Origin of the sequence: Halopseudomonas sp. (genome assembly GCF_036960865.1) — a bacterium.
GTDB lineage: Bacteria > Pseudomonadota > Gammaproteobacteria > Pseudomonadales > Pseudomonadaceae > Halopseudomonas.
Window position 1 is genome coordinate 1 of record NZ_JBALWE010000013.1, and the last position, 56,847, is coordinate 56,847.

A 56,847-nucleotide genomic window follows, 5' to 3' on the forward strand; every position below is an offset into this window, starting at 1 on the left:
TCAGCAACAACATGAAGACTGAGTTCGTGCTGGATGCGCTGGAGCAGGCGCTGTATGCAAGGCAGCCAGGACGATCAGATAATCTGATCCACCATAGTGACCGTGGCAGTCAATACGTCTCCATCCGCTACACAGAGCGTCTCGCGGAGGCCGGAGTAGAGCCCTCTGTTGGTAGCAAAGGAGACAGCTACGACAACGCTTTGGCTGAGACCATCAACGGATTGTACAAGGCGGAACTGATACACCGGCAATCATGGCGGAGTCGCGAAGCAGTAGAAATAGCCACCCTGAAATGGGTTCACTGGTTCAATCATCAGCGCCTTCTGGGATCGATTGGACATATACCGCCGGCAGAAGCTGAGGCAAACTTCTACCAGCAACACACAGGTCAGGCCGTGGCGGCCTGACTTAAACGGAATGGCCTCCATAAAACCCGGTACGATTCAGAGTGATTTGTACTTGAGTAATAGTGGCCTGGTTTTTTTGATTGAAGCATAAATATTAATTTATCTTTACCGCGTCTCAATTGTCCGCCTGATCTAAACCGTCCTGACGCTGATCTTGCCTTGCTTGGACGGCTTCTTGCTTTTGATGACCTGAGTGTTCCTCTTCAGATAAGCGAGTTTGTTTTTCACGGGCGTTTTCATGAAATCGCTTCGACCTATCCAAACCTTCTTCGGCACTGGCCATACCTACAAAGAATAATAGGGTGCTGCTGATCGCGATAGATTTTAAGAAGTTCATTTTAATCCCCTGCTCTTGTTAAGCTCGCCTATCGGATGGCGGCTTTTCACTGTTCACAGTTTAAGACTTCAAACCTGACAGCAAGGTGAGCGCAAAATTACAAAACTGTAATTTTTCATTGGGGAATTGTTGCCTGCTTGTGTTTTTAGCAAGCTCTAAAAGTCTAAGCGAAAGCCTATCTGTTGCTCAACTATGCCACTGCTCTAATAGGAAATCCATGTAGTGGTCGTAAGCGTATAGCCAACACACGCCCACATGACTGACGGTGTGTGGTTCAGTCCGTCGACTGCGTCCAGTATTTGTCCAATCGATCTGTAACGGGTATGCCCCCCTCAAGCTTTAAGACAGTACAGGTAAGCGCAGACAGCCATTCTTGATGCCTGGCTAAGCTACGTCCAAGGACGCTCCTCTCATCTACTGAGCTGCCCAAGCCAGAAATTCAGCCTGAATCTGTGCTAGGGCTTTTCAATACTATCTCCGTCGACCATTATCGCAAGCATGTGAAAAACATAGTTAAGCAGCTGCGAGGAATACTGTTTTATATTTTTCCTTTTCCCAACGATTTCATCCTCGTTGACATGCCGCAATCTCAGGTACGTCTGAATCGACTTGCCTTGCGCAGCTTCTTGCAAATGAGTGCTTATTCCGAGCGAACGCCAAACATTCAGTTCTTCGATGCGCGCCTTTGGCGCAAGCAAAATATTTAATTCCCAGCGCCTTTTAGGTATGACCTTCTCAAGTGAGTTGATGAATTTTTCTGCATCATCCAAGCAGGTAAATCGTATGCCCTGCTTCGTTTGGCTGGTGTTTTTTTTCCAGTAATCGATACACCACCTAATGGCTCCCTTATCTTTCCCGAATGCGTCTCGCAAAAGCGAGATCACTCTGTCAGTTTCCTTCGCTGTAGCCCTATCTTGAGGCCTTATGGGCGCTAGTGGGATCCCGATAGCGGTTGAGCTCATGCGCTTTGGAAAATGTCGCCGATTCCCAGCTTTGGTTACTAGATTTTGTATTTGCGTCGCCGCTTCCAGCCACCCTTTTATTTTCGTTTTATCAATGGAATAACGCACACAAAGCGTCGAGATAGGGTCACCTCCCTCAAGATCGCGAAGAACTGTGTAGCAATCAAGAACTGTAGCCCTCGGTTTTGGTGATGCGTACTGAAAAGCCTCAGCTGCCATAGTGCCTATATCGCTCGACTGGAATCTTCGGGACATCGGCGCAAGCCGTTTAAGAATTTCGGGGCGCAAGGCTGACAACCTGACGGCGATGCCACTATCCTTAAAATGAGTATTTATCGTCTGAGATGAAAGCCCACTTAGACTAGAGATATGTTCTTTCTCGAGCACTGGGTCGTATTTTGTAAGCCTCCTCCAGATAAAAAGACTTGTCTCATGGATGTAGTACAGAAAGGTCGTATCGGGTGATAGGTGCCCGGCAAGACCAGCAAGCGCACTGTACTTATCTCGGTCACACATCGGGTTTGAGCAAAACAACTCTGACCGTATTCTTTTAGCCTGCTCTCGACTGTATCCGGTCAGTGCTTCAATCAAGTCAGGGGATTCCTCCATTACAATGAATAGGGTTGTCAAAGTACTGTGCCTGAGGTGATGAAAGGAGAGTTCGTCCAGACCTTGGAAGCTTAAAAGAGCTTTTGTCAGACCTGAAACCATGGTCCCGCTGTGAGGAACCGTCACCGCATGTGATTCTGAAAAAAGCAGTGTGCTTACGTGATTCTTATTTTGTGTGCCGCGTTGGTACACGTAATGACGAAACCTTTCTAGCTCACTAGGTAGTAGCAGCAGATAAACGGGGACTCTTCGACGTGCCGAGTCTGTTTTATTGTTTCCGTATCGATTGTTCACAACGTAGAGCCAGTGCTCATCAGACCTTTCAATGTCAGAAAGCCTCAGCTTGAGCAACTCCCCTCTCCGCATTCCAGTGCGGTATGCCAGGATCAGAAGCACCGAAAGACCTTCCTTCGTGTCTCGATCTACGCCCGTCAGGTTCTGAATACCCTGAAGCATGCCTTGGTAATTGTGTTCCGGGATGAACCCTGCCCTTACCTGTGACTGCTTTTGTGTATCGCCCACGCACTCAAAATAACTTGTTAAATCTGGTAGGCCGTACTGATCCGACTGGCATGCAAATCTGTGCAAGTCTTGCAAACGACCCTGAAGGTAATTCTGCGACGAGACTTCATCCCCAGGCTTGAACGTGAGTATCTGCCGATATATTTGTTCGAGCTCGTTCTCATCCATGTCGTCGATGTCAGCTTCATTTGTATGAAACAGCCACAGACGAGCGAGAGCAGAGAAATAACGCCGCGCTGAAGAGACCTTGATTTTTCGGTATATAAGCCTATCGAGAAGCCAGTCAACCAGAATGGCGGCATTGAAGGAGAGTGCCTGATTACGTAGTTCCTGCAACCGCTTTATAGCTCGGGCCGGTGTGTTCTTTTCTCCAGAAACCTCTGACTGCAAAGCTTCACGAGCTTTCTTAATCACAACATCCACGGGCGTTATGCCGCCAACATGTTCGGGATGCTTGAGTATTACCCGCTCTGGTGCACCCGTTGCTAGGCTACTTTTCGATACGATTTGCACATCACTCAAAGAGAACGTATTCGGGGTATTTTCGTCGAAGCTTTTCAGAAGCCAATTCTGTACAAACTTCGGCGGTAGTGACACCGAACCCACACGACCCGCTGCACACTCTAGCAATGCCTGGGGAAGCTCAACACCAGGTAATGTCTCTGTTATCGTTTGGGCCCCTTGGCAAAAGGTACCTAAGCTAATGATTGACTTTTTTTGAGAGCTGCTAGCCATTCTGCTCTCGATAATCGCCCAGACGCTCGGTTGATCTAGCACCTCGAGTTTTTCTGAAGTTTTATGGATCTTTATGTGCTGGAGCTTTAAAAGCTGAGCGAGTGTTCGGTTGTCTGGATAAAAACGCTGAAGTGTTTGCCAACTCATGCCGCTCTCAGCAGAGACCCTATCATTCAGAGGGTCATTACCTCCACTTAAGACCAAATCTATCCAGACATAGGCAGTATGACCATCGGCAATCTGTAAAGGCTTCGGTTCGCTGACGAGCAGATTTGCAAGACTGGTAACCGCCCGCGGATTCGCCAGACCACCGTAAAAAACTGCAGAAATGAGCACGTCTGCAAGCCTGACTTTAAGGTCGGGCGAGTGTTTTTCATTAGCTAACTTTTGTAGCCAGCTCTCGTAGAACCTCCCTGCATTAACTCCTGCCTTGAAGTTTCTTTGACTACGGCTGCTAGTGGTTCGAGGGATCCTGGCGATCATCGACGGTATGTCCAGCTGCCACCAACCCTTCTCGTTACCCGTTGCTACGTAGCTAGCCAATGCATGGTAAGCAATCCGGAGTCTTGTGCTGTCTTGATACTCCGTCCGGAGGAAGCCCTGAAAGCTCTTTACTTGGGTATTAAACTCCTCACTATTCACAGGCTTTTCTGATAATGCAGGTAAGTGGGCAGCGATCATGCTGGCCATATTGCTCAGCACCTGTGCTTCGGCACTGGATAACTTAGATTTACCTTTTTCAGCCCGCATTGCCGAGCCATACATAGGTCTACCCATCGGAGCGACCTTGACTGGTAAGGGGAATGATTTTCAGTTTTATACAAAGTTGCTCGATTTTGAGAGCAATCGTCTCGAGAGACTTAATGCTCATACCGCTATACCGAGTTAGGCCCTCCTGCCCGGGCTTAGCGTGCCCCATCCAGGTATCAATCGACTCCCCAGAAACCATTTTTTGCTGCGACAAATAGGTACGCAAAAAATGGCGGTGCCAGTTGGGTGGCAGATCTAAAACACCGGACCAGAAATGCACAACACTCTTAGGTGACAGCTGAGCCATACGGATATCGTCAATCGCACTTCCCCTATCTATCAAGAAGAAAAGCGGGCTCTTGCCATTCAGAACGCTACTGACCTGTTGAGCAAATTCAGGAGATAAGCTTTGCATCTGTACATGCAGTTTTTCTAGGTGCTCTATGTAGAGTCCGATCTGAGTCACAGCTATATCTGGCAAAACTAGGGTTCGTGCAGAGCTGGTTGTTAATCTCGACTCTTTATCTGAAATGAAGATTTTTTTACTGATAAGGTCGATGTGCTCTATGTCATCAAAGGGATCTCGAACGGGACGATGACCGGTAGTGAAATTAAGTAAATGGAGCACGTACATCACATAACCGTAATGGACCTTATCCCAGCCTTGGCCTTGTAATGCCTGAACGTTTTTTTGTAGATGATCGAAAATACCAGTAACTGCATTCTCTGTGACTACAAGCTGTGAGCCGCCAAGCGCGACCTTGCTCTCAATGGGATCCTGAGTTTCAGCCCGCAGCTCCTTTTCCCGGTACCTTTGATATGCCTTGTAGATGGAAACGGAGTCATACTGAGTGTAATAAAGCCCTGCTTCCTGGATGTCCGGGTTTCCGGTAATGAGAGCAATAAGAACATCGTCTACTCCCTGATGATGCAGAAAATTAGCCAAGTGATCAGCGATTTTCCCAATCGACAGGTTGGTTGAGTTCGCTTTATTGATCTTTTTGAGAAGCACTTCAGCTTGAAGCTCAAGCTCTTGACTGTCCGTTTCAGGGAGGCGACGCATCACCTCCGCGCTGCACGGCACTGGAAGTACTACAGGGGTTTGTTGCTGATCAAGCAGCGATCGGTGGCTCTTTGGCAGCCGATGGGCTGGCAATGCTTGACGATACAGCCAATAAATTTCCTGTGTCCCGAGAAAGTATCCACTTCCTACCTCCTGAAAGTCCCTGTAAGCAGCTACCGGCCTAGCTTGTAGAAGTTTCGCAGGCTTTCGACCCGTTGCTAAAGCTAAGTACAGCATGTATGAAGCGTCGCACTGCTGCATACGGCTTTTGAGCTCCGAAATCAGTATTTCAGTTTCATATTTGCTTAACCTGTTAGTAAGGCATATCAGCCGTTTTTCACGCCTTTCAATGCTGCCAGCAACGGTTTTCGCATGCACAGCACTCAGGACGTGCGATCTACGTAGGCTGGCTGGGGCGCTTCTTTCAAACTGTGTCGCCAAAAATACACCGGACGTTTGGTTGTCCGCGCGGCGCTCTGATGGATCTTGTGTAGTATCCGAGAGGATCGGCTGAGCAGACAGCTCGATATAGGCGGGAGCGTCCTCTGTCTCGGCCACATCGTCGCCATGCAGCTGGTCCGGCTCCGCCGCTGATGCGACGTCGGGATAGCTACCGAAATCGCCGTAAGATTCAATAGCCTGATTCGTATCTCCCGTTCTTAATGAACCTGTCGGCTTCTCATGCCCAGCGGCTAACTTATACGCATCAATTACCGCTTCCCCACTGCTGGAGCTGGACGTGCGGAGGTTTTCCAAACTCTCTGCAATCAGGTCTCTAAGGATCCGCCGTACCGGCATCAGTCGTTGATGAGCATAGCTCAAGCTGTCGTCGGACAGCTCTTCGAAAATCAGGTCAATTCTCGACACGATTTCCTCAACAGAGTGCCAAGCAACAGCTAGATATTTATCAACTTCTATGGCACGTAATCGCTTTTGGGATTTTGTTCGATCCTCATACAACAGGCGAAATACCATCATGGCTCTCAATGGTCTTTCAGGTTTACCGAAACGCTTGTGGTGCTCCAGGGCAGCGAGTAACACTACAGCCTGAAAACTTTGCAGCTCGAGCGTGTCCGCTGGTGTGCATAAAAAAGCCTCAGCTTGAGCTTCAGAAATTTTCTTATCTCCTCGCAACGACTCAAGGGTCTGTAACAGCTTTTGATCTTCGGCAGGCCTATCGCCTATTGTTTTGTCGGTAATGTGTTTCTGCGCGAGATGTATCAGCGTCGTACCGTTGTCAGCATTCTCGGTGAATTTAATCAGGATTCGGTTGGCTCTCTGTACGAGCGCACCGATGGTAGTGGGATCTTGCCTTATTGTGAAAAGCGCGTTTATCACTAGCTATTGCCCTTAGATTGCTTGGACAGCATTTCCTCGAGCAAGCTTGGTTTTGACGGAGGAGTTATTGGCGCGGCGATGCGTTGTGCAGCAGATCGCGATATGCCGCACAGGCTTTCAAGCGCGGTAGCCGGTGTGCGCGGCCGGTCACCAGAGAAAATTTTCGGCCATAGCAACTCGTGCTTTCTTAACAACTGGAAAGCGCTTGCTTGGTAGCATTCATTAATACCAACAAGGCTAGACATGCCCAATTCAGCCATCACTGCCCGCTCTTCAATATCAGCTAAGGGTGCTTGATGGACGACCGCGTAAATCGTAGTCATGCCGCGTCTGCGCAACTCATGAAACAGATGCCAACCTGCAAAAAAATGGTACTTCTTCAGCTCCAACAGCCCTGACTCTGCCTGCACGACATGCGCTGGCTGCAACTGCTGCAGCGTATTCAGCATATCGTCGCTGAACTGCTTTAAATTCATCTGGTCATCAAGCTCTAGAGACGCCTCCACCGCTGAAACTATCGCAGAGTGGGGGTACAGATGGCTCAACTGTAGCTTTTTATATGACGCCATAATGGATTACCTCCAAGCAGGCTTGAAGCGTGGATTTTTAAATTCTTAGCCTTCGCTCGTAACGCCTGTGCTTGCCAATAATTGGAGGTTTTTACTACCAGCCACAGCAGAGTCAATGACTTCCAAGCGCAAATTGCTTCTAGAAAAAAGTAGATGGAGCCCAGCGCTTCGCCCTTATCGGAAGGCCATTTCCGAGGTGAAAAATATCAAATACTCAGGTCGGTCCATTTTAGGCGATACTCATTATTCTTCAACATATGAATCATAACGACCTGTGAGCTTGAGCCCATGACGCGCTACCTCACCACAGAGAATGTGATTAAACGACTACGTTAGTGCCTAATCAGAAAATGGGGAAATCGCTTGAAAGCCTTGATATGCTTGATTTACACTAATTTATACAGCTTAATGACGCTTAGCGACGCTAGGCGACACTGCCCTCCGAAGGCGGGGGTCACAGGTTCGAATCCTGTCGGGTGCGCCACACAAAGCAAAAGGCCCAGCAACCGCTGGGCCTTTTGCTTTGTGTGGTTTAGCGCAACGCTGAGGCTGATTAAAAGCCTCAGTTCGACAAACCGCAACGCGATCCGCAGCACCTTCCGCTACTATCACACCTGGCTTGCAACGCCCCTTTGCCTGGCATCAGATGCCGCTTCACTGCCCACTGTCGCGCCCAAGACAGTCACCCGCGCGTGTGCCCATTAAGGTGTTCAATCGCACAGTACAGTGGCACATCGAAACCAGGAGAATAAAAATGAGCTTTGATGCAAAGGTAGTCTGGATTACCGGGGCCTCATCCGGCATTGGTGAAGCACTGGCCAAGGCGTTTATCGCGCAGGGCGCGCGAGTGATTCTGTCTGGCCGGCGTGCCGATGCACTGCAGACCGTGGCCGATCTTGCGCCCGAGCGTTGCCTGATCCTGCCGTTTGACACCACCGACTACCAGCTGCTGCCCACGCTGGCTGAGCAGGCCTGGCAGTGGACTGGGCATATTGATCTGCTGATCAACAATGCCGGCATCAGCCAGCGCAGCCTGGCGCTGGATACCTCGCTGGACGTTTACCGTAAGCTGATGGAGGTCGACTACCTCGCCCCGGTGGCGCTGACCCAGGCCTTGCTGCCGCGCATGATCGCGCAGGGCGGCGGCCAGCTTGCGGTTGTCAGCTCGGTGGCTGGCAAGCTGGGGGCACCGCTGCGCACCGGTTACTGCGGCGCCAAACACGCAGTGGTCGGTTACTTCGAGGCCCTGCGGGCCGAGGTGGAAACCGCCTACGGCATCGGTGTGAGTATCATTCTGCCGGGATCGGTGCGCACCGCCATCGCCCAGAATGCCCTTGAGGGCGGCGGCGCCGCGCGCGGCCGCTCCGATACCAATATCGACAACGGCATCGACCCGGACGCAGCCGCGCAAACCATCATCGAAGGCTTGCTGCAGCGCCAACATGACATCGTGGTCGCCGAAGGTATGGAGTTGGCTTCACTGCAGATGCGCGTCAGCAACCCGGCACAACTGTTTGCCTTTACCGCGCAGGAGGGAAAACGCCTGGCGCAGCAACGCGCTGAGCTAGGCGCTGGCGCCTCGGTAGATCCCAGCGCAGTGAATCGATAAGCGTCCGACGCTCGCGGCGCGGCCGGTCGCCGCTGCCGCTGCCGCCGCCAAGTGACGCCATGTCAGATCGGCCGATTGCGTATGGCGGGTGACAACGGCTGCCTGCTGCACAAGGCTGCACATGGTTCGGCCTTGTGCAGCGGGCCTTATGCCCGCCCACTCAGGCGGCGATGAAGTTGACCTCAGGCAGGCATTCGAATCCCGGCTTGGCCAGCAAATACCCCTGCATCAGCTCCACTCCAGCCGCCCGCAGCCACAAGTACTCTTCATGGGTTTCAATGCCTTCGGCCAAGGGCCTGATATTGAGGCTGCGCAGCATCGCCAGGCAGTGGCTGACGATATGTTGCCGGGTCTGATCACGGTCGATGTTGCGGATCAGCCCCATGTCGAGCTTGATGATATCGGTTTGGAAGTCCGCCAGCAGGTTGAGTCCCGAGTAGCCCGAGCCAAAGTCATCCAGCGCGGTCTTGAAACCCAGCGCTTGATAGTACTCGACGATACCCTTGATATTGGTGCTGTCTTCTATCTTCTCGACTTCGGTAAATTCGAACATGATGCGTTCGGTAGGAAAGTCATACGCCTTGGCCGCCTCAAAGGTAGTGCGGATACACAACTCCGGACGGTAAATGGCGTTGGGCAGAAAGTTGATACTGAGCATCGAGTCAATGCCCAGTTGCGCCGCCAAGGCGATGGCCTTGATGCGGCACTGCTGATCAAAGGCGTAGCGGTTGTCTTCGTTTACCTGCGAGATGATCGAGTAGGCCGACTCGTTATTCAGGCCCCGGACCAGCGCTTCATAGCCGAATACGCTATTGTCCGTACAATTGACGATAGGCTGAAAGGCCATGGTGAAATCAAAACCCAGTGCCGCCGTGTCGGCGCAGTGGCTGCAGCCTGCCTTCTCGCAGGGGGGTGACGAGTCTTGCATGTGCGAGCTCCCGGGCGCTGTTAGCGATCGGCCTGTGCAGCGGCAAACCATCCTGCAATCCGCCTACCAAGACCATTGCCCCGAAGTGTAACGCCCCGCCTCACTGCTAGCCACCGCTGCGCTAGCCGCTAGCCGAGAAAGCAGCGTGGTGCACAGCCGACATTGCCGACCGGCAGACGCGGATGGTCAGCCAGCCAGGCGGCACCAGGCCAGCGGGTGGGTGCTGCATGCCCCACTGGCGATCGCCTGTCTGACCTCCGCTACGTCTACCCGGTTGAGGTAGCCAACAGCATCCGCCATGCGCTCGGCCTGACCAAAACCGCCTTCGAGCATTTCCGCCATTGCCTGCTCGCGCGTCCAGCCCTGATAAACAATGCGATACATGGCGGTGATAAGGCCAGTACGGTTCTGGCCGTGCTTGCAATGCACCAGCACACCACCGCGCTGCTCGCCTGCACGGATGGCGCGCAGTACGGCGATTACCTCGGTATCCGTCACTCGGTCGCCGCGCAGCGGAATATGCACGCGGGCGATGCGATCGTCACGCAGCCAGTTGGCATCGTCCTCTTGGTAGAGGTTTATGACGGTACTGATACCCCGCTCACGCAGTTCCGTCATATCTGCCGCCTGCGGCAATGCGCTGCGGTAGAGCGTGGGGCTGAGCGCGTAGAAACGAAAATACTGGTCCAGCGGTTGCGCCCAGGCGGCCGGTCGCGGCGCCTGCTCGGAGAGAAAAAGCGGCGGGAATGCAACTTCATCGCTGCGCAGTACATCAGGTCGCCAAAGGGCAACTATGGCCAGTATACCCAGCGGTATAGCAAGCCATACCGCCGAGCGCCGAAGGCGCTTAAATCGGTTCATGGTGAACGACTCCATGGTTTTTTGTTGTCTGGGGAGCTGTCACGGGTTGCCGATACAGTAACAGACGATAACAGAGAAGACTGATGCACCAGTCAAACAACAAGGTCCACAGGTTGTGCGACATGAAATGAGCACCCTGCATGGTGCGGCCCACCGAGAAGATCCCGCCCAGGCCCAACGCCACGATCAGAGCAACGCGGGCAGCGCGCGGGCGCCGGTCGCGCAGCATGAAAAATAGCGCCAGCAGGGAGAAACCCGCAGACGCGTGGCCACCCGGCCAGCAGCGACCGGGCTTGGCATCGGACGGCCGCTCACTCAGCAGGGACGTGTGCTGCTGATCACCGCCATACTGTTGCAGGCTCCAGGGACAGGGCACATTGGTCAGCGCCTTGAGCGGCGTTACCAGGCTAGTGCATAGCGCCATGGCCAGCACCAGATAACCCAGCGGGCGCCGGTACTGGCGCAACCGGGTGAGCAACAAGCTGAACAGAAAACCGCCAATTGCCAGTACGCCAATAACGATCACCGCCTGCTTGGCGCGGTCATGCAGAATGTCCTCCAGAAAAAAGCTCTGGCGCCCGACAAACCCCACACCTGGCTCATAGAAGAGATTGGAGATGGCCACGTCCAGCGGGCCCGGATCGACCAGCAACATCAGCGCCATAACGCTCAGCGGCAACGCGAACCAGAACCGGAAGTTGAAGAGCCTGGCCTTCAGCTCAGGCGCGCTCATCGTTGGCTAACCCGGGTCTTTGGCTGTGCCTCGGCATGCCAGCCCAGCAGCGCATGGCCAAAGTCGTAACTGGCGCCTTCGTAGTAGGCAATGCTGCGGGCAACCAGGGGGTCGTTCTGCGCCGCCGTCATTTCCCGGCTGTGGCCCAGGGCATCGTCGTGCCGGCGCATCAACTGCCGCGGGCTGAGGATCGCCAGGTTGTCGCCATCAAACAACCCCAGATGCTGGTAATTACCGATCAATGCACGGCCGGGGGCACTGTCTTCACGCAGCACGTTGCGGCCGAAGAAGGTCGAGGTGTAATCCATGTTCAGCAGGCCGAGCAGCGTCGGGGCAATGTCGATCTGGCTGGCCAGGGTGCTTACCTCGGCCGGCTGGACCACACCAGGGGCGTAGATGAACAAGGGGATGTGGTAGTTGCTGACCGGCAGGTCTTCCTTGCCCGCGCTGCCCGCCGTGTGGTCGGCCACAAACACGAACAGGGTGTTGGCAAACCAGGGCTTTTGCCGCGCCGCACGCAAAAACTGGCCAATGGCGTAATCGGTGTACTTCACCGCGCCCTCGCGGCCACTGCCGGAGGGAATGTCGATGCGCCCCTCCGGGTAGCTGTAGGGCCGATGGTTAGAGGTGGTCATCAGCTGCAGAAAGAACGGGCTGCCCTTGGCGAAATCGGCATCGGCCACTTTTAGCGTCTGCTGATACAGGTCTTCGTCGCTCATGCCCCAGGCATTGGTGAAGGTGACCTCGTCATCCGGCACGCTGGCCTGATCGACAATGCGGTAACCATTGCCGGCGAAGAAGGCATTCATGTTGTCGAAATAGCCGCGCCCGCCATACATGAAGACGCTGTCGTAACCTTGCGCACTAAACTGCTGGCCCAGGCTGGCGAAGCCACTCTCGCGGCCTACCCGTTTGACGATAGAGCGGCCCGGCGTGGGCGGGATAGACAGGGTAATGGCCTCCAGGCCCCGCGTGGTGCGGGTGCCGGTGGCATACAGGTTCCTGAAATACAGGCTCTGCTTACGCAATGCATCAAGCTCGGGGCTAAGGCCACGGGTATCGCCTTCGCTGCCAAGATACTTGGCACTCAGGCTTTCGACGGTCACCAGTATCACGTTCAGCCGTCTGGGCTGACCGGGGTTGTCGATCTGCCGGCGAATACTCAGCGGATCCGACTCTACAAAGTGCGCATTCGGCTCGCGCACCTCGTCACGCAATTGCGAAGCAACCTGCTGCAACGGCAGCACCGGATAGAACTGCTCGTAATCCAGCTCGTTGTTGCGGAACGCCGCAAAAAACTGGTAAGGCCCGTTAGCCGCCAGCTCATGCTGGTAAGCGTTGCCCCCGCTGCTGCGCGGAAAGCCCTGCCCCACCACCGCGAGACTCAACCCGAACAGCAGAGCCCAGCCCATCACCAGCGTACCGCGCTGACGCCAGGCCAAAACGGGCGCCGCGGCCATGCTGCGCATCGCGCCACGCAAGGCCAGCGTCATAGCGATGGCGGTCAGCGCCAGCACGCCAAGCAACGGGTAAACCGGATAGGATTCGAGAATATTGTTGAGCACCTCATCGGAATAGACCAGATAGTCCACCGCGATGAAGTTGAAGCGCACGCTGAACTCATCCCAGAACAGCCATTCCGCCACCGCCGTGAACAGCATGATGAAAATGCTCAGGGTGAGTACCAGATTCAACACCCGCTGATGCCAGCGGCTGCGCCAGAATCGCGCGGGGCAGAGCAGCAGATATAAGGCCATGGGGGCCACTGCGTAGAGCAGAAACACCAGGTCGTAGACCAGGCCTCCGGCGTACAGCGTCAGGGTGCTGCCCAGCCCCAGCTGTGCCTCATGCAGGTGGGAAAACAGGAGCAGACTGCGGGTCAGCAGGAAGACCCCAAGCCAGAGCAGGAAGATCAGGGCGAGAAAACGCGTTTGCGCAAATTTTAGCGGGTGCATTGTATGATCCGGGTTGATGACACTGGCGCAAGTGTGGCCATACTGCTGTCAGCAGAGCGTCAACTCTCCGTGAAAAAATCGTTAAATATCCGCCCTGCTGCCGAGGTCGCTGCATGCGTATTCTGGTAATCGAAGACAACCGCGACATCCTGGCCAACGTGCTGGACTACCTGCAGCTCAAGGGCTACACCGTGGACTGCGCGCAGGATGGCCTCTCCGGCCTGCATCTGGCGGTGACGGATCACTATGACCTGATCGTGCTGGATGTGATGCTGCCCGGCATGGACGGATATCAGTTGTGCCAACGCCTGCGCGACGATGCCCAGCGCGACACCCCGATCATCATGCTGACCGCCCGCGATCAACTGGATGACCGCCTCAAGGGGCTCAACAGCGGCGCCGACGACTACCTGGTAAAACCCTTTGCCCTTTCCGAGCTGGTCGCGCGGATCGAGGCCATCCTGCGCCGCAGCCAGGGCGGCGCACGGCACCAGCTGCAAGTGGCCGAACTGACCTACAACCTTGACACCCTGCAGGTCAGCCGCCAGGGCAAGCCGCTGAAACTCAACCCGGTCGGCCTCAAACTGCTGGAAGTGCTGATGCGCAAAAGCCCGGCGGTGGTTCGCCGTGCGGTACTGGAGGAAGCCCTGTGGGGCGAGGAGCTACCCGATAGCGACAGCTTGCGCAGCCACGTACACCAATTGCGCCAGGTGATCGACAAACCCTTCGAGCAGCCCCTGCTGCACACCGTGCACGGCCTTGGCTACTGTCTGGCAGAGCGCAGCGATGAACGCTAAACAGCCCCTGGTACGCCGAATCGTTATTGCCTTCACGCTGATGACGCTGATCGTCAGCGGCACCTTCTCGCTCGGCATTGTCGCTATCGTGCATTTCATCGAGGCGCATCTGGTATCGCAGGAGATGAACGAGGAGCTCGACAGCATCCTGCAGAAGGACCTTGCCCTCGGCCTGCCCCCGCGCCTGGACCTGAAAACCCGCCTGTTTGCCTCACACATGCCCGGCTACGACATACCGGCCAGCTTCATCGGCCTGGATGAAGGCTTCAACGAAGTAGTCAACGAAGAAGGCGCCTACTACGTCTTCATCCGCGAGACGCCGCAACAGCGTTACCTGCTGGTGCAGGAGCAAGCCGAGTTCGAAGCCAGGGAGAACGCTCTGTTCGCGGTGGTGTTTGCCGGCTTCCTGCTTAGCGGCCTCGCCGCCTGGCTGCTTGGCTGGCTGATGGCCCGCACCATCATCGCGCCCCTGTCGCGGCTGGCCCGCCAGGTAAGGCACCGTGATCAACTGCTGACCCTGGCCCCCCATCTGGCACCCGACTATCCCGACGACGAGGTCGGGCATCTCGCGGCCGCCTTCGACGAAACCCTTGGACAGTTGCGCAACTCCCTGGAGCGCGAGCGGCTGTTTACCAGCGACGTGAGTCACGAATTGCGCACACCGCTAATGGTGATAGCGTCGTCGGCAGAACTGCTTGAGGCCAGTTCACTGGACGAGCGAAAAGCTCGGCAGGTCAACCGCATCAAGCGCGCAACCGATGAAATCAACGAGCTAGTGGAAACCTTCCTGTTGCTGGCACGCGCAAACAGCGCCGCCCAACCCCTGACCGGCGGCGCCACCCTGGCGCAGGTCGCGCAGGAACAGGGCCAGCGCTGGGGGCCGCGCTTCGGCGAAAAAGGACTGGACTTTCAACTGCTGACAGAAGGTCAGGACAGCGCTCTCTATCATGCCGGGCTGCTGGCGACGGTCATATCGAATCTGCTACGCAACGCTCTGCACTACACCGAGCACGGCGCTGTGCGCCTGGTGCTGGAGGCCGGCGGCTTTCGCGTCGAGGACACCGGCCAAGGCATACCCAGCGGCCAGCAGGACAGTATATTTCAGCCCTTCGTACGCGGCTCACAGGCCCGTGGCGAAGGGTTGGGGCTGGGACTGTCACTGGTCAAGCGCATCTGCGCGCACCAGCGCTGGCAGGTACGGATGTACTCCCTGCCCGCCGGCGGCAGCTGCTTCGCAGTCAAACTCGGCTGACCTGCCTCCGGCGTGCCAGTCGATTGCTGATTTTGGCTTTTCACGTTTTTTTCACAACCCTTTGACAGTCGTTTGACCTGACCCTGCTTAGTCTGGCCCACATGAACTCTTCGAGGGCCTCGTGATGGCAAAATCAAAATCGATCGAACTGGCATTCTCCGACAAGTACGACCGCAACCACGCCTACCAGTATCTGCAGAAACACCAGACCGGCCTCTCGCGCCGTCTGTCCAGCTGGCGCGACATGCAATTGGCGCGTCGCGCCCTGCACGATGCTGGTGATCCGAACCTGGTACTCGACCTGCCCTGCGGCGCCGGGCGCTTCTGGCCTCTGCTGGCCGAAGCTCCCAACCGCGTCATCCTTGCTGCCGACAACTCCGCCGACATGTTGCAGACCGCCCGGCAAGGTCAACCGGCCGACGTAGTCGCGCGGGTCAAGACCTTCCAGACCTCGGCCTTCGATATCAATCTGGGCGACAACGCCGTCGACAGCATTTTCTGCATGCGCCTGATCCATCATGTGGCCGAACAGGAACACCGCCTGGCCATGCTGCGCGAGCTGTGCCGGGTCACCCGCGATACGGTGATCATTTCGCTCTGGGTCGATGGCAACTACAAGGCCTGGAAACGCAAGCGGCTGGAAGCTCGCCGAGCAGCCCGCGGCAAGCGCACCGACAACCAGAACCGCTTTCTGGTACGCCGTGACACCATCGAAAGTGAATTTCGTCAGGCCGGGTTCAACATAGTCAACCACCATGACTTTCTGCCCGGCTATGCAATGTGGCGTGTGTACGTTCTGCGCAAGGTGCGCGCATGAAAGCCCTGTCCTGGCCGCAAGACGGCGCGCTCGCCAAGGCTGCTCCCTCGGCTTTTGAGCGCTGGTGGAATATGCAGGGTGAATGGGTTGAAGAACGGAACCAGCGCCGCGGCGGCGAAAGTGGCGTGCAATTATTACCTGCGCAGCAGCCGGGCAAACCGCCGCTTTACAGCAAGCGCCAGATCGGCCACGTGTTTCGCTCGCTACGCCACCCTCTGGGTTTGCCAACGGTGGTGCGCGAAGAGCAAGCGCTGATTGCCTGCGAAGCACTGGGCGTGAGGGTACCCAAGCGGGTATTCTGTGAGGCGCGCCAAGAGGCTGGCCAGTGGCAGGCGCTGCTGATCACCGAGGAGCTGAGCGGCTTTGTCAGTCTGGATAATTGGTACGCCGAGCACGCGCAGCAGCTCTCCGCCAGCGCTCGCCGGGCTGTGCTGCACCGCCTGGCGCTGGTACTGCGCAGGCTGCATCGCGGACGCAGACAACACGGCTCTCTGTATAGCAAGCACATCTACATCAGCGTGGATGCCACTCAACCAGCCGTTGCACTGCTGGATTTGGAAAAAAGCCGTCGCCGTTTGTTTCGCCACAAGGCCATGCAACATGATCTGGCCCAGCTCTGCCGCAGGCGCGGTGCCATGCCCGAGACAGACTGGGCCTACCTGCTGCAGTGCTACCACAACCCAAAAAAGCAGCACTAACCGACATCAGAGGCACCAGCAATGCGACCCGAACCCAACACCGGTGAAGAAGCCCTGGCATTGAAAAGCCGCGGCGGCCTTGGCCGTGTGTTCAAGGCAACCGGCTATTCCTTTGCCGGGTTGCGTGCCGCCATCATTGGTGAGGCGGCGTTCCGTCAATTGCTGGTGTTGAGCGCGGTATTGATCCCACTGGCCTTTGTATTACCGGTCAGCAATCTGGAACGCGCGGTGCTGTTGCTGGTGGTGTTCGTAGCACTGATAGTGGAGCTGCTCAATTCGGCGATTGAAGCGGTAGTCGATCGGGTGTCGCTGGAGCTGCACCCGCTGTCGAAACAGGCCAAGGACATGGGCAGCGCGGCGCAGCTGGTCTCCTTGCTGATGATCGTCACCGTGTGGCTAGTCGTACTGCTTTAGCCTCTTACGCGGCGGCGATCCGATCACCGGCCAAAGCGCCAAACCTAAAATCGCAGGTTAAGTCATTTCCACTTCAGCTTCCGCTTCCTCGGGTATCACCAACGACAGGAAAATCGCACTCAACCCTGCCAGGGTAATGGGCGTTGCAAACACCTGCTTCAACAGCGACGGCAAATGCTGAGTCGCCTCGGGGACCAGCGTGACACCCAATGCCAGGCCAAAAGAAACCGCCATGATATAGACCCGCCGCAGGGTCATTTCCTGCGAAGCCAGAATACGCACGCCGGCCACGGCAATGGTTGAAAACAGCACCAGGGTTGCGCCGCCCAAAACCGGTTTTGGAATGATCAAAAAGAACGAACCCACGACCGGAAACAAACCCAACAGCAGCAGGAATCCACCAGCCCACAAACCCACATGCCGGCTGGCCACGCCAGTCATTTGAATCACACCGTTGTTTTGCGAAAAGGTGGTATTGGGGAAGGTATTAAAAATGGCCGCGATCGCAGAGTTGATGCCATCACCCAGCACGCCGCCCTTGATACGCTGCATGTAGAGGTCGCCTTTCACGGGCTCCCCAGAGATAACCGAGTTGGCAGTCAAATCGCCCGAGGTTTCAATCGCCGTCACCAGATAGAGAAAGGCAATGGGAATGAACAATACAAAATCAAAATCGAAACCGTACTTAAAGGGAATTGGCAGGGCAAAAAGTTGAGCAGAACCAAGTGAAGACCAGTTGACCAGCCCAAGAAAGCTCGCGACCACAGTGCCAATAATCAACCCGATCATGATCGCTGAGATACGCAACATCGGCTTGCCAACAAAGGTCATGACCAAAATAACCGCAACAACAAAGGCGCCCAGCAAGAGGTAAATGGGTTTACCCAAATCCTCACCAGCCCGCGCACCGCCAGCGAAATCAGTAAAGCCCGATTTAATGAGGCTCAAACCGATGATGGTAATAACGATGCCGGTTACGGTTGGTGTAATCACCCGTTTCAATTTATCCAGAAACTGCGAGAGCACAATTTCGACAACGGAGCCGACCAGACACAGGCCAAAGATCATCGCCAGAATATCCTCAGGTGTGCCGCCTTTGCCCTTGACGGCAAAACCGGCGGCCAGCACCGCGCCCAAAAACGCAAAGCTGGTCCCTTGCAAGCTGAGCATGCCTGAACCAACAGGCCCAATCTTTTTGCATTGGATAAAGGTCGCAATGCCGGAAACAAAAAACGCCATGGCGATCAGGTACGAGGTATAGGCTCCCAGGCCCAGCGCCCCACCAATAATCAGCGACGGCGTCGCAATACCGACAATTGAAGCCAATACGTGTTGCACAGCAGCCAGTGCAGATTTTGCTGGCGGGGGTACGTCGTTCAAGCCGTACACCAAAGCAGTCGAGGTTTTGCTCATGGTTCATTCATCCCTGGGTTATGGCGGTTTCTTGTTGCACCCGCTTGGGTGGAAGAAAGCAGAACGCCAATGTTCACTAACGGAGCAAGACCTGGGAATGCCTGCTGTGCGCTGCACAGAAATCAGGCAATACAATAAAAAAACGCCCTTCAACACCGGTTTAACCCCGTTGTGAGAATAGCTGCGATTTCCACGCCAATTCCGCCGATTTGCTTTAAATCACCAACAAACCGGGCGGGCAACTGCCGTGAAAAAGTCAGCGCCTGTCGTCCGCCCCGCAAACAATTCGTTCCGCCGGGCTCACTTAACCTCAGCCAAGGATGAAGTTCAGCGCTCAACGCGAGGTCAGCTTCTGCTGCCTACCGCGGAACATTTTGCTGCGTTTCAGCCGCCGCCAACCTATTACAACGCCAGTTACACTGATGATCAGCCCGCCGAGGCTGAAACTCACCATCAGCACATCCCACACCGGCCGGTTCTCCAGCAGCGGCAACCAGTCCCAGCTGTGCAGCAAAGCAAACAGCACCCGTGAGGTTCGTTTACCGCTACTGGCCTGGCTGAGAATCTCACCGGTGTACGGATCAATGTGCAGCCAGGTTTGTGCTGCATCCGGGTACTCTACGCGCAGCACCGGCAGCGGCTTGGCCAGGTGCCCCAGCATGCTGTGCTCGGTGCGTGGGTAATAGTAGAAGTCATAGGCATTGAGCCACTGCATTTGCGGCGGCTCGGCGGGCCACACAGCCGCCGCGGCGTGTTCCAGCAAGGCAGCCGGCACACGCTCGACGACCGGCCCGCCGCTCAGGCTCACCCGCGTGGCGCCTTGGGCGTTCTGCGCTACCACCAGCGTCTCACCAGCAACCTGCCGCCACACCAGCTCGACTGGTATCAGCCCACTGCGCTGAAAGCGTTGCAGCAGGAGCGCCGGGTTGTGCTCGAGGTACTCGGGGGCCAGCGTGCCACCGGCATAGGCTCGGGTATCCAAGGGAACAGCCGGGCTGAACACCGACCAGGGGTTCATCGACATCAGGCCGCTGAAAACCCAGGTCACCAGCAGGCCACCTGCGCCCAAGCCGACCAGATGATGCCAGCGGCCAACCCCCTTGTACGGCGAGTGCGCGCCACTACGGTAACGCCGCTTGCCGCGCCAGCGCAGCACTCCCAGCAGCATACCCAGCAGCGCCATCACGGTGGCCGCCAGCGACAGATAGACCACGGTGTTATGCCAGGCCGATTGCAGCCAGTTGCCGCGCAGCGGGTAAAGCCAGTGAATCCAGGCACCCAGCCAGTTCCAGCGCCGCTCCGTGAGCGTGGCATCGCGCACCACCGCGCCGCTGCGGCTGGAGATGTACAACAGCCGCTGCTGGTCATCGTGCAGCTGCACACGGTACAGCGGCCGGTCGGCGTCCAGACTGCGCGAATGCGTCCAGGGGTCCTCATCAATCAGGCCCTGTGCCTGCATTGGCGTACGCGGTGCAAACTGCTGGGCGGCCTGCAACGCCTGCGCGGCGCTGAGGGTGCTGACCGGCTCGCCGCTGCGGGCGTTAACCACCCGCTGCTCACCACCGGTATAGCTGAGCACGTAATGCGGTACACCGCGCAGGCTGGTCAGGCGGACACTCTGCAGCGACTGATCAGGCTCGACCAACGCCGCCAGATCAACGCAGCAGTTTTGCAGCGCCAGCGGCGGCAGGTGCGCCAAATGCTCGCGTGGCGTGAGCTTGGGATAGCCCACATACATCATCACCACGCCGGAAAAAAGCCACATGGCCATGAACAGGCATAGCGCTACACCCAACCAGCGGTGCCAGAGAAACAGATAACGTTTCATCATTCTCTCCCGGCCGGCGTCAGAAGCGCGCTTGCAGCGCCACTTCAAGACTGCGTGGCGCACCGAGGTAAAGCATGCTCGAGCCGGCCTGCCGCGCGTAGACCTCATCAGTGAAGTTGCGTCCGCGCAGGCTCAGCTGGGTATCGTCGGCCAGCTCATAGCCGACGAAAGCACCAAAGAGCGTGTAGGACGGCACCGACAGGGTGTTGGCAGCATCGGCGTAAACAGAGGCGACATAGCGCGTGTCCATGCCCAACTGCCAGCGTGGCGCGACGTCATAGGTCAGCCACAGGTTGGCCACCTTGTCGGGCACGTTGCTGGGGCTGTTGCCAGATCGGGACACGGCCACTCCGGCGACGTTATCGTTGAACTCGTCGTACTCGGCATCTACCCAGGCAAAGTTGCCCTCGGCCAGCAGCTTTGGCGTTACCCAAAGCGAGCCGGCCAGTTCAATCCCGGTGGACGATTGCTGCCCCACCGGCAGAGTTTCACCGGGGTTGTTCGGGTCATTGGTGGCCAGATCCTTGCGCGTGATCTGGTAGAGCGCCACGGTGGCCGAGCCACGCCCAGCAAGAAAGTCGAACTTGCTGCCCACCTCCCATTGCTCGCCGGTGGTCAGGTCAAAATCCTGGATCTGACCAAAGCTCGCCGTGGTCAGCACGCCCGACGGTGGATCTGCTGCCGTGCTGTACTGCACATAGACATTGGCTGCTGGCGTCAACTCGTAGACCAGGCCAATGCGGCCAGTGGTGGGCTCGTAGGTCTGACCGAATTCGGCTGGGTTGGTGGCCGAGGGCGTCTGGTGGTTGGTCACCTTCAGGTCGATCCAGTCATGCCGCAGACCGGTGAGCAGCGCCAGCCGGTCGGTCAGTTCGGTACGGTTCTCCAGGTACAGCGCCCAGGTGTTCAGCTCGTTGCTGCGCTGCGGCTCATGGCCGGGCGCCATGCCGGGAATATCGTAGAAGTGACCGGGGTCGAAGTTGTCCGGATCCACCACATCAAACACCGCCGACACCGAGCGCGGGTAGCGCGTTTGCACGTTGTGACTGTATTCCAGCCCCAGCGACCAGTCGCTCTTGCGGTCGAACAGACGGCTGTTATGCAACAGTTCGACGCGGTCGCCGTTGACCTCCTGATCGTGCCGCTGCAGCAGCGCCGCCGAGCGGCTGATCTGGCTGTTGTCCGCCGTATAGGTGTAGCGCTCCAGATTGCGATAATCGCGCTGCGCGTTGTAGTGATAGAAGGTATTGCGCAGCCGCGTCTGGTCGCTGAGCCAGTATTCGATGATCGAGCGCAGCCAGCGCACCCGCTGCTCGTAGCGGCCATCTTCCACGTTGTAGTTTTCAAAGCGACGGCCGTCGTCGATCTTCATCTCACCGCCAATGGGTTGCAGCACCGGCGTGCCCCAGTAGGGGCTGTCGACCTGCTCGTTCTGGTATTCCAGCGCCAGGGTGTGCGACAGCTGATCACTGAAGTCGGTGCGTAGCGACAGCGCCGAGCTAAAGGCGCTGCGCTCCTCGCGATCGACATAGCCGTTGCTGCCGGTCTGGCTGACGTCGAGGCGCAGGGTATTGCGCACCGGGCCGTCGTTGAGCTGCTGGTTCAGGCCGAAGGCCAGCTCGCGGCTGTCGTAGCTGCCATACTTGATGCGCCCTTCGCTGAACGATTGGTTGGGGTCGGCCAGCTTGCTGATGTAGTTCACCGAGCCGCCGACACCACCCGAGCCGTTGAGAAAGCTCGAGGCGCCGCCAATGGCTTCAACCCGGTCGTAGATCCAGCTGTCGACCGGGCGCGCGGCGATGGCGTCATATTGCAGCGTGATGCCGTTGAACATCTGTGTGACCTGCGAGCTGGTAAAGCCCCGCCAGGAGATAAATCCGGCAGAGCCTGGCGGGGCTGCCGCCGTGACACCGGGAATGCTGGCGAGAATGTCCTGGGTATTTTCCGCGCCACGGGCGCTGATCTGCTCGCGGTCGAGCACTGTCACCGACGCCGGTGTTTGCCGTGGCGTGAGGTCCAGCCGCGAACCGGTTTCTGCTGGTACATCCAGCTGCAGTCCGGCAGGATCCTGCTTGCTGCCGATGACTTCGAGCGTGGGTAATTCCAGGGCGTCCTGCGCAAAAACATATGAGACAGGCGCGCAGAGCAGCAGCACGCCGGTAGAGCGAAGAAGTGTCGATTTCATGGAGTCTTTCCTGACAAATCCGAGTGCTCACACCCCTTGGAACACAACGCGCAGGGGAGCAAGAGCGGCAATACCGCCGACAGGCGGTGGGAAAGTCAGAACAGTGGTGAAGCCCTGGGGTTGGCCGGCGGCCAGGCGTAGCGTGGATACAGACGCTGCGCTGCCTGACGCAGCGGCATCGGGCGATCACGGCGCAGCATGAGCAGCCACGCCAGCGCAAACAACATGCCGATGGAAATACTAATTGCACCGCAGACCGGACACTTGAACGCCATCATGTTACCGGTGGCGCTGGCGCCATCATCGGCACTCAAATCGACGCTGCTGCCATATCCCAGCGAACAGAACACAATGCCCACACCACTCAACTGCATGCCCGTCATCTGTCCATGCAGCAGACCACAGGTCGGCACATTGAACAGGATGCTGAAATACAGCAGCCAGGCAAAAAGGGAGCGTTGGGAGGGTGTTAGCGTCATGCTGGCAAGTCTAGCAGTAGCTCGGCCAGCGCGGAATGAGGTGCCCCGCTACGGAATGTCGCAAGCTGCGCAGTGCGGGGATCAGGCGGCGGCGACCGCAGCACCGTCCTGCAGGTGGCTGTCTATCAACGGCGCCACCCGATCGGCTGCCTCAACCACAACCCAGTGCCCCACCTCCGCAAAGCGTTCTATTCTGGCGGCGCCAAAACGCTCGGCGTAGCGCGCAGGAATATAGGGATCGCGCTGGCCCCAGAGCACCAGCGTGGGGTGGTCTGCAGTCACCGCCAGCATGCGGGTCTCCCAGCCGGCGAAGTTGGCCGGATCAGTGGCGCGATAAAGCCTGAGCACTTGCTGTCGCACCTCGGGAGTGAAATGACGATAGGCCTCGGCAATTTGCTGTTTGCTCAGGCCGGGGCCGCCCGCCCGCAGAGAGAAGCTGAACATCAGCTTGCCCAGACCCGGAATGCCCATCAGCGCCATCGACAGCTCGCCCAGACGCGGTGTGCGCCAGACACGGCCCCAGAAGTGCCAGCGATAATCCTGTTGAAATACCGTATTGGTGATGATCAAACGGCGTACACGCTCGGGGTAGGCAGTGGCGAAAGCGAGGCCGTAGACGCCGCCAAAGTCATGCAGCAGCAAGTCGACCGGCCGATCGACCTGCGTGGCATCGAGCACATGCCCGACCCAGTCAGCCATACCCTGCAAGGTTACTTCGGCGTGATCAGCGCGGCTTTTGCTGGCGCCAAAGCCGGGTAGATCGGGGACGATCAGTCGGTAGTTGCCGCGCAACTTGGCGATCAGCGGCAGCCACATGACGTGGCTATCAGGATTGCCATGCAGCATCAGCACCGGTTGCCCGGCACCTCGCACATAGACTTCAGTGGTTACACCGTTTGCCTGAACCTTCATTGTCATCCGTAACCGGGGCAAAGCCCCTTTTCCGTGGGGCGCGCTAAGCGCGTCGGTAGCAGATCAAAACCGGCTGAAGATGTCGCTCACGACGGCCACAGGGGCGCCAAACAGATCGGCAGCCGGCAAGGGCGACTGCTGCGAAGCAAAGACGGAGGCGGCGCCAAACACCAGGGCCAGAGCCAGTGGGACAAACCAGGAAGAGCCGGACTTGATCATGCTGTTTTCTCCTTCATCCTGACTGTGCAGGATGCAGAAATATTATTTTTATTTACTGGCAACAGTTTGTTGCATAAAACGCACGACGTCTAGCCACAAAGCGCCAGATAGCTGTCAATTCAGGCCAAGTACGATAACAAAGCGCCAAAATAGTTAGTGGCGAGCTGCCACACAGGCCATTTGAGCGCGGCATCAGCCTCCACAGAGCACTGCGTCTCAGCGGTGGCAGTATGTTGATACCCAACGCCAAAGCAATGCTCTGCCTGCTTTGGCGTGACAGCCAAATAACGATGAGGCACAGTAAAACCCTGAAGTTACTATAGGTTTATACGAGAGGGGACAACATGAGAATTGGCAGGTTGGCCGAGTTGACCGGTACCGCCGTAGAAACCGTACGCTACTACGAAAAAGAGGGACTGCTACCGGAACCGAGCCGCAGCGAGAGCAACTACCGGCAGTATCACGCGCGGCACCTGGAACAGCTGTTTTTTATTCGCAACTGCCGGGCCTTGGACATGACGCTGAATGAAATTCGCGAGTTGCTGGCTCTGCGAGAGCAACCGCAAGCCAACTGCGGCGACGTCACCGATTTGATCGACGAGCACATCGACCACGTCAGCAGCCGCCTGCAGAGCCTCACGCAGCTGCGTGAGCAGCTTATTGAGCTGCGCCACCGCTGCCGCAGCGCCAGCGACGGGGGGCACTGCGGCATTATTCAACAGCTGGAGGTCAGTGGCGCCGTTCAACCCAGCGAGCAGGACTCCCACGTAGCGCGCAGCCACGGACACTGAGCATTACTAAGCCGCTCGTACCTCTTTTTCCAACTCAGCTTTGAGCCCCGGATCCAGTTTGAGCTGGCTGGCCAGCTCCTGCAGGTAACTGCGCTCCATAAAATTCTCTTCGTCCACGATCAGTACACTGGCCAGGTACATCTCGGCGGCCATCTCTGGCGTGCTCGCGGCACTGGCAATATCAGCCGGGTCCAGCGGTTTGTTTAATTCCTGATCAAACCAGCGCTGCATCGACGGGTCGCTGGTCAGCTTGGCAATTTCCGCATCAATCAGCTGGCGCTCGCGATCATCCACGTGCCCATCAGCCTTGGCTGCGCCAATCACCGCACGCAGGATGGCATGGCTGTGCTGTTCTACCTGCGGTGCGGGCAGGCGGTCTACCGTCTGCGGCTGGCCTTGCGGCGCCGCCTGATTATTCTGCTGCCAGCTACTGTAGGCTTTGTAGGCGACCAGCCCAAGCGCGGCCAACCCACCGTACTTGACCGCCTTGCCGCCAAACTTGCGCGCCTTCTTGTTGCCCAGCAACAGGCCGACCGCGCCGGCCGCCAGGGCGCCACCACCGGCACCGCTGAGCAGGCTACTCAACTGGCTGTTGCCAGCGCTGCGCTGCTGGCCTTGGCCCTGCGCCGCAGCACCACCCTGCCCACCGAGCATGTCGCTGCCGGCTTTCAACAACTGATCCAGCAATCCACCTGTATTCATTCTGCTCTCCACATTTGACCGCAATTGACAGTTCGACTCAGCGGAGCGCGCAAGGCTCCCCTGGCTGGCCGGCAAGTTGTTGCTGCATTTTTCCAATACAGCTACGCAGGATTATTCACACTAGGCTTAACTGAAACTGACTTCGCAGAGGAAACACAATAATGAACGAGGCCACGGGCAAGACCCTGCTGGTATTTGGCGGCAGCGGACTGGTGGGCATGGAGGTACTGCGGCAGGCGCTGGCCAATCCGGCGGTGAGTCAGGTAGTGGCGCCCACTCGCCGCCCCTTGCCGGTCTCGGTCAGTCATTACGCCCATCTGCTCAACCCGCAGGTCGATTTCGAGGCGCTGCCGGCTGCGGCCCGCTGGTGGCACGCCGACGCAACGCTCTGCGCGCTGGGCACAACGATGAAACAGGCAGGCTCCAAGGACGGTTTTCGCCGGGTCGACCGCGACTACGTGGTCGCTGCGGCGCGGCATAGTCTGAGCGCCGGCACCCGGACCTTTGTGCTTAACTCCTCGGTGGGTGCCAGCCCACGTTCTGGGTCGTTCTATTTGCGGGTGAAGGGCGAGGTAGAGCAGGACCTGAAAGCCATGGACTTTCGCTCCCTGACGCTGGTGCGGCCATCGCTGCTGGATGGCGGCCCTCGCGCAGACGACCGTCCAGGAGAGGTGTTCGGCCTGCTGCTGTCACGCGGGTTCAAGCCGATCATCCCCAAACGCTACCGCGCGATCAAGACCAGCGATGTGGCGGCCGCCATGCTGCAGGCCGCCTTGATGGCACCGGTCGGCCAGCAGGTGATCGAATCCAACGCTATCCCGCGCCAGCGCTAAGCGGGCATGGCGGTGCGCGCGGGACAGCCCTGAGCGCGGAAACGCCCTGAGCGATCAGGGCGCCAGGGTTACCACATCACCGCGCAGCGCAACACCGGCGATAACCCCACCGGCATGGCACTCGTACTCGGTGGTGGAGATCATCGGGTTGGCCTTGTAGTAGCTTTCCAGATTGACCACCGCGTTGCCGCCTTCACTGCGCACCCGGTCCTGGAAACTCAGCAGGGCTGACAGCAATGCCCAGCGACAGGCCGCCTCATCGCTCTTGCCAAAGGCATTGGTCTTCTTGTTGCTGGTGTAGTTGCCGTGGCGCTCGCCGATGCTTTTACCTGCTGGCAGGCCGCCAAAGCTGAAGGTAATAGTGGAGTCGAGCTTCTCCTGAAAATCAGCCGAGTTCATCGCCTCTTCAATCGACAGCATCAGCTTGGTATCGCGTGCCTGCGCGTTGCCGGCGGCAAGCAGGCCCAGGGTAAGCGCCAGCGCCGTGGTAGTAAGCATTCCTTTTTTCATCGTCAGTCCTATTGGTCAGTGGTTGCTTGCGTAATTCTGCGCGCCGGGTTCAGCCAACCCAGCGGCGAAAAATCAACGAGGTATTGATGCCGCCAAAAGCGAAGTTATTGCTCATGACGTAATCGCACTGCAAGGCCCGCGCCTCGCCGCGAATGTAATCCAAGGGCGCGCAGTCGGCATCGGACTCGTCCAGGTTGGCGGTGGCGTGGAACCACCCGGCGCGCATCATCTCGATGGCTACCCAGGCTTCCAGCGCGCCGCAGGCGCCCAAGGTGTGCCCGGTAAAGCTCTTGAACGCGCTGATCGGCGTGGTGCTGCCAAACACCGCGTGCGTGGCGGTGCTCTCGGCTACATCGCCACGGTCGGTCGCAGTGCCATGAGCGCTGACGTAGCCGATCTGTTCCGGCTGCAGGCAGGCATCGGCCAGGCCACTGCGGATCGCGCGCTCCATCATCTCGGCATCCGGCTGGGTGACGTGACGACCATCGCTGTTGGTGCCAAAGCCCATGACTTCGGCGTAGATGGTCGCGCCGCGCTCCAGTGCATGCTGCAGGTCTTCCAGAATCAGCGCACCGGCGCCTTCGCCCACCACCAGACCGTCGCGCGCGGCATCAAAGGGGCGTGGCGAGGTGTGCGGTGCGTCGTTGCGCGTGCTGGTGGCGAACAGGGTATCGAATACCGCAGCTTCCGAGGCGGACAGCTCCTCGCAGCCGCCGGCGATCATCGCCTTCTGACGGCCGAAACGGATCGCCTCATAGGCGTAACCGATGCCCTGGCTACCCGAGGTGCAGGCGCTGGAGGTGGTATGAATGCGCCCGCGCACTCCGAGAAACACACCGATGTTCACCGCAGCGGTGTGCGCCATCATGCGAATGTAGGAATTGGCATTCAGTCCGTCGGTCGATTTGTTGATCAGCATATTGCCGAAATCAGCCACCGCATCCGGCTCACCGGCCGAGGCGCCATAGGCAATGCCCATGTCACCGCTGCTCACCAAAGGGTGCCCCAGCAGCCCGGCGTCAGCCAGCGCCAGCTCACTCGCGCGGGTCGCCATGCGCGCGCCGCGGCCCATGCTCCGCATGGCACGGCGGGTGTACTGGGCGGGCAACTCGAAGGGCGCGACAGGGCCGCCCAGCCGGGTGTTCAGCCCCTCGTACTCAGCCCAGTCGTCCATATGCCGAATGCCGGTCTGCATTGCCTGCAGGTTCGCGGCGATGCTCGGCCAGTCATTGCCGATGGGAGAGAACCCCGCCATGCCGGTGATCACCACGCGGCGCCCCAGACCATCGGCGCGCACTGCCTTGCCATCCATCAGCACATACCTCCATTGACCGACAGCACCTGCCGGGTGATATAGCCGGCCTCGGCCGAACACAAAAAGCTCACGGCGGCCGCTACTTCTTCCACGGTACCGGTGCGCTGCATGGGGATCGCCTTCATCGCCTCGCTGATGATCTGCTCATCCAGCATTTCAGTCTCGATCAGCCCCGGCGCCACGCAATTGACCGTAATCTTGCGCTTGGCCAGCTCTACTGCCAACGCCTTGACCGCACCGATGAGCCCCGCCTTGCTGGCACTGTAATTGACCTGGCCACGGTTGCCCATCACCCCGGAGACCGACGACATGACGACGATGCGTCCGGCCTTGCGGCGGCGAATCATCGGCATCATCACCGGCTTAAGCACGTTGTAGAAGCCGTCCAGATTGGTGTGAATGACCCGGTCCCAGTCATCATCACTGAGCGCCGGGAAGGCACCGTCAGCCGTCACCCCGGCGTTGCAGACCACGCCGTAATAGGCGCCATGCGCCTCGACATCGGCTTCCAGTGCAGCGCAGGCGGCGGCCCGATCAGCCACATCGAAACACAGCACCCGGGCATCTCGCCCCAGCGCGCGAATCTGCTCAGCCACCTGCTCGGCAGCGGCCTGCTGGCTGCGGCAATGCAGCACTACGTCAAAGCCGTCACGGGCCAGCCGCAAGGCGACGGCCTGGCCGATGCCGCGGCTGGAGCCGGTAATCAAGATGGTGTCGGTCATGGCATTTCTCCATTGCTCAGCGCGGCCAGCGCCTCGGCGGAATTGGGCTGGTAAACGTTCAGGGTGGCGCTGGCCAGCACCGCGCCCTGCTGATCCAGCACCTGGCCGCGGAAGGCGCCCAGGCCGTTGTCGGCACGAAAATCCAGAAACACCTCGATGCGCAGCGGCACATTCAAGGCAAAGTGATCAACGCTGGTCTGATAGCGACGCGAACCGAGCAGAAAGCCCACTGCCGGTAGCTCGCCCGCCTGCACCGCCTGCACGCCGGCCCAGGCTGCCACGGCCTGCGCCATCCACTCCAGCCCTACCCAGCCGGGAATGCCCTGCGCGGTGGCGAACAGATCGTCATCGCGGGGGCAAACCTCGGCGTACAGGTGGTCATTGTTGAACTCAAGCAGTTGATCCAGCAGGCACATACCTTCGGCGTGGGGCACGTAGGGCGCGATCGGGCAGGGCGTGGTCAGCTCAACCATCGGTGCGCTCCAGCAGCAGGGCGGCGTTGTTGCCGCCAAAGGCGAAGGAGTTGCTCAGCGCGCGGCGTAGCGGCGCCGCCTCAGCGGTTGCCAGGCGAATCGGCGCCAGCGCCGAATCTATCACGCCGTCGTTGACCTGCGGCGGCAGACAGCCCTCGCGCAGCGCCAGCCAGCAGAAGGCCGCCTCCAGCGCGCCGCAGGCACCCAGGGTATGACCGGTCAGCGCTTTGGTCGAACTGCAGGGCGCCTGCTCGCCAAACAGCTGATAGATGGCCTGCGCCTCCATGCTGTCGTTCTGCGCCGTGGCGGTGCCGTGCAAGTTGACGTAGTCGACTTGTGCGGCGCTGACACCGGCCATGTTAAGCGCAGCCTGCATCGCCGCCTGGGCGCCGCTGCCATCGGCCAGCGGCGCCGAAATGTGGTGCGCGTCGCTGCTTTCGCCATAACCGGCGAGCTGAATACCGCCGGGCTCGGGTGTCATCAGAAACAGCGCCGCCGCTTCGCCAATGTTGATGCCACGGCGATTGGGCGAGAACGGCAGGCTGGGCTGGTCACTGACCGCTTCCAGCGCGGCAAAGCCGTTCACCGTCAGCGCACAGAGACTGTCGGCGCCGCCCGCGATCACCGCATCGCAGAGCCCCAGCGCCAGCAAACGTCGACCACTGGCCAACGCCCGGGCGCTGGAGCTGCACGCAGTCGACAGGGTGTACGCCGGGCCATCCAGGCCCAAGTGCGCCGCAACAAAGGCCGCAGGTGAACCTATCTCCTGGCGCTGATAGGCGAAGCTCTCCGGCCAGTCGCCGTGCTGCTGAAAATGCACCACGGCGGCCTCGCTTTCACCGATACCCGAGGTACTGGTGCCCAGCACCACGCCGATACGCGCCTGGGGTTGCCGCGCGCGCAGCGCAGCCAAGTCCGGCGCCAGTTGCTGCAGCGCGGCGGCCAGCAGTTGGTTGTTACGCGAACGATGCTCGGCCGGCCAGCCATGCATGGGCGGCAGTTCGCCGGTAACCAGCCCCAGTGGCAGCGCTCGCCCGGGAGTGAAGCTATCAGTGACCGTCAGGCCCCGCTCACCGCTGAACAGCTTATGCGCGATAGCCGCCAGATTGTCGCCCAGCGAGCACAACAGCGCCGGCGTCGAAAGACGACAGGGCTGATCTTGCAGGGCATTCAGTAATTCGGGCATGGCGTGGTGGTCCGCGCGGCATCGGCCACGGTGATGGTTAGCTGGTAGCCGGCGTCAAGGTCGTCAATCAGGCGGCAGTGGCCGTCTATTTTAACCTTGGCAATCAGTTGCTTGCGATAATAAATCGCACGCCGCTGCGGGCTGCCCTGCAGCGTCCATCGGCTGCCGGCAAAGGCCTGATGCAGAGCCTTGGCAGGCCACAGCGACCAGGCCAGGCGGCTACCCAGCCAGTCGGCATCAAAGGGCGGTTGCCATACCGCGGAGTGCATTTGTGCACCGCTGGCGTCGCGCTGCCAGCTGAGCAGCCGCTGCCCCTGCGGGCTGAGCAGCACCAGACGCAGGCTGTCGCTATCACGGCGCAGCACGCCGATCATCACATGGGTTTGATCCCCATGGACAAAGCGCAGCTGCAGGGTTTGCGCGGGTGCCGGCGGCAGGGCCGCCAGATCCGGTGGCGGCGCTGGCGTTGGCGACAGCAGCGCGCAGCCACTGAGCAACAGCAGTACCAGCAGCGCGGCGGGCAGCCGGATCACGCTGGTGCCTGCGTCAGGTCAAAGGGGCTCTCGATACTGCTCTGCGCCAGCACATCCAGCCGTCTGCGGCTGGCCGCCACCAGTGGGTTGCTGGCATCCCAGGCATAACCGGCCAAGACCGCACTGATCATGCTGCGAATACGCTCCGGCTGACGCTCATTGAAGATGATCCGCGGCAGACGGCCGTCATACCAGGCCAGTACGAACTCGCGGAAGGTATCCACGCCGGCGCGCAGTGGTTGTTCGAACGCGGTTTGCCAGTCGACCGTCTCACCTTGGAGCTGCCGCTGCACCAGCGGCGCCGCCAGCCAACCCGAATGCAGCGCGATAGTGACGCCCGAGGAAAACACCGGATCGAGAAACTCGCCGGCGTTGCCGAGCAGCGCAAAGCCCGGGCCGTGCAACTGCTTGACGGCAGCCGAGTACCCCTCCAAACGGCCGGTATCGCGCACCTGTACAGCGTTTTTCAGCAGTTCGGCGTAGCGCGGCTCCTGGCGCAACATGGCCCACAGGCGTTCGGCATCATCCAGACCCGCCTGCTCCAGGGTCGCGCGATCACCCACCACACCGACCGAGGCGCGGCCATCGCTGAAGGGGATCAGCCAGTACCAGACACCCGGCAGCTGAGGATGAATACCGATGAGAATCTTGTTGCGATCGTAATCAGCGGTGTCGATACGGTCTTCCACATGCATGAACAGCGCGCAGCGCGACTCCAGTACTGACTCGCAGGCCAACCCGGTCAGCCGCGCCAGCACCCGGCCATAGCCACTGGCATCCAGCACGAAGCGCGCCTGCAATTGCTGCTCCTCGCCCTCCGCCGTGACCAGGCGGATCTGCGGATGCAGCGCATCGGGCGTAAAATCGGTTACCTTGCAGCCAAACAGCACATCGGCGCCCAGCGCCTGCGCGCCCTGAATCAGCCGCTGGTCAAAATCCGCGCGCGGCACCTGCCAGGTGGTACCGGGGCCGGGGCTGAACTTCTCGGTAAACTGGATCGCGGCCGTTTGATCGCGCCAGCAAAAGGCGGCGCCATCCTTGTACTGGAAGCCCCCGGCCTCGGCCGCCGCCAGCAGCCCGCACGCGTCAAGGTAATGCATGCACTGCGGTAACAGGCTCTCGCCAATCGAGAACCGCGGGAACTGGCTCTGCTCCAGCACCCGCACCCGCAGGCCGGCACGCGCCAGCCAGGCTGCGGCGGCGGCCCCCGCCGGACCTGCACCGATAATGGCGACGTCAACCTGTTCTACGCTCGACTCTGCCGTGGTGTTCTGCATCTGCACTCCCTGCAACTAGTGTGAATGGCCGCACCCTTCAGCGCGGGCGAAGGGCACCAGGGCCCAGGTAAAGGCCAGACCCAACAGGCAGGTCAGCCCCAGAAAATGCAGCGCCGGGGTGGCGCTGAAGGCCAGCAAACCGAAGGCCAGCATGCTGGATGCGCAGGACAGGCTGACCGCCAGCCAGGCGGCCGCGCTATCCGGTTCCTGCGCGCTGAAAATACCGGCATCCAGACCAATCCCCAGCACCAGCAACAGGCCGAGCAAGTGGAACAGACCTATGCCGCCAGTCAGACTCAGACAGCCCAGCGTCAGCAGTACCGCCCCCAGCGGTGGCAGCAACGCGCGCCAGGCGTCGAGGCGCAGGCGCCAGACGAGCAACAGCACCAGCAGTGCCACGGCCACCGCCAGCCAGCTTGCCATGCTGTGGGCCAGGCGCGCCAGCTGCGCCGACAGCGCCGCCACCCGGTCGTGATACAGCAGATCGTCCGCCGCAGCCAACTGCTGTAACGCCGCGACGCCAGCAGGGCTGGCCTCACCCAGCGCCACTAGCGCCAGCCAGTCGCCGCTGGCTTGCTGGCCCAGCCAGAGCGCGGCATCGGCCGCTCCTGCCGGGCTGTTCAACCATTGTGCCGGCTGCAGTAGTGGCGCTTGCTCCAGCGCTGCCAGTGCTTGGTGCTGCAGACGCTCGGGCAAGCCGCTGGCCGCACGCAACGCCGGCAGCGCCTGTTGATAACGCTCGCGCAGCAACCGCTGTGTCTGCTGCTGCCGGGCAAGCGACGGCAAATGCCGCGCCGCGTGGGTATAGGCCGACAGCTCGCCGCTCGCCTGCAACTGCTGCAAGGGCGCGTCCAGGCTTTCCAGCCGCTGCAGCAAAGCCTGCTCATCGGCGGCGCTGACCAGCAAGTAACGGCTGCCACCGGGTTGCAACAGCAACGTCTGCACTTGCTGTTGCTCGGCAATCAGCTGCGGTGGCGAAGGATTGAGCTGTTGCAGGCTGGCGCTGAACTGCACCCGGCTGATCGCCACCAGCGCCAGCAGCAGCAACAGCGCCAGCACCACCCACGGCCAACGCTGGCCACGGCGTAGCCGCAGCGGTGCCAGCCGAGCAGCCGCTGCGGCGGTGGCAGGATGCGTCGCCAACGGCCAGTTGACCAGCCACAGACGTACCGTCAGCCAGGCACCCAGCAGCCCCAACGCGGCAAAGCAGGCCATCTGACGCAGGCCCGGCATGGGCGTAATCAGCTGTACCAGATAAGCAACTAGGGTACTTACCAGCCCCAGCAGCAGAGCCGACCAGAAACGCCGGCCCGGTTGCTCGGCGACCAGCTGGCGCTGGCATTGCAAGTGCAGCGCATAGTCCACGGCGATGCCGATAATGCTGACGCCGAACACCAGCGTGAGTAGATTGACCTGGCCAAACAGCAGGCCGGTCAGCGGCAGCGCCAGCAACAAGCCGCAGCCAATCGGTACCAGCAGGAGCTCCAGGGTACGCAAGCGACGAAACACCAGCCAGAACAACAACACCAGCCCCAGCAACGAGGCCAGCCCCAGGGTCGACATCTCGCGCTGCGCCTGCGCGGCACCAGCCGCGGCATGGAAGATCAGCCCGGAGCGCAATAACTGCGCCCGCGGCCACTGCGCTTGAAACGCTTCCAGGCTAGCTTGCAATTGCTGCTGCACCGCCAGTTGGTAGGGGCTGGCGCTGATCTCGCCGCTGACCAGTACCCATAACTGGCCATCGTGCTGCAGCGTCGGCAGGCCTTGGCGCAGACGCAAGGGGCCGTTGAAGCGCTCTTCCAGCCAGCTGTCGAGCAGGCCGAAGGGGTCACGCGTCAGGGTCTCGCTGCCGCCGGGCAGCAGCAAGCGGTTCAATGCACGGGCCGACCACGCTTGGCTCTCTGCCCCGCGCAGTTGGTCGCTGAGCAGGCTGTAACGGTAATCGGCCAGTTGCTGATCAGGCCGGTTTGCCGCTTGCGCCCGGCCCAGGCCGGCCGCCTGCAGATGCTGCTGCAGGGACTGCGCAGCCGCCAGGGGCGCCGGCCCGCCAACCAGCAGGACAAAACGCTGTTCAAAGGCGCCGCCGAGTTGGCGATCAGCCTGTTGCAGATTGGCACCCTGGTCGCTGGCGGGGAGCAATGCGGTGATGCGCGTATCCCAGAACTCGGCGTTACGCAGCTGGCTGACCAGCAGCAGCGCACAGGCCAGCAGCAGCGCAGCCCACAGCCAGGCCAGCGCGCGCCACTTCAAGGCGCGCTACTGGCGCCGGGCAGCGCGGCGCAATCGGCGGCGCTGAGCTGCAGGGTCATACGGTCACCGGAGACAAAGTCGATCTGCAACTGCTCAACCTGCTCGCCTCCACGCACCTGCAGCAGCTGCAGTCGCTCGGCTACCGCATCATCGATGGGGGTCAACTCCGCGCGCCAGTCGCTCAGCTCGCCCTGCAACTGCAGCGCAAAGTGCTGCTGCAGCGCGGCCCAGTCGCCACCCAACAGGCCGGTAAGCACCGGCAATATGACCTGATAGGCCAGAGGCATGTCGGGGTTGTCGGCGTTCAGCACGAGTCGGCTGTCGACCGGGGTCAGTGTGTGCCACACCAGCCCCTGCTCGCTGCGTTGAAAGTAGCCGCTGCTGGCCAGCTCGGCCTCCAGATCGGCCAGCCAGCGGGTCTGCGCAAAATGGCTGCATTGCGGGCTGTGCTCGGCCAGTTGTGCGCCCAGCGTTGTGCTATCCAGTTCTGCCACAGCGGACAGGCTGAACAACATGGCGGCCCACAGCAGCAAGTGACGCATCAGCTGTTCCTCTGTTGCCAGGCGGCAATCTTCTCGCGCAGCACGGCGGGTGACTCAAAACGCATTTCCCGATCCTCCACGCCCACCGCTACCTGCACCGTCCAGGCGCGATTGAGCCGCTTGCGTGTCTCGGCATCACGGATGGTGTAATCGATCTTCAGGCGGTTTTCCCATTCACTGAGCCGCGCCTCGATGGCGATCTGCTGGGTAAATACCGCTGGCGCCGCGTAGCGCAGGCGCATGTCGATGACCGGCCAGCCGAAACCGGAGTCGCGCATCTGGTTGTAGTTGTAATCCAGCTCGTCGAGCAGCGCGCAGCGGGCGATTTCCAGGTAGCGCACGTAATGCCCGTGCCAGACGATCTGCATCATATCCACATCGTGAAAGGGGATGGTCAGGCAGATTTCGGCACGCGGCAGCGGGTGTTCAGCAGGCGTCATAGAGGCTCCAGTGGCGTTGCAAAATCAGGCCGCACAGGTGGCGCAGGTCACTTTCCAGCGCACGGTCCTCAAACAAGGGGGCGACCTGCTCGCGGCACTCGGCGACAAACTCGGCCAACTGAGCCGGCAGTGGCGCGGAGTCGGGCAGGCTGCTGCGCTGCTCGACGCCCTGGCAGACAGCGTGCAGCATGGCCGCGGCGACCTGCTCGACCAGGGTCAGCACCCGCAATGCATCCCGCGCCGCGATGGTGCCCATGCTGACCTTGTCCTGATTGTGACATTCAGTGGAGCGCGAGAACACACTGGCGGGCATGGTTAATTTGAGTGCTTCGGCGGTCCAGGCCGAGGCGCCGATCTGCACCGCCTTGTAACCGTGATTGAGCGGCGCGCGCGCGGCGCTGGCGCCACTGAGGTTGGCGGGTAGGCCGTGGCTGAAGCGAGTATCCACCAGCTGCGCCAATTGACGGTCGAGCAGATCGGCAAGATTAGCCACCGCCTGCTTCAAACTGTCCATGACAAAGGCCACATGGCCGCCGTAGAAGTGACCGCCGTGCATTACCTTGCCGCCCTCGACGTCGATCAGCGGGTTGTCGTTGGCGCTGTTCAGTTCGGTTTCCAGCAGTTGCCGCCAGAAAGGCAGCGCATCGGCCACAACACCGATGACGTGCGGCGCGCAGCGGGTGGAATAACGATCCTGCAGGCGGGGCGAGTTGCGCGGGGTGGCCGGCGCGTGCAGATCTTCGCGCAGCCGCGCGGCGACCTGCGCCTGGCCGGGATGCGGCTTGGCGCGAAACAGGGTCTCGTCAAAGTGATAGGGATTGCCATCCAGCGCATACACGCTGAGCGCGGTGATCCGGGTACTGAGCTGCGCCAGATACTCGGTGCGCGCAAAGGCCTGCAGCGCCAGCGCGGTCATCACGGCGGTGCCGTTCATCAGCGCCAGGCCTTCCTTGGGCTTGAGCCGGTAGGGGGTCAGGCCACGCTCGGCGAACACCTCGGCGGTGGCGCGGCGCTCACCCTCAACCCAGACCTCGCGCTCACCACAGAGCACCGCCGCCAGGTAGGACAGCGGCGTCAGATCGCCACTGGCACCCACCGAACCCTCCTCCGGAATGACCGGCAGCACATCCTGCTCCAGCAGCCAGGCCAGACGTTCCAACAAGTCCCAGCTAACCCCGGAATAGCCCTGACACAGCGATACCAGGCGCACCATGACCACCGCCCGCGACGCCTCAACCGAGAGCACCTGCCCCAGGCCGCAACCGTGGAAGGTATACAGGTGCTGCGGCAGCTCGCCCAGCACCTCGGCCGGCACCGCGCGGGTGCAGGAGTCGCCGTACCCGGTGGTGACGCCGTAGATCACGCCGTCTTCGGCCAGCAGTTGTTCAAGAAAGCGGTTGCCGGCGCTGATGCGCTCGCGGAACGCCGGCTCGGCCGACAGCGCCACGCGGCAGTCGCGCCGGGCTACGGCCAGCACCTGCTCGATGCTCAGCGGGCTGCCGTCGAGGTGCAGGCAGGCGGGCGCGGTGTCAGTGCGGGTGTTTGTCAGACTCATGTTTCTCAGCCAACCAGAAAGGGAAAAAGTTGTACCACTGCAGCGGCTGCTCGCGCACCCAGCCGGCGAGGGTATCGGCATAACGCTGCATGGCAACGGCCAACCATTGCTCGCGCGCCTTGCGCGGCAACTGGCGGGTGTCATCGAAAGCGGCAAAACGGATGCGGAAGCGCTCGCCGACGCGCACGCACGACAGGGTGTATAGCGGGCAGCGCAGCAAGGCGGCGAGCCAGAACGGACCCTCCGGGAAGGTCGCCGGAGCGCCGAGAAAGTTCAGCGTGCGCTGCCGGCCGCCATTGATCGGCGGCCGGTCGGCGGCAATCACCACGAAGCCACCCGCAGCAATGCGCGCATCAAGCATTTGCGCGGTGGCCGGGGTGATTTCAGTCACTTCGAGAATCTGTGGCCTTGGCCGTCCCGTCACGCGCTCCAGCAGCAGGTTGAACTTGCCAGCGTTGCGCGTATGCATGAGCACCAGCAGATCCAGCTGCGGATGCCGCTCGGCCATGGCGTTGGCGATGTCCAGATTACCGTGATGCGCCACCAGTACCAGCCCGCCCTGGCCGCTCTCCAGCGCCTGCGCAAAGCGCGCAACGCCGTCGCCGCACAGGTGTGCGTCGGTAACTGGCGCGCTCCAGCCTGCGACCTTGTCCATCAGCGTATTACCGAAGCTCATAAAGTGCCGGAAGCTGCGCCAGTGCAGCTGAACCGGCCGCCTTGCCAGCGCCGGCTCCAGCCGCCGCCAATAGTCGCAGGACGCCCGCCTTGCGGTGCCGTGGCTGAGGAAATACCAGAGCATCACCGGCCAGAGCACCAGCTGAAAGGGCCAGCGGCCCAGATGACGCTGAATCCACACCAGCAGCTGCATACCCAGCAGGCTGCCGCGCTCGCCGATCTGCGCCCAATGCTGGCTCATGCGCGCGTCCTGCCGCGCAGTAGCCAGCCGGGCGCACGGCGCAACATGCCAAAAAACAGCCGCGCATGCATGGCCGAGATCTGCAGGTTATCGCGCCACAGGTTGAAGTGGCTGACGCCGCCCTCGGGGTAATGCACATGCACCGGCAGGTTGATCACTGCCCCGCCGCGCCAGTGCCAGCGCACCAGCACCTCGGTATCGAAGGCCATGCGGTTACCGCAGGGCTGCGTTGCCAGCAGGCGATTGACCGCTGCCAACGGGTAGATGCGCGCGCCACACATGGAGTCGCGGATAGCCAGAGACAGGGTGTTGATCCAGACCCAGATGTGGGTCGCGTAGCGGCCATAAAAACGCAGCCGCGAGACGCTTTCATCATAATGCGGATAGCCGATTACCAGGGCCTGCGGCTGTGCCTGCATGGCCGCCAGAAAGCCCGGCAGATCGGCGACCGCGTGCTGGCCGTCGGCGTCTACCTGCAGGGCATGACTGTAGCCAAGCCGCTCGGCGTGGGCTAAGCCGGCCCGCACGGCGGCCCCCTTGCCCTGGTTGTGCGGCAACCGCAGCAAGTGATGACCGGCGACTTGCAGCTGATCCAGCACGCTGGCGCACTCGGCGTCGCAGCCGTCGTCAACCAGCAGTACCGGCAAGCCCAGCTGCTGCAGCTGGGCACAGACCGCTGCGATGGTCGCCGGATGGTTGTAGACCGGAATCAGCGCGCAGACTGCAGGCGTCTTCATGCCTGCGCACCTGCAGCAGGCAGAAAGCGCGCGGTGGCCGTGCAGTGACGGCCGGCCGCGGATTGCAGCGTAAAGGTCACCGCATCCGGCTTGCGCGCCAACGTGAGCTGAAAACGCATGCCGGGGCGCAGCATGGTCTGAAATTTCAGGCGCTCCAGCCGGTGAAACTGCCCCAACGGACCAAAACTCTGCTCCGCAGTCTGCAGCGCCCACCGAATCATCACCACGCCCGGCACCAGGGCGAAACTGTTGAAGTGACCGCGCAGATAAATCAGCCGTTCAGGCACTTCAAAATGCTGGCAGCAATGCTCGGCATCCTGCCACTGCTCACCCAGCCAGCGCGGCAGGCGGTCGTCGTCCAGATCGGCGAACAGCCGCGCGATCAGCGCACGGTCCAGCTTGCCTTGCGCGTTGCTCGGCAGTTGCTCGACAAAACGCCAGTAGCGCGGCAGCGCGACGCGCTCCAACTGATCGGCCAGCAAAGTACGCAGGCGCTCAGTCAGCGCACGGCGCGCCGCGTGATCCTGCGGCACGCCGTCTGCGGGCATGGCAACCACTACGCCAAGCCGGCCATCGGCGCGGCCCGGATCCACGCAGCGCGCCGCCGTTATCTCAGGCACCTGCAGCAGGCGCTGTTCAATCTGCTCCAGCGACACCCGTTTGCCGGCCACCTTGGCGACCCGGTCTCCGCGACCCAACAAAACAAAGCCGCCATCCTGTTGTGCCACCCTGTCGGCCTGCTGCCAGCCCAGCGCCGGTTGCTCCAGAAACGGTGAATGCAGCAGCAAGGCATCGTCCACTATCTGCCAGTCGACACTCGGCAGCGCCTGCCAGACGCCCGATGCGCTCTGTTGCCGCTGGGCGATGCCGCCGGTTTCGGTACTACCGTAAATTTCGATTACCGGCGCCTGCAGCAAGGCCTCCGCTTGCTGGGCGTGGGCCAGCTGCAAGGGTGCTCCGGAGGAGAAAATGCGCCGTGGCGAACCGGCCGCGGCCCAATCAATGTGATCTGGCAGGCGCGACAGCGGCGCCGGCGAACTGACCACGACCGCTGCCAGCGCGGCGCTCTGCGCCTCACTCAGACGTGCTGCCAGCACCTCGGGGTAAAGGGCGTCGCGGCCGCAAAAGGGCACGCCGGCGCAGAGCGGATGCAGCACGCCGGCCAGCAAGCCGTAGATGTGCTGGTGGCTGACCTGCGCAATCACCGCCGCGCCGGCCAGCGGCCAGAGCCGCGCATGCACCGCCAACTCGCTGTCGAGCTGATCAAAACGCTTGCTCAGGCGCAGCGGCAGCCCTGTGGAGCCCGAGGTGTAGAGCGCCAGCGCGATGGCTTGCGGGGCGAGCGGTGACAGTTGCGCGGGTTCAAGCTCGGCACTGTCCGGGGCGCTGGCTGGCAGTTGTCCGTCCAACTCGGCGGCGATGGCCTGCAGGGTCTCCGGTCGATCATCGGCCGGTAGCACGGCGACCCGTCCGCTATCCCAGAGCGCCAAGAGCGCAGCGGTAAACTGTAGTGGATCAGGCTGATGCAGCAGCCATTGGCCGCCGGGCTTGTCGGCCAACCAGTGCAACCAGCGCCGCCGCAGCGTCAGCAACGCGGGCCCTTGGCACCAGTGCGCGGGTAACTCGGCGGCAGCCGTTGGTTGCAGCCAGGGCCGCTCGATCAAGGGTTGAAAACTCATGTCAGCCCCCGGCGCAGGCGGCGACGGCAGAGCCACTCGACGGCGAACATCAGCCCCATCAGCAGGTAGCTGATGCAACCGTTATACAGCGTCCAGGTGGCGAGATCGGCGTACACCGCGGTCCAGGCCGCGATACTGCCGTTGACGATGAAAAAGCCACACCAGGCCCAGGTGACCTTGCGCGTGTACCGCACCCCCTCAGGGGGCAAGTCAGGTTCCTGCAGGCGCGCCAGCCGCTCGATGATCGGCATGCCGTGCAGCAGGCTGCCGGCAAATAACGCCAGCATGATCAGGCTGACCGCCACCGGGTAGGCACGCATGCCCAGCTCGGCCTTGCCGAGCAAACCGAGCAGCAGTAATACGGCGGCGGCCAGCAGCGCCAATGGCCGTGCCTGTGGCAGACGCCACACCAGCAAGCCCGCCCCCACCAGCAACAGCCAGCCGCTGGGCACCTGCCCGTGCAGCGCATAGACCGCAAAGGGCCAGGCGATCAGGGCGAGCATCCCTGCCCACTTCAGCATCCGATAAACCATTGTCAGAGCTGCATGATGCGGTCAACGGCGTTGACTACGTCGTCGATGGTGCGCACCGACTTGAAGTCTTCAGGGTTCAGGCGTTTGCCGGTGTAGCGCTTGAGTTCGACAACCAGGTCAACGGCATCAATGCTGTCGATATCCAGGTCTTCGTAGAGGCGCGCTTCGGGGGTAATCTCATCCGCGTCCAGCTCGAACAGCTCCACCAGAGTCTTGCGCACCTGCGCGAACGTCGCCTCGCGGCTTGGTGATTCAGTTGACACGGCGTTCCTCCACGAGCGCTTGCAGAGCATTCAGGCTGGTGAAGTGCTGGCGGGTTTCTTCGGCCTCGGCATCCAGTTTGATGCCGTACTGCTTTTGCAGGGCCAAACCGATTTCCAGCGCGTCGATGGAATCCAAGCCCAGGCCTTCGCCAAACAGCGGCGCATCGGGCTCGATATCGTCAGGGGTGATGTCTTCGAGCTCAAGCGTTTCGATAATCATCCGCTTCAATTCCAGCGACAAATCTTGGGTTTCGCTCATGACTGAACTGCTCCAGTTCCTTATTGAAATAGTCACTCAACCACCGGGTCAAGTGTCTGGCCTGCTGTCCTGCAGGTTGTGTTTCGTCCCTGTTGACCGCGACATCATCCAGCACCCGCAGGTGCATCTGAATCCGACTCGGCGGGATATGATACCAAGGCTCGCCCTTGGTCAGGGTAGTGGGCGTGCAGCTAATCAGTACCGGTGTTATCGCAGTATGCGTGCGCAGCGCGATGTTGGCGCCGCCGCGGCGAAACTTGACGGCCCGCTGCGGCGAGGTACGCGTGCCCTCGGGGAACAGAATCAACGACTTGCCCTGTGCCAGGCTCCGTTGCGCCGCCGCCAGCACCGCCTCTGGCTCGCTGTTGGTGATGTACCCGGCCATGCGAATCGGGCCCCGGGTAAACGGGTTGCGCGCCAGCGCGCCATTGACGATGCAGTCGGCGGCACCCGTGAAGGCCACCAGATAAATCACGTCGATCAAAGACGGGTGATTGGCCAGCACCAGCAGCCCCGGACGCTGCAGCTTTTCCAACCCCTCAATGCGGTAGTCCGCCACACCCAGCACCTTCATCAGGCCGATAAAGGCGCGAAAACTGCATTGGATCAACCTGCGTGCAGCCTGCTGGCGACGCTGCGGATCGCGCACCAGCAACCACAGCAATGGCGCCGCGAGCAGGCCCAGCAGCGCGCCACCCAAGCCGAAGGCGGCAAACGACAACGCTGTGCCAAAGCCACGCCAGAGTCGATTGAGTTTGGCGCTCACGCCAGGCTCCAGCATTGCCGCGACTGCAACTCGCCTCCGCGAGCCAGCCAGCGCGCGACATCCAGCGGTGCCGGTTCGCCGGGTACCGCCGCAGCGGATGCCAGCAACGGCCGACCTTTTTCGCGCGACAGCCGCAGCGCCACACAGGCGGCCGCTTCGGGGCCCACACTCTGCTGCCGATAGGCCTCGGGCAGGTCGCTGTCGGAGAACACCGCCAATACCGCCGCGTGCCCTTCCAGCAGATAGCCTGCGGCCTCCACTAGCATGGCGTCCAGCTCGTGGCCGCACGCCGCCAGCGCCTGCATCGATCGGGTGTTCTTGCGGGCGATGGAGTGCACGCCCAGCACGGCGTTGTGCACCGACATGGAAAATTTGGCGGGAGAGAGGGGTTGTTGCTCGGCCAGCGCCTGCAACATCGCCAGCGAACTTTTGACGTCACCGTGCCGAGAGGCGTGCACCACCGGCAGGCTGTGCTCGGGATCGAGCAGGCTGAGCGCATCACAGACCGCGCGGCCGGTGCCGTCCAGGCGCCTGCGCAGCATGGCCGGCAGGGGCGGCTCAGGGCCCTGCCGCTGGCTCAGGTCATGCCGGCTATCCAGCGCAAAATCCATTTTCTCGGCACTCCAGGCCAGCCAGTCTTCCAGCAACAGCTTCATCATGCGTCAGTGCTTTCATTGCGCCGCAGAGGGAAGCATTCTACGGTCGGTTGCGGTTTGGTCAAGTCTCCAGCGCGGCGCACTTTGCCTCGCCGATACGGCACGCTGCACGGAGAACCCGACCCCGCTGCCATTTATATCAGACTTCCGCCGGGCAACCGCGTTTTGCCGACGGAGCGCCGGTGGATGCGCCAACCAGTTCAAATAATGGCACAATGATCTCAAAGCAACCCAGCAGAAACCAGCCGACAGGGTCTAGACTGGGAGAGCATGTAACAGCCGTACACCCGGGACACCCTATGATCAGCTACAACAAAAGACGCTTTCTAATCGTCGATGACTTTTCCGACTTCCGTTCATCGGTCAAGGGCATGCTCAACCAGATGGCTGCGCAGCACGTGGACGCCGCCGCCAACGGCGACGAAGCCATCAAGCTCTGCCGCGAGAATCAATACGATATCATCCTGCATGATTACAATCTGGGCGAAGGCAAGAACGGCCAGCAGGTTCTGGAAGAGCTGCACCACGCCGGCCTGATCAGCCCCAATTGCATCTTCGTCATGGTGACCGCCGAAAGCAGCCAGGCCATGGTCATGGCGGCACTCGAGTTTGAACCCGACGCCTACCTGACCAAACCCTTCACCCGTGCCAGCCTGCAACAGCGGCTCGACAAGCTGGTGGAGCGCAAGATGGCGCTGCAGCCAATACTCGCGCCGCTGGCCAAGCAGCAGTACGGCGCCGTGCTGCAGGCCTGCGAGCAGATCATCAGCAGCCAGCCGCGCTACGCCCCACTGTGCCAGCGCTACAAGGCCGATGCGCTGAAAACCCTGGGCCTGCACGAAGAACTGGAAGCCCAGCTGCAAAGCCTGCTGGCCGACCGCCCCATGCCCTGGGCGCTGGTCATGCTGGCCAACCATTGGCTGGAGCGCGGCGAACTGGAGCAGGCCGAAGCCTGTTTCGAGCAAGGCATCAGCCAGTTTCCGATGCTGCCGGCCCTGTTCGACGGCCTGGCCCGGGTCAAACAGGCCAAGGGTGAGCTGCTCAAGGCCCAAGTTTTTCTTGAGCAGGCGGTGAAGATTTCCCCCAACAGTCCGCAGCGTCAGGCCGAGTTGGGCAAACTGGCGCGCGCCAATCAGGATCCGGAACGCGCCATAAGGGCCTATCGCCAGGCTGTGAGCCTGGGCCGCCACTCTCAGTTTCGCGATCCCGAGTGCCATTTGCATCTTGCCGGCAGCCTGCAGGACCAGGCCGGCGATGCGGCACCCTCGCCCAAGGCCATGCTGGAGATACGCCAGACCCTGGGCGATCTGAGCAAGAGCTGGAAAAACGACCCCGGCCTGACCGCCCGAGCAGACCTGCTGCAAGCCAAGAGCCTGGTCAAAGCCGGCAAACAGAGTGAAGCCGATGAACTGGTGCGCAATGCCAGTAGCAAGCTGAGCAACCTGAAAACCTTTTTCTCTGCCGACGCCGCGCTGGAGGTGGCCGACCAGTTGCGCGCACTGGGCCAAGCCGAACAGGCCGACACCCTGCTGGGTACCTGCGCCGAAATGTACGGTGACGATCCCAAGGTCATGGCCGGCATTGCAGCACAGACCAGCAATCCGGCGATTCTCGAAGCCGGGCAGCAGGCCCAGACCCACAACCGCGAGGGCATTAGCCTGTATCAGCAACAGCAGTATCCTGAGGCGCTGGAGCGCTTCCGGGCCGCCCAGGCGTTGCAGCCGCGCAATATCAGCTTTGCCCTGAATACCGCGCAGTCGCTGCTGCGCCTATTACTCAGCGAACCTACCGATGCCCTGCGCGAAGAGTGCCAGGTCTGTCTGGAGCAAGTGCGCAGCATGCCCGAGTCAGACCATCGTTACGCGCGTTACCGCAAGCTGTGCGAGCGCGTGGAGGCACTATGAGCCGCGAACGTCCAGAGCTGGAAGAGGAGCAGGCGCTGGGCTTCTCCACGGTGATCGCTTCGACCGTGCACGACATGAAAAACTCATTGGGCATGTTGATGCAGGCGCATAGCGCGCTGGCCGCGCGCCTGCCGGCCGAGCTGGGCGACAGTCGCGAGCAGGGCATTATCGAGTACGAATCGATGCGCCTGAACGGCATGCTGGTGCAGATGCTGGGGCTCTACAAGCTGGGCGTTAACCAGTTGCCGTTGCAACCGACCCATGTCGAGGTCGAAGACTTTTTTCAGGCCTCGCTGGCACGCCATGACAACATCCTGCGCTCACGTCAGATCAGCGGCACCTATGAGGTGGCCGAGGACGGCCTCATGGGCTTCTTTGATGCGGAACTGGTTGATTCCGTGGTCGGCAACGTGATCAACAACTCCATCCGTTACGCCCAAAACGCCATCCACCTGCGCGCCTGGGTGGAAGACGAGCAGTTGGTACTGGCCATCAGTGACGACGGCCAAGGTTATCCGCAGCGCATGCTGGATGCGCAGTCCGATTACGTGCTGGGCATCAACATGAGCAGCGGCTCCACCGGTTTGGGCCTGTACTTTGGCGCGCGCATTGCTGAGCGACATCAGCGCAACGGAGTGCGGGGGCGTATCGCCATAAGCAATGACAGTGAACTGGGTGGTGGGGAGTTTCGGATTTATTTGCCTTGATCGGCGGGCCGCTGTAGGCCGGAGTCAATCAATTTGGCAAACAGACCGGAAGCGGCCTCTGGTTTTCATCAGCTCTACGGGTAGCTCCCTGTCGCTTTCGCCTCTAGGCGAGCCAAGGGCACCCCGCTGCGCGGCCCTGCGGGTTCGCTGCGTTGCTCAAGCTGCCGGGGGAGTGCGCAAACTCGCTCCGCTCAGACATCGCGCGCCCCTTTTTCCCGGCAGCTCTGCGCTACTCGCCCGCTCAGAGGGGATTTCTGCCCCGTGCATTGGTCGAGCTGTTCGTCAAAAGCTATACGGGTCAACGCGGCATCATCCGCACGCCTTCCAACTCACTCAACGGCTGCGGCCGACCCAGGTGATAGCCCTGTGCATAGTCCACACCCAGCTCGCGTAGCTGATCCAGGATCGCCTCGTTCTCGACGAACTCGGCCACGGTTTCCAGCCCCATTTCGTGGCCGATGGTATTGATCGAGGCCACCATGGCGCGGGCGATGGGGTCGTCGGCGATATCCTTGACGAACACGCCGTCGATTTTCAGGTAATCCACCGGCAGCGACTTGAGATAGGCAAAGGACGACAGCCCGGAGCCAAAATCGTCCAGCGCGAACTTGCAGCCGATCACCTTCAGCTGCTGCATGAAGGTGACCGCCTTGGCCAGATTGGCGATAGCGCTGGTTTCGGTGATTTCAAAACAGATGCTTTGCGGCGGTACCGCGTGGCGCTCGATGGCGTCCAGTACAAAGGCAAGAAAGCTCTCCTCGACCAGGGAAGCGGCCGACAGGTTGATCGAGTAGTTGCCAATGTCGCCGTTGCGGCGCCGATTGTAGTCGCCGACCCAGGCGAGGAAGTTGCCCACCACCCAGCGGTCGATGGCTGAGGCCAGGTCATAACGCTCCGCAGCGGGCATGAAGGCACCCGGCGGAATAATGCGACCGTCATCGCCCAACATGCGTACCAGCACCTCGTAACCCGGCACGGTCTGCTGCTGACTGATCGGATGGATCGGCTGGACGTACAAACGCATCAGGTCACCGTCCAACGCATTACGCAGGCGGTTCACCCACATCATTTCGCCACGCCGCTCCAGCAGCTGCGCGTCGTCCGCCTGGTACAGGTGAATACGGTTGCGACCCGCCTCCTTGGCCGCGTAGCAGGCACTGTCGGCGGCGCTGAGCAGCACGTCCATGGTCGCCATCTGCTCTTCGACCGACACCAGGCCAATACTGACACCTACGGCAAAGGTCTTGTCCTGCCAACTGAAGCGAAACTCCTCTACCAGCGCGCGAATACCGTCGACAATCGGAATCGCCTCCTCCAGCGAGCAACCGGATAGCAGCAGGCCGAACTCGTCGCCGCCGAGGCGGGCCAATACGTCGCTGCTGCGCACGTGCGCCTGAAACAGCTTGGCCAGCTGCCGCAGCAGTTCGTCACCGGCGGCATGGCCACAGGTGTCGTTGACGATCTTGAACTGGTCCAGATCCATATAGCAGAGCACCTGATCGCCGCGCTCGTGGGGCTGTTTGGTCAGCGCCATGGCGACCCGCCGCTCGAACTCCTTGCGGTTGCTCAGCCCGGTCAGGGTGTCGTGCGCCGCCTGGTGCGACAGCTCGCGGGCCAGACGCCGGTTGACCGTTACATCGCGAAAGGTCAGCACAGCGCCAATGATGTGGCCTTCGGCATCCCGTATCGGCGCCACCGCATCCTGAATGGTCACCTCGCTGCCGTCGCGCCGCCGCAACTGACACATGGCACCGTCTTCCCGCGCCAAAGCCTGGCGGTAACGCCGCAGCAGCGCCGTCACCGGATTGCCCAGACGCTCGCCGTCCGCTTCGTCGTACAGGCAATAGACATCGTCCAGCGAGCGCCCGGCGGCTTCTTCCTCGCTCCAGCCGGTCAACTTCTGCGCTACCGGATTGAGGTAACGCACGCGGGCGTCCGGCCCGGTGGTGATCACCCCGTCACCAATCGAGGCCAGTGTCACCTGCGCCAACATCTTTTCCTGAAACAGCTGCTGCTCAATGCGCCGCCGCTCGGTGATGTCGCGAATCATGCAGGTATACACATCATCATCGAAGGCGCCGCGGCTGACCGTCAGCTCCGCCACAAACTGATCGTGCTCGTTTCGGCTGAACAGCACCTCGCGCATCATTTCGCTTCCGGCGTCGGGCAGCGGCATGCCTTGCCAGCTGCGGTCAGCCACCAGGCGCTCGATCGGCTGCCCGATCAGAGCCCCGGCAGACATGCCGAACAGTCGCTCGGCGCCCGGATTGCAGCTGGCCAGCACGCCATCGCGGCTGCAGGTGACCACACCGTCACGGATATCGCGAATGATGCTCTGGGTCGTTCCCACCGCCCGCCGCAAGGCATGAATGACCTTGTTGTACTGGGCAGCAATCTGACCGACCTCGGTAAAGGGCTCGACCGGCACGTCCTGCTGCATGTCACCGGCCTGCTGGTGCGCCGCCATGGCTTCCAGCAACTCGATCAACTCGGTGCGCGCGCCATGCTCTGCAATGTTCAAGCCCTGACGTTCCGCCTCCTCGGTGACCCGCATCGGCCAGAATCGATTGATCCCGCGCAGCAGAATCCAGGTCAGGCCAAAGGCCCAGAGCGCGGCGACCAGCACCCCTTCAACCTGCGCGATCAACTGCTCGAAACGCGTCAGACCAGTGCCCAACAGGGTTAGGTCACCAAACAGCGCCACCGCCAGCGTGCCCCAGATGCCAGCTGCCAGATGCACCGGCACCGCGCCCACGGCATCGTCGATGCGCAGGTGCGTAAGCAGGCGATCAGCAAAATACATCACCACCGCGCCACCGAGACCAATCAGTACCGAGGCACCAGCGTCCACCACGTGTGCACCGGCGGTCACCGCCACCATGCCGGCAATCAGTCCGTTCAGCGGATAGACCGGATCAACCAGCCGCCAGCGCAACCACGACATGATCATGCCGCCGAGGGTACCGGCGATTGCCGCCAGCACGGTGTTGGCGATGATGCCTGGCACCCGACCATCAAAGGCCAGCGCGCTGCCGCCGTTGAAGCCGAACCAGCCGAACATCAGCATCAGCGCGCCGAGCATTGCCAACGGCAGGTTTGAGCCAGGCATGCTGCGGCCCTCGCGATCCTGCTCGTAGCGTCCCTGCCGTGGGCCGAGAATCAGAATCACCGCCAGGGCTATCCAGCCGCCAATGCCATGCACCACCGTAGACCCGGCGAAATCGACAAAGCCACGATTGGCCAACCAGCCTTCGCCGTCACTGAAGCTACCGCCCCAGGCCCAATGGCCAAAAAATGGATAGATCAGGCCCGCGGCGATGGCGGTGACCAACAGATAGGCACTGAACCGCATGCGTTCGGCCGCGGCGCCGGAGACGATGGTCGCCGCGGTAGTGCAGAACATGGCCTGAAAGAGGAAGAAGGCGGCCTGCCAGGTATCGTTGAATGACAGCATATTGAAGCCGTTGCCGAACAGGCCGGTCGAGCTGACGCCAAACATCAGGCTGAAGCCGAACAACCAGTAAAGGAACACGGCCAGACCCAGGTCAGCCATGTTCTTCACCGCCACATTGATCGCGTTCTTGCTGCGGGTAAGCCCCGACTCCAGGCAGAGAAAGCCGATCTGCATGTTGAATACCAGCCCCGCACAGAGCACAAGCCACAGAACATCAATCATTGAGACGGGCATAGTCGACACCTGATCCGATTCGAAACTGGCACTTTGATAGCGCGCTAATTATGGCAACGCCCTGTATTGGGGCGACCGCAGTGCAAATGCGGCTCCGCCGACTCAGGACAGTGCAGCCAATGCAGTTTTTGTACCAAAAGGTGTCGAAACGTCAGCAAGTCGTCGCCATAAAACCGCAACGGGCGCAAAACAGGCGCAAAACAGGCGCAAGAGGTAGATTGCAGAAGGGGGAAGGAGGCAGGGAAAAGTGTGACGCAGTTATCACTGGGCGACCTTCAGGCCGCCCAGTAATGGCTCAGCGCGGAAAAATCAGTCTGCGATATGCACCAATTGCTTGCCGAAGTTCTTGCCCTTGAGCATGCCCTTGAAGGCTTCAACCGCATTGTCCAGACCTTCAGCGACGGTTTCGCTGTACTTCAGCTCACCTGAAGCTACCTGACCGGCCAGCAGCGCAGTGATTTCCTGATGCTTGTCCTGCCACTCGGTGACCAGGAAGAAACGATGCTCCGGCTTGGGATCAAGTGCACCGAAGATGTGGAATGGGGTTTCTACCTTGCTCTGGTCAGCTTCGTTATAAGCCGATACGTAACCGCAGATCGGCACCCGGGCGCCCGGGTTGATCAGCTTGGCCACCGCCTTGGCGACGTCACCACCAACGTTCTCGAAATACACGTCGATGCCGTCCGGGCAGGCAGCTGCCAGGTCTGCGTCCAGGTTACCGGCCTTGTAGTCGATGCAGGCATCAAAGCCCAGCTCCTCCACCACGTACTTGCACTTCTCGGGGCCGCCGGCAATACCTACCACGCGGCAGCCTTCCTTCTTGGCAGTCTGACCTACCACGGTACCCACCGGGCCTGAGGCCGCAGCCACCACCACGGTTTCACCGGCTTTCGGCTTACCGACGTACATCAGACCGCAATAACCGGTGCGGCCCGGCATGCCGGCCACGCCCAGATAGGTTTGCAGCGGAGCGCCCTGATCCTTGATCTTGTACACCATCGGAGCATCACCGGGGATGATGCAGTACTCCTGCCAGCCGGTATAGGCGGTTACCACATCACCCACCGCATAGTTGGCGGATTTGCTCTCGACTACGCGGCCAATACTTTCACCGACGATGGGCGCGCCGATTTCAATCGGGTCCATGTAACCCTTGCTGTCGTTCATGCGCGGGCGCATGTAGGGATCAAGCGACAGCCACAGGGTTTGCAGCAGCACTTCACCGTCTTTCAGCGCGCGGACCGGCTCTTCCTTGATGACCAGATCGCCATCCTGGATTTCGCCCTGCGGGCGCTGGTTGAGTACGACTTTACGATTGGTATGGGCAGACATGATTTGCCTCTCACTATCAGATGTATGGGCGGACAGATTGCCGCGAACTCGCCGATCATAAACCAGCCAGACGGCAAGTCATGCCCGTTGCGTGCACTATTCACAGGGCTGATTGTTTGCCAGTTGGCAGGCCGAAACCCGGTCTGGCGAATCAGCCCACATCACTCACCGCAAGCCCCGCGCCATCACTGATCACCTGATTACGCCCATAGGCCTTACCGCGATACAGGCGTTGATCGGCACAACGGTAGAGGGCTTCGGCATCCGCGCCATCAACCGGCCACTGCGCCACGCCGAAGGTCGCTGCCAGCGGCACCTGCATGCCACTGAGCTGCAACGGTCGCGCGCCCAACGCCTCGCGCAGGTCTTCTACCAGGGTTGCACCCGCCTCCACGTCGGTATTGAGCAGCAGCAGGCCAAACTCTTCGCCGCCCAAGCGGCCCAGGTGATCGGTCTTGCGCAAGCGCTGTTGCAGTACCTTGCACAGGTGCTGCAGGGCACGGTCGCCCACCACGTGCCCCCAACTGTCATTCACCTGCTTGAAGTGATCAACATCGAGCAACACTAGGCAAAAGGCCTGGTGGCTGCGGTCAGCCTCCTGCGTCACCTGAATAAACAGCTGTTGAAAGCGGCCGCGGTTGAGCACACCAGTCAGCGCGTCGGTTTCCGCCACTCGCTCCAATACACGCTGCGCCGCGGCGCGGCGGCCTTCATAGATATGTACAAACAGCATCAGCAACACACCGCAGAGGATAGCGTTGCCCAGATCGATCATCCCCGCCGCCGTACGCACCTCGGCGTAGCGCCAGACATAGAGCACGGCTGCCAGCACAATAAAGGGCGCTGCCAGCCAGAAGCCGGCGGTACGGCCCAGCAGCAGATACGACATGATCGGTACCAGGTACATCCAGACAAAGGCCGTGGGCGAAGCGCCGGGCATGACGATGATGTACAGCATGAAACAGAAGGTGGGCAGCAGATACAGGTAGATCCAGGGCGTCAGCTCGCGCACCGCAACAATCTTCCAGGCAGCCCAGAGCAACAGCAGGCCGGCGCTGATTTCCAGCAACCCGAGCAGCCGATTGTCATTGCTTAACTGCAGGACCGCGAAACCGCACAGCGTCAGCCCGGTAGACAGCAGCACCAGGCGTAATAGCTTGCGGCGGTCTGCGTCTGCCAAGGCGTTGCGTGCGGAGGCGCCGACATCGGCTGCCGGAGCTTTGAGTTCTGCTGGCATATCCCTCGCCTGCGCGGGCTGTAAAGCCCTTAAGTCTAGTTGGTGCGCCGCAACTAGCCAGCCCAGTCTTCGAGCAGGTGCTGGTTCTTGAGACGCACATAATTGTCGGCCGAGTAGCTGAAAAAGGCCTTTTCCTTATCAGTCAGCGCGCGCACCTGGCGCGCCGGGCTGCCCATATAGAGATGCCCGCTTTCCAGCGTGCGGTTGGCTGGAACCAGTGAGCCAGCGCCGACAATCACCTCATCTTCCACCACGGCACCGTCCATGATTATGCTGCCCATGCCGATCAGCACTCGGTTGCCAATACTGCAGCCGTGCAGCAACACCTTGTGTCCAACCGTGACCTCGTCGCCGATCACCAGCGGGTAACCATCGGGATTGAAGGGCCCCGCGTGGGTGATGTGCAGCACACTGCCATCCTGAATGCTGGTGCGCGCGCCAATGCGGATACGGTGCATGTCACCACGAATCACCGTAGCCGGCCACACCGAACAATCGTCACCCAGCACCACGTCTCCCAGCACCACGGCCGAGGGGTCAACGAAGACCGCCTCGCCGAGCTGCGGCGTCTTTTCGCCAAAGGGCCTTACCTTCATCTCGCCACCTCGCTTGCCTGTTTGAGTAGCCGCGCGCCTTGAAATAGCGGGGCCGTGCCCATAGATCTTGAGGACGACAAGGGTCTAGAGCAATCTGCTCGCCACGCCCTGCACCGATTTAATATGATGGCTGTCGAACGCTGCCACTGTCCAATCAGGAAACCACTTCATGTCCAATCCGCTGCTGCAACCCTACGACCTGCCGCCGTTCAGTGCCATTCGCGCCGAGCACGTCAAGCCCGCCGTCGAGCAGATACTGGCCGACAGCCGCGCCCAGGTAGAAGCCCTGCTGGCCAATCCGCCGGCCCGGTGGAGCTGGTCCAATCTGGTAGAGCCGCTGGATGACATGGGCGAGAAGCTGTCGCGTGCCTGGTCGCCGGTCAGCCACCTGAATGCCGTGATGAACAGCCCAGAGTTGCGTGAGGCCTATGAAAGCTGCCTGCCGCTGCTGAGCCAGTACTTCACCGAGCTGGGGCAGAATCAGGCGCTGTTCGAGGCCTATCAGCAACTGGCCAATAGTGCCGAGTTTGCCGACCTCGACAAGGCGCAACAGACCATCATCGAACACGCGCTGCGCGACTTCCGCCTGTCCGGCATCGCCTTGCCGCCGGCGCAGCAAAAGCGCTACGGCGAGCTGCAGATGCGCTTGTCCGAGCTGCAAAGTACTTTCTCCAATCAGGTGCTGGACGCCACCCAGGCCTGGACCAAGGAACTCAGCGAAGCCGAGCAGCTCGACGGCTTGCCCGACTCCGCCCTGGAGCAGGCCAGACAGGCCGCAGCCGCGCGCGAACTGGATGGCTGGCTGGTCACCCTCGACTTCCCCAGCTATTACGCGGTAATGACCTACGCCAATGACCGCGCTTTGCGTGAAGAGGTGTATACCGCCTTCTGCACCCGCGCCTCGGATCAGGGGCCGAATGCAGGCCAGCTGGATAACGGCCCGATCATCGAAGAAATTCTCGTGCTGCGCCAGGAACTGGCCGAGCTGCTCGGCTTTGCCAACTACGCGGAACTGTCGCTGGCCACCAAGATGGCCGAGAGCACCGATCAGGTACTCGGTTTTCTGCGCGACCTGGGCCAACGCAGCAAGGGTCACGCCGAGCAGGACCTGGCCGCGCTGCGCGCCTTTGCCGCCGAGCAGGGTTGCGCCGAACTCAAGCCTTGGGATGTGGGCTATTACAGCGAGAAGCTGCGCCAGCACCGCTACGCCATTTCGCAGGAAGTGCTGCGCCCCTACTTCCCGGTCAATACGGTGATCAAGGGTATGTTTGGCGTCGTGCAAAAGCTGTACGGCATCGAGCTGCGTGAAGTCGAGCAATTCGAGCGCTGGCACGCCGATGCACGCCTGTTCGAGGTGCTTGAGCAGGGCGAAGTCATTGGCCGGTTCTTCCTCGATCTTTATGCCCGCTCGCACAAGCGTGGCGGCGCCTGGATGGACGGCTGCCGTGATCGCCGTCTGCTCCCCGGTGGCCAGCTGCAGCGCCCGATTGCCTATCTGGTGTGCAACTTCACGCCGCCCGCTGGCGGCAAGCCGGCGCTGCTGACCCATGATGAAGTCACTACCCTGTTCCACGAGTTTGGTCATGGCCTGCACCACCTGCTGACCCGCGTTGACTATGCCTCCGCCAGCGGCATCAACGGCGTGGCCTGGGACGCTGTCGAGCTGCCCAGCCAGTTCATGGAAAACTGGTGCTGGGAGCCGGAAGGGCTGGCGTTGATTTCCGGGCATTTCGAGACCGGTGAAGCGCTGCCACAAGAGCTGCTGGACAAGATGCTGGCGGCCAAAAACTTCCAGTCCGGCATGGGTATGCTGCGGCAGATCGAGCTCTCGCTGTTCGACTTCGAGCTGCACGTGCGCCAGAACCCGGAGCTGAATGTGCAGCAGGTGCTCGACAAGGTGCGCGACGAGGTCGCTGTGATGCGACCACCGGCGTTCAACCGCTTTCAGAATGGCTTCAGCCATATCTTTGCCGGCGGTTACGCCGCCGGTTATTACAGCTACAAATGGGCTGAGGTACTGTCGGCCGATGCCTTCTCGCGCTTTGAGGAAGAGGGAGTGCTGAACGAGGCAACCGGACGCGCCTTCCGCGACAACATCCTGGCCCGCGGCGGCAGTGAAGAGCCGATGGCCCTGTTCGTTGCCTTCCGCGGCCGCGAGCCGTCCATAGACCCCCTGCTGCGCCACCTTGGCCTGTCCGGGGAGGCGGCATGAGCCAGCCGGTGAAGCGCTTTATTGCCGGGGCGGTTTGCCCGGCATGCAGTACCATGGACACCATTCGCATGTTTGAAGAAGAGGGCGTGCCGCACCGCGAATGCGTGCAGTGCGGCTACGCCGACACCCTGGACGAGCGCGGCAACTCGGTGCCCAGCGAACTGACCACCCGGGTCAATGTCAGCAAACCCAAGGCGGACAAGCCCACTACACAGACCGTGCAGTTCTTCCCCAATCCACGGCTGAAAAAAAAGCCGGAGTAATCTCCGGCTTTATTCCTGCTCGCTAATCGTGCAGCTCAGGCAGCGCCGCGCCACTCGATGCCGATACCCAACTGGGCACTCATGCAGGGCCACTGCTGCCAAAGCGCGCTTTTGGCGTCGGCCTGCTCGGCCAGGTAGCTCTGGAAAGCCTCCGAGCTGAAGGTTTCGACCGGCAGCAAGCCAGCGACCGCCGTATCCACGGCAACATCCAGCTGATTGGCAAACTCGTCACCGAGCAACTGGTGCACGATCAGGTTGGCGCGCGTGATATCCATCGGGATCAGCGCCGCACCGCCGTGTGCCACATAACGGTCGTTCACCTCCTCCACCAGCCGGTGAGCCAAATAGGCCTCATCCAGCAGCGCCAGCAGCCCTTGATGTTCAGCAGGCAGGTCGGGCGGCTGCAGAAAGAACGCCTCGGCGACCTTCAGCACCGGCAATAAACGGTCGCGCATGTGCGCGGCCTCGGCCACGGCCGCCGCCGCATCGAGTACGTTGGGGACCTGCTCGACATAGGCCTGAACAAAGTTAAACAGTGTGTCGACGCCATCGTCTTCCAGACGAATGGCCGGATGCAGGTCAGGCAGGCGCTCAGCCAGCCAGGCACGCAAATGCTGCTGGGTATCAGGCTGACTCAGTGCCAGTTCAACCTGGCGTTTCAAAGCGGGCGTATTCATTGATTCCTCTCCACAACGACAGCCGTAGACTGCAGATGGGTCGTCAGAGTGACGGGTTGCACGACAAGCTAGCAGAGGCCACAGAACTCGTCAAAGTGGCTCACAGTGAGGCATTAGACCAATTTGTAATAACACAGCAATAGAAATCGGCCTTGCCACAGAACAATACCACCGAGACGATTTATAGCGGCCTTCTGCCATCTTCGCCAGCCACACAGACAGGTTAAAAAATAACCGCCAGCAACATTGCCAAGCCCAATGCCGGGTCTATACTCGAAAGTGTCCGGTAGCCATTGGGGGTACTGGCCGGGGGATTTACAGCGACAGTTTAGTCGTTTGCAGACTCTGGTCCATTGCGTTTACAGCGACCCAAGGTCGCAGTGTAGCGACTTCCCTGCGCGCCTGGAGTGATAAAAAAAATAAAGGGGAACCGGGAATGTTGCGATCAGCAATGACCTGGCTGGTTGGTCTGTCCTTGTCCGCCGTTGGCAGCGTTGCCAACGCCGAGTGGGGCGTCAACATGCAGCCGGGCGTCACCGAAGTTAGCCAGTCCGTGTTCGACCTGCACATGACCATTTTCTGGATCTGTGTGGTGATCGGCGTAATCGTTTTCGGCGTCATGTTCTGGTCGATGCTCATGCATCGAAAATCCGAGGACAGCAAGCCAGCCACCTTTCATGAGAACCTCACGGTCGAGATCCTCTGGACCGTCATCCCTCTGATCATCCTCATCGTCATGGCGGTGCCTGCCACCAAGACGCTGATCGATATCTATGACGCCGAAGAGTCCGACGTCGATATCCTGGTCACCGGCTACCAATGGCGCTGGCAGTACAAGTACGTGGGCGAGGGCGTCAGCTACTTCAGCTCACTCGCCACGCCCCGCGACGAGATCAACAAC

At 60.5% G+C, this 56,847-nt stretch carries 53 protein-coding genes (1 of these 53 only partly in view); 14 read left to right on the top strand and 39 right to left on the bottom strand.

All coding sequences use genetic code 11. From position 1 onward, the window contains the following. Window positions 1-407: integrase core domain-containing protein (locus V7747_RS16965; RefSeq protein ID WP_335617200.1), on the top strand; the 407-nt coding region annotated here is incomplete at its 5' end. A gap of 115 nt (window positions 408-522) precedes the next feature. On the opposite strand, the gene V7747_RS16970 is transcribed toward V7747_RS16965, so the two are convergent. From V7747_RS16970 to V7747_RS16985, 4 genes are all read right to left on the bottom strand, one after another. Then, window positions 523-744 (bottom strand): hypothetical protein, encoded by a 222-nt coding sequence (locus tag V7747_RS16970; protein WP_123891462.1) that lies wholly within the window; start codon window positions 742-744, stop codon window positions 523-525. A gap of 455 nt (window positions 745-1,199) precedes the next feature. Next, window positions 1,200-4,349 carry a tyrosine-type recombinase/integrase gene (locus tag V7747_RS16975; protein ID WP_335617201.1) on the bottom strand — a complete coding sequence of 1,050 codons (3,150 nt, stop codon included), beginning with the start codon at window positions 4,347-4,349 and terminating at the stop codon, window positions 1,200-1,202. After that, a complete protein-coding gene (locus tag V7747_RS16980) occupies window positions 4,342-6,723 on the bottom strand; it encodes a hypothetical protein (RefSeq protein ID WP_335617202.1) in 2,382 nt (793 codons plus the stop codon). The genes V7747_RS16975 and V7747_RS16980 overlap by 8 nt, the downstream gene beginning before the upstream one ends. After that, a complete protein-coding gene (locus V7747_RS16985; protein WP_335617203.1) occupies window positions 6,723-7,292 on the bottom strand; it encodes a hypothetical protein in 570 nt (189 codons plus the stop codon). Before V7747_RS16985 ends, V7747_RS16980 begins: the two co-directional genes overlap by 1 nt. A 754-nt stretch (window positions 7,293-8,046) precedes the next feature. Between V7747_RS16985 and V7747_RS16990 the strand changes: the two genes are divergently transcribed. Then, window positions 8,047-8,901, top strand: coding sequence for an SDR family NAD(P)-dependent oxidoreductase (locus tag V7747_RS16990; RefSeq protein WP_335617204.1), 855 nt, complete (start codon window positions 8,047-8,049; stop codon window positions 8,899-8,901). Between the two features lie 160 nt (window positions 8,902-9,061). Here V7747_RS16990 and V7747_RS16995 read toward each other — a convergent pair whose 3' ends face one another. The 4 genes from V7747_RS16995 to V7747_RS17010 form a co-directional block, all read right to left on the bottom strand. Further along, window positions 9,062-9,829 carry an EAL domain-containing protein gene (locus V7747_RS16995; protein WP_335617205.1) on the bottom strand — a complete coding sequence of 256 codons (768 nt, stop codon included), beginning with the start codon at window positions 9,827-9,829 and terminating at the stop codon, window positions 9,062-9,064. Window positions 9,830-10,015: 186 nt separating this feature from the next. Beyond that, complete coding sequence (locus V7747_RS17000) at window positions 10,016-10,690, bottom strand: dual specificity protein phosphatase family protein (RefSeq protein ID WP_335617206.1); 675 nt, start codon at window positions 10,688-10,690, stop codon at window positions 10,016-10,018. Beyond that, a complete protein-coding gene (locus V7747_RS17005) occupies window positions 10,677-11,423 on the bottom strand; it encodes a phosphatase PAP2 family protein (protein ID WP_335617207.1) in 747 nt (248 codons plus the stop codon). Before V7747_RS17005 ends, V7747_RS17000 begins: the two co-directional genes overlap by 14 nt. Beyond that, window positions 11,420-13,378 (bottom strand): LTA synthase family protein, encoded by a 1,959-nt coding sequence (locus tag V7747_RS17010; protein WP_335617208.1) that lies wholly within the window; start codon window positions 13,376-13,378, stop codon window positions 11,420-11,422. The genes V7747_RS17005 and V7747_RS17010 overlap by 4 nt, the downstream gene beginning before the upstream one ends. Before the next feature lie 113 nt (window positions 13,379-13,491). Here V7747_RS17010 and V7747_RS17015 point away from each other — a divergent pair, with 113 nt between their 5' ends. From V7747_RS17015 to V7747_RS17035, 5 genes are all read left to right on the top strand, one after another. Next, entirely contained in the window at window positions 13,492-14,175 is a 684-nt protein-coding gene (locus tag V7747_RS17015) for a response regulator transcription factor (RefSeq protein WP_335617209.1), read from the top strand. Beyond that, on the top strand, window positions 14,165-15,427 hold the full coding sequence (locus V7747_RS17020) for a sensor histidine kinase (RefSeq protein WP_335617210.1): 1,263 nt from the start codon (window positions 14,165-14,167) through the stop codon (window positions 15,425-15,427). Before V7747_RS17015 ends, V7747_RS17020 begins: the two co-directional genes overlap by 11 nt. Window positions 15,428-15,551: 124 nt before the next feature. Further along, a complete protein-coding gene (locus tag V7747_RS17025; RefSeq protein ID WP_335617211.1) occupies window positions 15,552-16,244 on the top strand; it encodes a class I SAM-dependent methyltransferase in 693 nt (230 codons plus the stop codon). After that, window positions 16,241-16,942 carry a lipopolysaccharide kinase InaA family protein gene (locus V7747_RS17030; RefSeq protein ID WP_335617212.1) on the top strand — a complete coding sequence of 234 codons (702 nt, stop codon included), beginning with the start codon at window positions 16,241-16,243 and terminating at the stop codon, window positions 16,940-16,942. The genes V7747_RS17025 and V7747_RS17030 overlap by 4 nt, the downstream gene beginning before the upstream one ends. 21 nt (window positions 16,943-16,963) lie before the next feature. Further along, the gene (locus V7747_RS17035; protein WP_335617213.1) at window positions 16,964-17,356 is read left to right on the top strand and encodes a diacylglycerol kinase; all 393 of its coding nucleotides are present in this window, start codon (window positions 16,964-16,966) and stop codon (window positions 17,354-17,356) included. A 57-nt stretch (window positions 17,357-17,413) separates the two neighbouring features. Here V7747_RS17035 and V7747_RS17040 read toward each other — a convergent pair whose 3' ends face one another. The 6 genes from V7747_RS17040 to V7747_RS17065 form a co-directional block, all read right to left on the bottom strand. Beyond that, entirely contained in the window at window positions 17,414-18,769 is a 1,356-nt protein-coding gene (locus V7747_RS17040; protein WP_335617214.1) for a uracil-xanthine permease family protein, read from the bottom strand. 334 nt (window positions 18,770-19,103) lie between these two features. Continuing rightward, window positions 19,104-20,597, bottom strand: a complete 1,494-nt coding sequence (locus V7747_RS17045; RefSeq protein WP_335617215.1) for a PepSY domain-containing protein — start codon at window positions 20,595-20,597, stop codon at window positions 19,104-19,106. A 19-nt stretch (window positions 20,598-20,616) separates the two neighbouring features. Next, window positions 20,617-22,782, bottom strand: a complete 2,166-nt coding sequence (locus V7747_RS17050) for a TonB-dependent receptor (protein ID WP_335617216.1) — start codon at window positions 22,780-22,782, stop codon at window positions 20,617-20,619. Between the two features lie 95 nt (window positions 22,783-22,877). Then, on the bottom strand, window positions 22,878-23,261 hold the full coding sequence (locus V7747_RS17055; protein WP_335617217.1) for a DUF2946 domain-containing protein: 384 nt from the start codon (window positions 23,259-23,261) through the stop codon (window positions 22,878-22,880). A gap of 81 nt (window positions 23,262-23,342) precedes the next feature. Next, window positions 23,343-24,173, bottom strand: coding sequence for an alpha/beta fold hydrolase (locus tag V7747_RS17060; protein WP_335617218.1), 831 nt, complete (start codon window positions 24,171-24,173; stop codon window positions 23,343-23,345). 63 nt (window positions 24,174-24,236) lie between these two features. Beyond that, window positions 24,237-24,392 (bottom strand): hypothetical protein, encoded by a 156-nt coding sequence (locus tag V7747_RS17065; RefSeq protein WP_335617219.1) that lies wholly within the window; start codon window positions 24,390-24,392, stop codon window positions 24,237-24,239. Window positions 24,393-24,736: 344 nt separating this feature from the next. On the opposite strand from V7747_RS17065, the gene cadR reads away from it, so the two are divergent. Next, entirely contained in the window at window positions 24,737-25,183 is a 447-nt protein-coding gene (gene cadR, locus V7747_RS17070; RefSeq protein WP_335617220.1) for a Cd(II)/Pb(II)-responsive transcriptional regulator, read from the top strand. 6 nt (window positions 25,184-25,189) lie between these two features. Here the strand turns inward: cadR and V7747_RS17075 are convergent, their stop codons facing one another. Then, on the bottom strand, window positions 25,190-25,885 hold the full coding sequence (locus V7747_RS17075) for a tellurite resistance TerB family protein (protein ID WP_335617221.1): 696 nt from the start codon (window positions 25,883-25,885) through the stop codon (window positions 25,190-25,192). A 161-nt stretch (window positions 25,886-26,046) separates the two neighbouring features. On the opposite strand from V7747_RS17075, the gene V7747_RS17080 reads away from it, so the two are divergent. Further along, window positions 26,047-26,718 (top strand): NAD-dependent dehydratase, encoded by a 672-nt coding sequence (locus V7747_RS17080; protein WP_335617222.1) that lies wholly within the window; start codon window positions 26,047-26,049, stop codon window positions 26,716-26,718. Window positions 26,719-26,772: 54 nt separating this feature from the next. Here V7747_RS17080 and V7747_RS17085 read toward each other — a convergent pair whose 3' ends face one another. From V7747_RS17085 to V7747_RS17175, 19 genes are read right to left on the bottom strand one after another with little or no spacing between them, the layout of a single operon-like run. Continuing rightward, complete coding sequence (locus tag V7747_RS17085; RefSeq protein WP_335617223.1) at window positions 26,773-27,228, bottom strand: hypothetical protein; 456 nt, start codon at window positions 27,226-27,228, stop codon at window positions 26,773-26,775. Window positions 27,229-27,277: 49 nt separating this feature from the next. Further along, window positions 27,278-28,540, bottom strand: a complete 1,263-nt coding sequence (locus V7747_RS17090) for a beta-ketoacyl-ACP synthase (RefSeq protein ID WP_335617224.1) — start codon at window positions 28,538-28,540, stop codon at window positions 27,278-27,280. Then, window positions 28,540-29,265, bottom strand: coding sequence for a 3-oxoacyl-ACP reductase FabG (gene fabG, locus V7747_RS17095; RefSeq protein WP_335617225.1), 726 nt, complete (start codon window positions 29,263-29,265; stop codon window positions 28,540-28,542). The genes V7747_RS17090 and fabG overlap by 1 nt, the downstream gene beginning before the upstream one ends. Further along, entirely contained in the window at window positions 29,262-29,738 is a 477-nt protein-coding gene (locus V7747_RS17100; protein WP_335617226.1) for an ApeP family dehydratase, read from the bottom strand. The genes fabG and V7747_RS17100 overlap by 4 nt, the downstream gene beginning before the upstream one ends. Next, a complete protein-coding gene (locus tag V7747_RS17105; RefSeq protein WP_335617227.1) occupies window positions 29,731-30,924 on the bottom strand; it encodes a beta-ketoacyl-ACP synthase in 1,194 nt (397 codons plus the stop codon). Before V7747_RS17105 ends, V7747_RS17100 begins: the two co-directional genes overlap by 8 nt. Further along, the gene (locus V7747_RS17110; protein ID WP_335617228.1) at window positions 30,909-31,457 is read right to left on the bottom strand and encodes a DUF3261 domain-containing protein; all 549 of its coding nucleotides are present in this window, start codon (window positions 31,455-31,457) and stop codon (window positions 30,909-30,911) included. Before V7747_RS17110 ends, V7747_RS17105 begins: the two co-directional genes overlap by 16 nt. After that, entirely contained in the window at window positions 31,454-32,734 is a 1,281-nt protein-coding gene (locus V7747_RS17115; RefSeq protein ID WP_335617229.1) for an NAD(P)/FAD-dependent oxidoreductase, read from the bottom strand. The genes V7747_RS17110 and V7747_RS17115 overlap by 4 nt, the downstream gene beginning before the upstream one ends. A gap of 15 nt (window positions 32,735-32,749) precedes the next feature. Continuing rightward, window positions 32,750-34,984 (bottom strand): hypothetical protein, encoded by a 2,235-nt coding sequence (locus V7747_RS17120; protein ID WP_335617230.1) that lies wholly within the window; start codon window positions 34,982-34,984, stop codon window positions 32,750-32,752. Then, the gene (locus V7747_RS17125; protein ID WP_335617231.1) at window positions 34,981-35,526 is read right to left on the bottom strand and encodes a LolA family protein; all 546 of its coding nucleotides are present in this window, start codon (window positions 35,524-35,526) and stop codon (window positions 34,981-34,983) included. The genes V7747_RS17120 and V7747_RS17125 overlap by 4 nt, the downstream gene beginning before the upstream one ends. Next, window positions 35,526-35,966, bottom strand: coding sequence for an acyl-CoA thioesterase (locus V7747_RS17130; RefSeq protein ID WP_335617232.1), 441 nt, complete (start codon window positions 35,964-35,966; stop codon window positions 35,526-35,528). Before V7747_RS17130 ends, V7747_RS17125 begins: the two co-directional genes overlap by 1 nt. Then, entirely contained in the window at window positions 35,953-37,521 is a 1,569-nt protein-coding gene (locus V7747_RS17135; protein ID WP_335617233.1) for an HAL/PAL/TAL family ammonia-lyase, read from the bottom strand. Before V7747_RS17135 ends, V7747_RS17130 begins: the two co-directional genes overlap by 14 nt. Beyond that, on the bottom strand, window positions 37,496-38,437 hold the full coding sequence (locus V7747_RS17140) for an LpxL/LpxP family acyltransferase (RefSeq protein ID WP_335617234.1): 942 nt from the start codon (window positions 38,435-38,437) through the stop codon (window positions 37,496-37,498). Before V7747_RS17140 ends, V7747_RS17135 begins: the two co-directional genes overlap by 26 nt. Continuing rightward, entirely contained in the window at window positions 38,434-39,174 is a 741-nt protein-coding gene (locus V7747_RS17145; protein ID WP_335617235.1) for a glycosyltransferase family 2 protein, read from the bottom strand. Before V7747_RS17145 ends, V7747_RS17140 begins: the two co-directional genes overlap by 4 nt. Continuing rightward, window positions 39,171-40,853 carry an AMP-binding protein gene (locus tag V7747_RS17150; protein ID WP_335617236.1) on the bottom strand — a complete coding sequence of 561 codons (1,683 nt, stop codon included), beginning with the start codon at window positions 40,851-40,853 and terminating at the stop codon, window positions 39,171-39,173. Before V7747_RS17150 ends, V7747_RS17145 begins: the two co-directional genes overlap by 4 nt. Continuing rightward, window positions 40,850-41,374 carry a hypothetical protein gene (locus V7747_RS17155; protein WP_335617237.1) on the bottom strand — a complete coding sequence of 175 codons (525 nt, stop codon included), beginning with the start codon at window positions 41,372-41,374 and terminating at the stop codon, window positions 40,850-40,852. The genes V7747_RS17150 and V7747_RS17155 overlap by 4 nt, the downstream gene beginning before the upstream one ends. A 14-nt stretch (window positions 41,375-41,388) precedes the next feature. Further along, a complete protein-coding gene (locus V7747_RS17160) occupies window positions 41,389-41,649 on the bottom strand; it encodes an acyl carrier protein (protein ID WP_335617238.1) in 261 nt (86 codons plus the stop codon). Further along, entirely contained in the window at window positions 41,639-41,908 is a 270-nt protein-coding gene (locus V7747_RS17165; RefSeq protein WP_335617239.1) for a phosphopantetheine-binding protein, read from the bottom strand. The genes V7747_RS17160 and V7747_RS17165 overlap by 11 nt, the downstream gene beginning before the upstream one ends. Beyond that, window positions 41,850-42,674: a lysophospholipid acyltransferase family protein gene (locus tag V7747_RS17170; protein ID WP_335617240.1), complete on the bottom strand. Its 825-nt coding sequence runs from the start codon at window positions 42,672-42,674 to the stop codon at window positions 41,850-41,852. The genes V7747_RS17165 and V7747_RS17170 overlap by 59 nt, the downstream gene beginning before the upstream one ends. Then, complete coding sequence (locus V7747_RS17175; RefSeq protein WP_335617241.1) at window positions 42,671-43,333, bottom strand: beta-ketoacyl synthase chain length factor; 663 nt, start codon at window positions 43,331-43,333, stop codon at window positions 42,671-42,673. Before V7747_RS17175 ends, V7747_RS17170 begins: the two co-directional genes overlap by 4 nt. A 296-nt stretch (window positions 43,334-43,629) precedes the next feature. Between V7747_RS17175 and V7747_RS17180 the strand changes: the two genes are divergently transcribed. Both V7747_RS17180 and V7747_RS17185 read left to right on the top strand, forming a co-directional pair. Then, entirely contained in the window at window positions 43,630-45,234 is a 1,605-nt protein-coding gene (locus V7747_RS17180) for a response regulator (RefSeq protein WP_335617242.1), read from the top strand. Beyond that, window positions 45,231-45,941: a sensor histidine kinase gene (locus V7747_RS17185; protein ID WP_335617243.1), complete on the top strand. Its 711-nt coding sequence runs from the start codon at window positions 45,231-45,233 to the stop codon at window positions 45,939-45,941. The genes V7747_RS17180 and V7747_RS17185 overlap by 4 nt, the downstream gene beginning before the upstream one ends. Before the next feature lie 298 nt (window positions 45,942-46,239). On the opposite strand, the gene amt is transcribed toward V7747_RS17185, so the two are convergent. The 4 genes from amt to V7747_RS17205 form a co-directional block, all read right to left on the bottom strand. After that, the gene (amt, locus tag V7747_RS17190; RefSeq protein WP_335617244.1) at window positions 46,240-49,629 is read right to left on the bottom strand and encodes an ammonium transporter; all 3,390 of its coding nucleotides are present in this window, start codon (window positions 49,627-49,629) and stop codon (window positions 46,240-46,242) included. A 309-nt stretch (window positions 49,630-49,938) separates the two neighbouring features. Next, on the bottom strand, window positions 49,939-50,961 hold the full coding sequence (locus V7747_RS17195; RefSeq protein ID WP_335617245.1) for an NADP-dependent oxidoreductase: 1,023 nt from the start codon (window positions 50,959-50,961) through the stop codon (window positions 49,939-49,941). 151 nt (window positions 50,962-51,112) lie between these two features. After that, complete coding sequence (locus tag V7747_RS17200; protein ID WP_335617246.1) at window positions 51,113-52,198, bottom strand: GGDEF domain-containing protein; 1,086 nt, start codon at window positions 52,196-52,198, stop codon at window positions 51,113-51,115. Between the two features lie 53 nt (window positions 52,199-52,251). Continuing rightward, on the bottom strand, window positions 52,252-52,794 hold the full coding sequence (locus V7747_RS17205; protein ID WP_335617247.1) for a gamma carbonic anhydrase family protein: 543 nt from the start codon (window positions 52,792-52,794) through the stop codon (window positions 52,252-52,254). Between the two features lie 169 nt (window positions 52,795-52,963). Between V7747_RS17205 and prlC the strand changes: the two genes are divergently transcribed. Together prlC and V7747_RS17215 are read left to right on the top strand one after the other, a co-directional pair. Next, on the top strand, window positions 52,964-55,006 hold the full coding sequence (gene prlC / locus V7747_RS17210) for an oligopeptidase A (protein ID WP_335617248.1): 2,043 nt from the start codon (window positions 52,964-52,966) through the stop codon (window positions 55,004-55,006). After that, window positions 55,003-55,269: a YheV family putative zinc ribbon protein gene (locus V7747_RS17215; protein ID WP_335617249.1), complete on the top strand. Its 267-nt coding sequence runs from the start codon at window positions 55,003-55,005 to the stop codon at window positions 55,267-55,269. Before prlC ends, V7747_RS17215 begins: the two co-directional genes overlap by 4 nt. Before the next feature lie 35 nt (window positions 55,270-55,304). Here V7747_RS17215 and V7747_RS17220 read toward each other — a convergent pair whose 3' ends face one another. After that, window positions 55,305-55,946, bottom strand: coding sequence for a hypothetical protein (locus V7747_RS17220; protein WP_335617250.1), 642 nt, complete (start codon window positions 55,944-55,946; stop codon window positions 55,305-55,307). A gap of 436 nt (window positions 55,947-56,382) precedes the next feature. Between V7747_RS17220 and coxB the strand changes: the two genes are divergently transcribed. Further along, window positions 56,383-56,847, top strand: partial view of a cytochrome c oxidase subunit II gene (gene coxB, locus V7747_RS17225; RefSeq protein ID WP_335617251.1) — the start only. The gene runs 660 nt beyond the window's last position; only the first 465 of its 1,125 coding nucleotides appear in the window; its start codon is at window positions 56,383-56,385; its stop codon lies beyond the right edge, outside the window.

What these genes read in the sequence shown, in the direction of transcription:
- V7747_RS16970 (WP_123891462.1), bottom strand. Translation starts at nt 744, where the DNA reads ATGAACTTCTTAAAATCTATCGCGATCAGCAGCACCCTATTATTCTTT.
- V7747_RS16975 (WP_335617201.1), bottom strand. Translation starts at nt 4,349, where the DNA reads ATGGGTAGACCTATGTATGGCTCGGCAATGCGGGCTGAAAAAGGTAAA.
- V7747_RS16985 (WP_335617203.1), bottom strand. Translation starts at nt 7,292, where the DNA reads ATGGCGTCATATAAAAAGCTACAGTTGAGCCATCTGTACCCCCACTCT.
- V7747_RS16990 (WP_335617204.1), top strand. Translation starts at nt 8,047, where the DNA reads ATGAGCTTTGATGCAAAGGTAGTCTGGATTACCGGGGCCTCATCCGGC.
- V7747_RS16995 (WP_335617205.1), bottom strand. Translation starts at nt 9,829, where the DNA reads ATGCAAGACTCGTCACCCCCCTGCGAGAAGGCAGGCTGCAGCCACTGC.
- V7747_RS17000 (WP_335617206.1), bottom strand. Translation starts at nt 10,690, where the DNA reads ATGAACCGATTTAAGCGCCTTCGGCGCTCGGCGGTATGGCTTGCTATA.
- V7747_RS17005 (WP_335617207.1), bottom strand. Translation starts at nt 11,423, where the DNA reads ATGAGCGCGCCTGAGCTGAAGGCCAGGCTCTTCAACTTCCGGTTCTGG.
- V7747_RS17010 (WP_335617208.1), bottom strand. Translation starts at nt 13,378, where the DNA reads ATGCACCCGCTAAAATTTGCGCAAACGCGTTTTCTCGCCCTGATCTTC.
- V7747_RS17015 (WP_335617209.1), top strand. Translation starts at nt 13,492, where the DNA reads ATGCGTATTCTGGTAATCGAAGACAACCGCGACATCCTGGCCAACGTG.
- V7747_RS17020 (WP_335617210.1), top strand. Translation starts at nt 14,165, where the DNA reads ATGAACGCTAAACAGCCCCTGGTACGCCGAATCGTTATTGCCTTCACG.
- V7747_RS17025 (WP_335617211.1), top strand. Translation starts at nt 15,552, where the DNA reads ATGGCAAAATCAAAATCGATCGAACTGGCATTCTCCGACAAGTACGAC.
- V7747_RS17030 (WP_335617212.1), top strand. Translation starts at nt 16,241, where the DNA reads ATGAAAGCCCTGTCCTGGCCGCAAGACGGCGCGCTCGCCAAGGCTGCT.
- V7747_RS17035 (WP_335617213.1), top strand. Translation starts at nt 16,964, where the DNA reads ATGCGACCCGAACCCAACACCGGTGAAGAAGCCCTGGCATTGAAAAGC.
- V7747_RS17040 (WP_335617214.1), bottom strand. Translation starts at nt 18,769, where the DNA reads ATGAGCAAAACCTCGACTGCTTTGGTGTACGGCTTGAACGACGTACCC.
- V7747_RS17045 (WP_335617215.1), bottom strand. Translation starts at nt 20,597, where the DNA reads ATGAAACGTTATCTGTTTCTCTGGCACCGCTGGTTGGGTGTAGCGCTA.
- V7747_RS17050 (WP_335617216.1), bottom strand. Translation starts at nt 22,782, where the DNA reads ATGAAATCGACACTTCTTCGCTCTACCGGCGTGCTGCTGCTCTGCGCG.
- V7747_RS17055 (WP_335617217.1), bottom strand. Translation starts at nt 23,261, where the DNA reads ATGACGCTAACACCCTCCCAACGCTCCCTTTTTGCCTGGCTGCTGTAT.
- V7747_RS17060 (WP_335617218.1), bottom strand. Translation starts at nt 24,173, where the DNA reads ATGAAGGTTCAGGCAAACGGTGTAACCACTGAAGTCTATGTGCGAGGT.
- V7747_RS17065 (WP_335617219.1), bottom strand. Translation starts at nt 24,392, where the DNA reads ATGATCAAGTCCGGCTCTTCCTGGTTTGTCCCACTGGCTCTGGCCCTG.
- cadR (WP_335617220.1), top strand. Translation starts at nt 24,737, where the DNA reads ATGAGAATTGGCAGGTTGGCCGAGTTGACCGGTACCGCCGTAGAAACC.
- V7747_RS17075 (WP_335617221.1), bottom strand. Translation starts at nt 25,885, where the DNA reads ATGAATACAGGTGGATTGCTGGATCAGTTGTTGAAAGCCGGCAGCGAC.
- V7747_RS17080 (WP_335617222.1), top strand. Translation starts at nt 26,047, where the DNA reads ATGAACGAGGCCACGGGCAAGACCCTGCTGGTATTTGGCGGCAGCGGA.
- V7747_RS17085 (WP_335617223.1), bottom strand. Translation starts at nt 27,228, where the DNA reads ATGAAAAAAGGAATGCTTACTACCACGGCGCTGGCGCTTACCCTGGGC.
- V7747_RS17090 (WP_335617224.1), bottom strand. Translation starts at nt 28,540, where the DNA reads ATGGATGGCAAGGCAGTGCGCGCCGATGGTCTGGGGCGCCGCGTGGTG.
- fabG (WP_335617225.1), bottom strand. Translation starts at nt 29,265, where the DNA reads ATGACCGACACCATCTTGATTACCGGCTCCAGCCGCGGCATCGGCCAG.
- V7747_RS17100 (WP_335617226.1), bottom strand. Translation starts at nt 29,738, where the DNA reads ATGGTTGAGCTGACCACGCCCTGCCCGATCGCGCCCTACGTGCCCCAC.
- V7747_RS17105 (WP_335617227.1), bottom strand. Translation starts at nt 30,924, where the DNA reads ATGCCCGAATTACTGAATGCCCTGCAAGATCAGCCCTGTCGTCTTTCG.
- V7747_RS17115 (WP_335617229.1), bottom strand. Translation starts at nt 32,734, where the DNA reads ATGCAGAACACCACGGCAGAGTCGAGCGTAGAACAGGTTGACGTCGCC.
- V7747_RS17125 (WP_335617231.1), bottom strand. Translation starts at nt 35,526, where the DNA reads ATGCGTCACTTGCTGCTGTGGGCCGCCATGTTGTTCAGCCTGTCCGCT.
- V7747_RS17130 (WP_335617232.1), bottom strand. Translation starts at nt 35,966, where the DNA reads ATGACGCCTGCTGAACACCCGCTGCCGCGTGCCGAAATCTGCCTGACC.
- V7747_RS17135 (WP_335617233.1), bottom strand. Translation starts at nt 37,521, where the DNA reads ATGAGTCTGACAAACACCCGCACTGACACCGCGCCCGCCTGCCTGCAC.
- V7747_RS17140 (WP_335617234.1), bottom strand. Translation starts at nt 38,437, where the DNA reads ATGAGCCAGCATTGGGCGCAGATCGGCGAGCGCGGCAGCCTGCTGGGT.
- V7747_RS17145 (WP_335617235.1), bottom strand. Translation starts at nt 39,174, where the DNA reads ATGAAGACGCCTGCAGTCTGCGCGCTGATTCCGGTCTACAACCATCCG.
- V7747_RS17150 (WP_335617236.1), bottom strand. Translation starts at nt 40,853, where the DNA reads ATGAGTTTTCAACCCTTGATCGAGCGGCCCTGGCTGCAACCAACGGCT.
- V7747_RS17155 (WP_335617237.1), bottom strand. Translation starts at nt 41,374, where the DNA reads ATGCTGAAGTGGGCAGGGATGCTCGCCCTGATCGCCTGGCCCTTTGCG.
- V7747_RS17165 (WP_335617239.1), bottom strand. Translation starts at nt 41,908, where the DNA reads ATGAGCGAAACCCAAGATTTGTCGCTGGAATTGAAGCGGATGATTATC.
- V7747_RS17175 (WP_335617241.1), bottom strand. Translation starts at nt 43,333, where the DNA reads ATGATGAAGCTGTTGCTGGAAGACTGGCTGGCCTGGAGTGCCGAGAAA.
- V7747_RS17180 (WP_335617242.1), top strand. Translation starts at nt 43,630, where the DNA reads ATGATCAGCTACAACAAAAGACGCTTTCTAATCGTCGATGACTTTTCC.
- V7747_RS17185 (WP_335617243.1), top strand. Translation starts at nt 45,231, where the DNA reads ATGAGCCGCGAACGTCCAGAGCTGGAAGAGGAGCAGGCGCTGGGCTTC.
- amt (WP_335617244.1), bottom strand. Translation starts at nt 49,629, where the DNA reads ATGCCCGTCTCAATGATTGATGTTCTGTGGCTTGTGCTCTGTGCGGGG.
- V7747_RS17195 (WP_335617245.1), bottom strand. Translation starts at nt 50,961, where the DNA reads ATGTCTGCCCATACCAATCGTAAAGTCGTACTCAACCAGCGCCCGCAG.
- V7747_RS17200 (WP_335617246.1), bottom strand. Translation starts at nt 52,198, where the DNA reads ATGCCAGCAGAACTCAAAGCTCCGGCAGCCGATGTCGGCGCCTCCGCA.
- V7747_RS17205 (WP_335617247.1), bottom strand. Translation starts at nt 52,794, where the DNA reads ATGAAGGTAAGGCCCTTTGGCGAAAAGACGCCGCAGCTCGGCGAGGCG.
- prlC (WP_335617248.1), top strand. Translation starts at nt 52,964, where the DNA reads ATGTCCAATCCGCTGCTGCAACCCTACGACCTGCCGCCGTTCAGTGCC.
- V7747_RS17215 (WP_335617249.1), top strand. Translation starts at nt 55,003, where the DNA reads ATGAGCCAGCCGGTGAAGCGCTTTATTGCCGGGGCGGTTTGCCCGGCA.
- V7747_RS17220 (WP_335617250.1), bottom strand. Translation starts at nt 55,946, where the DNA reads ATGAATACGCCCGCTTTGAAACGCCAGGTTGAACTGGCACTGAGTCAG.